Source organism: Photobacterium damselae (assembly GCF_003026815.1).
Lineage (GTDB): Bacteria > Pseudomonadota > Gammaproteobacteria > Enterobacterales > Vibrionaceae > Photobacterium > Photobacterium damselae.
Genome location: NZ_PYOG01000017.1, coordinates 1 through 57,671 on the forward strand (window position 1 = coordinate 1; position 57,671 = coordinate 57,671).

The following is a 57,671-nucleotide window of genomic DNA, read 5'->3' on the forward strand; positions in this document are numbered from 1 at the left end:
TCCCTTGGAAAGACTACAGAGCAGTGACGGCTGATCTGAAGAAAATCTACCAATCAGCCACAGAAGATGAGGCTCTGCTGGCTCTAGAGCAGTTCTCTGCCCGATGGGATAGTAAGTATCCTCAAATCAGTCGCTCTTGGACGACGCATTGGGACAACCTCAATACCTTGTTTAGCTACCCAGAGGACATCCGCCGAGCGATCTACACGACTAACGCCATTGAATCCCTCAACAGCGTCATTAGAAAAGCGATTAAGAAGCGCAAGCTGTTCCCAACGGATGAGTCAGCTCGAAAGGTGATCTACCTAGCTATCCGTGATGCTTCTAAGAAGTGGACGATGCCGATTAGAAACTGGCGACAAGCTCTAAACCGCTTTATGATTATGTTCGAAGACCGACTCTCTGAGTACATGTAACCTCGACAGTTACACAGAATTATTTACAGGGTCTGTTTTTTTAATGCGTAATCAAAAGATTCTTTCACTTTTTCTTGGGTATATAGTTCAGGATTGTATGACCAATCTTCCATTGTTTCACAAATTTCAAAATCTACCGGCTTTTGCTGCCAACGATGATCAAACTCATAATCTGGATATTCATTAGGATAAGGCCCCGAACCTTTTGTATGCTCAATTGCGTATGGATAGCCTTGCTCCATATGATTCCATCCCCATTCTGCCCAATCACCTAAACAGTCAGCTCGCCAACCAAAGCCTTTTAGAGTTGCATAACTTAATGTATCTTCATCTTTTGAATTAATGAGCATTGTTTTTGTCGTTCGTGGAAAAGTTTTTTCAACAAGATCAACATAATAAAAAAGCTCTTCGTTGGTATAGCCCTGTGATATAAGATCTGGATGTTGCGGAGTTTGAATTGTTCGACTAGCCATATGCCATTCTCCCCACGTACCGACTAAACCAACATCAAGACGAAGAATATTATTATTGCCGTCATATTTATCGCCTAGTGCTTGCATTAACTGGGCAACTTTTTCCTTAAAATAGGGCTGATTATAATCAGGAATAAATTCAGCATTGGTTGAACAACCCTCCCACTGACCTGATGGAATAGTGCTGCTCAGTTGATCCTTAATCCAACATGGAACACCTAAAATTGGTTGGAAGTTGAAACCAAGCTCTCCATAATAGGTTTCACCTGGAGCTGCTAGCGTCATAATACGAAAAACTAATTTTTTATTATGTTTTATGGCGTCTTTCAATGCCGTGTCGATGACCGAAAAATCATATTCACCATCTCGAGGTTCTAGTTGTTCCCAATACCAACGATAGTACACAACACTTGTTACTGGATAGCTTGGGACAGGTGTGTAGGGATCATCATGGATATGGATTGATGATAAATCAGTAAAGCCAATATCAGGGTTAACCAAAACATTACTATTTATCAGTGGGGTAATGGATTGAATGTTATCAGGTAGTAATGGCAAAGTATTCGCATTGCTAGAACTATCATTGCAGCCCAGAAGAATAGATAAAGATAGGACTGGGATAATATAACTTTTAGGCATTGTTGTCTAATTAATGTTCTAATGAAATTTATCTTATAATATGTTGAATTGTTTTTTTTATATCAAATTAATGTAAAAAAGGAGATGTTAAATCTCCTTTTTTATTTGTTATTTTAGAATATTATTTAATATATACATCACCTATTGTATGCCATCCATCATTATCTCTACCAAAAATACCTAACTTTATAGCTGGGTTATTATTTTTATCGAGTAGTGCAACTTGTAATTTATACATTCCCGTTTGCATATTAACTGGCAATGAAAAAATATTGTTTTGATTGTAATTATGTGCATCTTGGTTTATATCCTCTGCAGGATACCATTTTGTTATATCATTTTCTGTATTCCAAGTAATGATGCTATTATTTTTTTGATTTATTAATCTCCAAGAAACAGGATAATTATTATAGCTTGGAGCTGAACCGACATTCTTCCATGTTGAATTAATCGTTATATTACTACCTGGTTTAAAATTACTAATTAATTGTACAAAAGATAACTCAAATCGATAACCTAATTTTTTAAGAAAATCATCCATTAAATCTTGGTACATTTCAGGGACATTACCTGATTTTATATTTAATAAAGAAGCATGTTTATTTAAAGCAAAGTCAAAAGTTTGTTTGATTTTGTCTCTTGTATATATATTTGGTTCATAACTAAAATCATTTAACGAGGTACAAACCTCAAAATCGACTGGAGCTGTTTTCCAATGTTGAGAAAAATTTTGATATGCATGTCGGTTTGCTAAAGTACTGTTACCTTCTATAAAGTTTATTGTGTCTGGATAACCATTTTCCATGTGATTCCATCCCCAAGGAGCCCAGTCACCTAGGCAATCAGCACGCCAACCTAAATTTAATCTAGATGTTACATCACTTGCGATTGTTTCTGATCTTGAACCCAAATCAATCGATAGTTGTTGGTCTGGGAAAGCGTTATGCATCATATCAACATAGGGTTTTAAATCTTCATATGTATAGCCGTTTTGACCTAATTCAGCATGATCTGCATGAGTTGCAAGATTCCATTCCCCCCATGTACCAACAAGGCCAACATCAATTCTTAAGATGTTTTTATTAGAGTTATATCGTTGGCCCATAGCATTAACAAATTTAGTTAATTTTTCTTTTAGTAAAGGATTTTTATAGTCCACAACATAGCTATTATCATCTTTACAAATATCAAAGGTATTCGGATCTATTTGTTTTTTTAACCAACACGGTATTCCCAGTGTTTTTTTACCTGCTAATGGTGATGGATTATAATAGGTTTCATTAAGTCCTGACATTGTCATAAACCGAAAAACAAATTTTTTTCCTAAATTTTTCGCTTGATTAATTGTGTCATCAATAAGTTGAAAATTATATTTTCCTTCTTCAGTTTCTAATTCTTCCCAATACCATCGAAAATAAACAACTGAAGTTTCTGGATGAGTTGGTTCAGACCACCAAGGATCATTTCTTCTATCAAAAGTATGAAAATCTGTAATACCAATATCTGGATTAACTAATATATCATTGATTGTTTCTGGATAATAATTAATTGTTTCTTGCTTCTGCTTGCTATAAGCATTTTGACTAATGATTAATGAAGAAATAAGAGCGGCATAATATAAATTTGTTTTTTTCATAATTAATATCCAGTTGCTGGTTTGATATTGAATATGCCAAAAAACAAAATTTAGTAAATATACTTTTTTGTGATCTTGGTTCCGTTGTTTTTATTTAAAATTAAAAAAACATTGATTTCGACAAAATATTGTCGTTGTCATTTTTTTGTCGTAAATGTAATTATATGTTTGACTCTTATTAATATTTATATCATGAATTATTTAGACCTGTTAATAATGAATAACAGGTCTAAAATAATTAAAATTGAAAGATTATTCCCACTGTATTAGTGTGTTTTTTGGCCAGTTGCTACCAATTTCATGATACTGTTTTTCTAAGATATGCCGTTTTATTTTTAATGTTGGAGTTAGAATGCCATTTTCTATACTCCATGGTTCTTTGATCATGAGTACCCCTCGAATTTGGGCATGGGATTCGAGCTCGCTATTAAGTTTTGCAATCACTTTATGAACTCGCTTTTCATATCGAGCACGATCAAAATTAGGAAAACTATGAGGGACGGCTAATAGAATCGGTCCTGGCATACCGGATCCGATGATACACATAAGCTCTAAGTTGCTTAATTCAAAGAGTCTCTTTTCGATAGGGACTGGCGCTACAAATTTGCCTTTACTTGTTTTAAAGGTGTCTTTGATTCGTCCCTCTATTGTGATGTAACCATCTTCATCAATAGAACCTAAATCGCCCGTATGAAGCCAACCATCTTCATCAATGGTTTCTTTGGTTGCTTCTTCATTTTTATAATAGCCACTGAATAATCCTTTACCACGAACAAGAATTTCTTCCTCAGCTGTCAGTTTTATTTCAATTCCTGGACCTGCATTACCTACTGAACCAATTTTGTCTGCTCTAAATGGATAATTTAAGGTGCTATAGGCAAAAGACTCCGTCATTCCCCAAGCCTCGGTGATATTAAGTCCAATATGACGGTACCATTCCAGTAAAGCAGGTGATACAGGGGCTGAGCCGCAGCCTAAAACGCGTGCTTTATCTAGGCCTAAACCATCAGCAAGTTTTCGCTTAATGAGTCCTGAAATAAATGGAATTTTTAATAATAAATTGAGTTTAGCAGGCGGTAGTTTCTCATGAATACGTTGTTGAAACAGAGTCCACAATCTCGGGACTGAAATGAAGAGAGTTGGGCGATGCATTTTGACATCGTCTATAAACGTATCTAACGACTCTGGAAATGCTACTTGGATCCCTGCTTGGACTGATGTACCGAATATGTAGACTCGTTCTGTAATATGAGCAAGAGGTAAATAGGAGAATAGACGTTCATTTTCTTTGATACCGATATGCTCGATCAGACGTTGTGAAGACCAGGCAAATGCGCCGTAACTTAGCATCGCACCTTTAGGTAGCCCAGAGGTTCCAGATGTGTAGACAATAGACATGATGTCTTCATGAGAATGCTGAGGTCTTTCTTGGCTTGGTTCGTATTTCGCAATGAGTTCGTCAAATTGGTATTGGCATTTAGGAGCGGTAGAATAATTAAAGCCGATCGTTGGTATGTAAGCATGCTTTGCACATACCGAATTAACCGCTTTCTCATCATCTAGTTTTCCTATAAGGATGATTTTAGATTCACTATGAGTAATGCAGTGTTCTATTGTGTCAGCGCCAGCCGTTGGAAAAATTGGTACACTAATATAACTTCCAAGCATCATAGCTAGGTCGGTGATAAACCATTCAGCGCAGTTTTTAGCGATTAATGCCACACGATCACCAGGTTGAATTCCCATATCACGCAGACAAGATACGAGGCGAAGTGCTTTATCTAATACATCAGCATAGGTGTAATCAGTAAACTCTCGATTAATAATCTGACGTAAAAAAACCTCGTTAGGCTTCTTCTCTGCCCATTGAATTAACATATTGTAAGGTAAAGATTGATCCATCATGAAGTCCTTTGAAGGGTAGTTTAATGGCACACTCATTGCTTCTTCCTTATTATAAATAGTCTTTAGAGTGATTCGTTTTTGTCCATATTGATAATTCTAAGTATAGGCAGAGGTTTTTATTAATGTGCAATCATACACTTATATTTTATGTGGATGATGTCTCATTCTTAGTGTTAATACTCAGTTCTATTTGCGATCTAGAAGAACAAAAGAAGAAAACCGTTAAGTGATGAGTGACATTTATTCTGATGTGGGTTATAACCCGACCTGTTTTGTCTTGGGTCGTTTGGAGATATTGTGAAAATTCTTCGCGCTTTTTGGGGTATTGGACTGATGTCTGTACTATGTCAGCCTGTTTTGGCCTCTAATTATTCATACAATGATTTTCCACCCAAAGGAAGTCGTACTGTAGATGATGTTATCAAACGTTACCAACCTATTGTTGAGCCTAGATTAAAGATTGATTTTGCTCGCGCTGAGGTTTCTTATCCTCCCAAAAAAATTGCGTTATTTGCGATGAAAAATGAGCAAAAAATGGAGTTATGGGCAGAGGAAGGTGATACATGGCATCTTATTAAAAACTATCCAATAACAAAGTTAAGCGGTGTTATGGGGCCAAAAAAGCGAGAAGGGGATAAGCAGATTCCGGAAGGGATTTATCAAGTTGAATTCCTCAATCCTAATAGTCAGTATCACTTATCGATGAAACTTAACTACCCCAATGATTTTGATTTGAAGTATGCAAAGTTAGAGGGAAGAACAAAGCCTGGTACTAATATTTTCATTCATGGCAAGGAATCATCTGTTGGCTGTTTAGCTATTGGTGATGTTGCTATTGAAGAGTTATTTGTTTTAGCGAAAAATACGGGAATCGACAATATTGATGTGGTTATTAGTCCTTATGATCCAAGAACAAGAACTTTAGTACCCACACTCTCTGAGCCATATTGGACGTCCATTCTCTATCGCGATATTACCCATGTAGCTCAGCAGTTTGATAGCAAAAGACATCTATAACAAAGGCTCTAAAGGAATAAAGTGTGATATTGAGCATATAATTCACCTTAGCCTTCGTTAGAGAACAAAATTTATAAAAATTTAATACACAAATTGTGGCTTATCGTATTTCATTTTGTAATACTTTACAGCACATAATACCAAACAGATGAATACCATCGATTACGGAAGCTTATCGGTGGTAAACACAGATACAAAGAGTAATACTTATTTATGCCAAAGCGTAGTAAAGAAGATACCGAGATTACAATTCAAACGATCATGGATGCCGTTGTAGATCAGATTCTGACATTAGGCTACGACAAAATGTCTTACACCACTTTGAGTAATCAGACAGGCATATCGCGTACAGGCATTAGCCATCATTTTCCTAAGAAACAAGATTTTGCTAATGCTCTTGATGGGCGCATTTTTCAAATTTTTGTTGAAAAACTCGATCTCGAACATGGGTTAGAAAACTTTTCTCTTAGTTGGAATCGAGCACTAGATGATGAAAAGTTCAGAGCTGTATTGCGATTACTATTTTTACACATTTCAGCGACTGAAACCTCTCATGAATTTGCAAGTAAAGGTATTGAGCGTTTGTTTACTATCTGTGTAGAGAAATTTGGAATTGAAAGCAATGAAGAACTAGAGTGTTTATTAGGTCGATCGTTAGTCCGCTTGGCAAAGTAAGCGTTATCTCTCTTTTTCTTAGAAAAACCACCTTTATTGCAAAGGTGGTTTTTTTATATATAGCTTTAGCCAATAATATTAAAATGAACTATCTAGATAAGTTGAATTCTAGAGCTAAAACTCTAAAATGGTCAAAAAAGTCATATATTGGCTTCAGAAGGATTTATGAATGAGAGTTAAGCCATTTACATTACCTAAGCTAGCCCTCGCGCTGTTTGCTTTATCGCCTATAGCTGGCCAAGCTGAATCAGTCAGCTTTAGTCAAGCTTGGCAAACTGTCGTTAGTCAAAATGAAGGGCTAGCGGCAGAACGAACAAAAGTTGATCAAGCTAAATATCTACAAGATGCTGCTTGGGATCTGAATTTACCCCAAGTTAGTGTCGGTGCGAATTATACTCGTTTAGATGATAACATTGAGATATCACCATCCGATTTATTTTCAAGCATGCCAGCTTCTGGTTCTGATGCTGGTAAAGTTATTTCTCAATTAGCAGAGCAGTTGTCTAAACTAACGGGTACTGATTTCAATTCTTTATTCACCTCTCAAATCACGGATAAAGATGTTTTTACCAGCTCTATTCGCGCTATTTGGCCTATTTTTACTGGTGGGCGCATTAATGCTGCTCAAGCCATTGCAGAAGGTAAAACCGAAGAAGCTAAATATATGCTGGCCATGAAAAAGCAAGCTACCTATGAAGACCTTTCTCGATTTTACTTTGGCGTTGTGCTTGCTGAGCAGGTATATAAAACCCGACAAGAAGTAGAGGCCGGATTAAAACAGCATTTTGAGCATGCGGTTAAGCTCCAACAACAAGGGCAAATAGCTCGTGTGGAACGATTACAGGCAGAAGCTGCCTACGACAAAGCAAAAGTAGAAACACAAAAATCAAAGCGAGACTTAGAAATTGTGCAAGTTGCGTTAACTAAGCTTCTTAACGCGAGCTCGCCAATAACCCCAACAACGACATTGTTTACTAATGAGCAGTTACCTAATTTAGATTCTTTTCTTTCTCAGACTCTAACCACGTATCCTGGTTTGCACTTATTAGATGCAAAACGCAAACAAGCTAATGGTTTAATTGATGTGGAGAAGGGCAAGTATTATCCAGAAGTTTACCTATATGGTAATTACAATATTTATGATGGACATTCTCTTGCTGCAGAATTAACACCTGATTGGGCCGTTGGGGTTGGCGTCAATATTCCATTAATTGATAACACGGGTCGAAGCGGTAAATTAAAGGCAGCACACAGCGCAGTATCGCAGGTTAATCATTTGCAAGCGCAAGCAAAACAAGATCTTTCTGTTTTAGTTGAGAAAACCTATAAAGAAGCAAACCAAGCTTTGGAAGAGTATCAAGGCCTACAATCGAGCTTAAATTTAGCTAATGAAAATGTCCGTTTACGGGAAAAAGCGTTTAGCCAAGGACTTTCAACATCATTAGATGTGGTTGATGCAGAATTGTTTTTAGCCAGTATTAAGACTCAACGTTTAGCAGCATCATATCAATACATCACATCTTTAACTCGTCTTTTGGCTATCAGTGGTCAAATGAGTGAATTTAATCAGTATCAAAAATATCGCGGTCTTGAGGTTCAATCTAAATGAGTAAAGTTAAAACCCTAGCAGTTGTCGTTCCTGTTGCAGCCCTAGTCTCATGGTTAGGTTATACCTTTTGGCAAGCATATCAACCAGTACCTGAACGGATGCAGGGCCAAATAGAGGCGCAGCAATATAATATTTCATCAAAAATTCCAGGCCGTATAGATAAGGTTTTGGTTCATAAAGGTGATGAAGTTAAACCTGGTCAGTTAATATTCACGCTGCTTACACCTGAAATTGATGCAAAACTTATGCAAGCTAAAGCTGGTAAATCTGCGGCAGGCGCTTTAGCCGAAGAAGCTGAAAAGGGGGCGCGTCGCCAGCAGGTTGCCGCAGCACAAGATCAGTGGCGAAAAGCAAGTGCGGCTGCTGATTTAATGGAAAAAACATACCGACGTATTGATAATCTGTATAAAGATGGCGTTGTTGCTCAGCAAAAACGCGATGAAGTTTATACTCAATGGCAAGCAGCCAAATATACAGAAAGCGCAGCTTATCAGATGTATCAAATGGCGAAAGAAGGTGCACGAGTAGAAACCAAGAAAGCGGCACAAGAGAAAGTTAAAATGGCTGAAGGTGCGGTAGCCGAAGTTCAAGCCTATGCGGATGATGCTAAAGCAACAAGTTGGCACAATGGAGAAGTGTCGCAGATCTTGCTTCATGATGGCGAACTGGCACCTCAAGGTTTTCCTGTTGTGACTATTATGGATATGAGCGATGCATGGGCGGTGTTTAACGTTCGTGAAGATAAGTTAAAGGATTATCAAAAAGGTGCCGAGCTTACGGTGAAAATTCCTGCTTTAGGTGAACAGGAGTATCGTTTTAAGGTTACTCATGTTGCCGTAATGGGTGATTTTGCAACATGGCGTGCAACAGATACTGCTAAGGGCTTTGATATGCGTACCTTTGAAGTGGAAGCGCGTCCGATGGAACCTATTGATGGTTTACGTGCCGGTATGAGTGTAATAGTCGAGTAATCTTATGTTTTGCCTTTCATATATAAAACGAGAATGGCAACTGATCTGGCAAGATGGATGGCTAAGAGCATTACTGATTTGGTTGCCTATCACTCTCTTTGTGACAATGTGGCTGATTTTTTCTGCTGGAATAGCAAGAGACTTGCCGATTGGTGTTGTTGATCTTGACCATAGTCGTATGTCTCGTGGCTTAACTCGTTATTTTAATGCGAGTCCGACCATGGAAGTGACAGCTCAGTTTACTGATCGAGCTGCTGGGGATCGAGCATTACGAGGCGGTGATATCTACGCATTAGTTGTGTTGCCTGATTCATTAGAAAAAGACACTATGTTGGGATACTCGCCATCTGTAACAGTATTTTATAACAGTCAGTTTATCTTGATTGCTAAGTTACTCAACTCCGCGATGGTGCAGGCGCAAGCTACCTATAATGCTTCTATCGAAACACTGAGAAATATGTCTCATGGTTCGCCAGTTCCTCTACAAGCATTGGGGCAAGCCGTTCCTGTTCAAAGTCAGATTACACCACTGTTTAATAGTAATAGTCATTATGGTCAGTTTCTTGTTTCTGCAATCTTACCTGCAATTTGGCAGATCCTGATTGTTGCGACAACCGTTATGACTCTCGCTGCTGAAGATCGTCGACAAGGTTTGCTTAATTGGCTTCGAGAACGACCATATCAGAAAGTAATGAGTAAATTCGTTCCTTACTTTTTTGGTTTTCTCATTCAGGGCATGCTGTTCTTGTGGGGAATGTATGGCGTACTAGATTGGCCTATGCATGGTAGTTGGTTGATCTTATTTACAGCGCAAAGTTTGATGGTACTCGCTTGTATTAGTGTTGGCTGCCTATTCTATTTTGTCGCTATGGATACAGCTCGCGCCATGAGTTTTGTTGCTGGATTTACAGCTCCTGCATTTGCATTTATGGGCATTACATTTCCTGCAACTAACATGCATCCATTAGCTCAAATGTGGCGCTCGCTATTGCCTGTTAGCCATTATATCGAGATTCAGCTGCAGCAGGTCGATTATGGTACGGGTTGGTTTCAAGCCCGCGATAACTTGTTTGTCTTAGCGCTTTTTATCATTGCGCTAATACTTGGTTTAGTAAAAATGCATTTTTGGCGAAAAGGGCAACTGAAACATGAAGCTAAGTTAGATGTTAATAAGGAGACATTATGAGTTGGAAGTCCTTATTAAGGTTTGAACTTAAAGCTATATTTACTAATCCAGCGCTACTGTTCACGGTTTTTGGTGGTATCGTAATTTATTCATTTCTTTACCCATTGCCATACTCGGAACAATTACCTCGAGAGCAGCGAGTTGCCGTGGTTAATTTGGATCAGAGTCAATTAAGTCGAAAACTGATTCGTATGGCTGATGCAACACCACAAGTTGAAATTACTGAACATTTGGGCAGTATTTATTCGGCTCAACAGCAACTTGAGCAGAGTAATATTGATGGCATTTTAGTCATTCCTGAGAATTTTTATCGAGATGTTCTGCTCGGAAAAAGTCCAACTTTAGCTTACGCTGGCAACGCTGCACTATTTTTAGTTTATGGTACTGTTGTTGAAGGATTAGCATCTGCTGGTGGAACGTTAGGGGCGCATATTAAAGTCTCCCATATGGTAATGGATGGTCATAATATTGCTTTAGCGGCTAAACAATATTCGGCAATGAAGCTAAATATGAGACCAATTTTCAATACTACAATGGGCTACATTAATTATGTTGTACCCGCAGTATTTGTTTTGATCTTACATCAAACATTGCTAATTGGCGTTTCCATCATTGGAGGTGAACATAATGAGCGACGGGCCGAAGGAGAAATTGGCTACTGGATGACATATCCCGCTTGGAAAATAATTTTTGTGAGAACAATACTGTTTGTTTTGATCTATATTCCTCTAACGATGTATTACTTTGGTTGGAGTTTTGATTATTACGATATAAGTAAGCTTGCTAAAGTTCCTGAGTTACTCTTGCTAACTGTTCCGTTCTTAGTTTCGGTGATCAGTTTAGGTTTAGTGATAGGGCAATTGATCCCTCGGCGTGAATTAGCAACATTAATTGTTTTGTTAAGTTCATTACCGCTGGTGTTCTCCGCCGGATTTATTTGGCCAACCGCAGAATTACCTACCATTATTAAAGGTTTTGCACAATTAGTACCGTCAACTCCGGCTATAAATGGCTTTTTACGGTTAAATCAAATGGGAGCCAGTTTTACCCAAGTTGCTCCATATTTTTGGCAGATGTGGTTGCAGGCCGTGATTTACTTTATGCTAGCTTGGGGGTTGATGAGCCGTAATCGAAGTCATTTAGAATAAAGTCCAATTATCACTTAATAATAATGAGCGCTTTAGGTCTTGAATCTGAAGCGTTTTTTTATGTATTAATTGTGAGATAAGTATGCTTTATAAGTAGAATATATTTACATAAAGAATTGTTAATACTAATCTTTCAAAGATACCAATGATGATATAGGACATATACATGAAAAAGCAGATCTCTGTATTAGCGTTATCACTTGCAGCAGTATTCTCGGCAGCTGTTTTTGCTGGCAACGGGGTGGATACAACTATGGACAAGGCCGCAATGGATGCAAAACAAGATGCTCATGCGGTGATGAAGGATGCTAGTTCTGATTCTAAAGATGCAATGATTGACATTAAAGATGAATTGAATAAAGGTACTGAAGATGTCATGAAAATGGCTGAAAAAGAGGGTAATGCAGAATCTCATGCCATCAATAAGCACTCCGATGCTATGAAGATTGATAAGGATGCAATGAAAGAAGAAGCGGCGACACAAGTACAAGAAAAAGTTATTAAAGAAGTTACTAATTAATCATTATTTTAAACTCAAGTGTTTGAAATTAATTAGATAGTTAAGCCCTTGAAGATAGACTCAAGGGCTTTTTATGTATTTTATAACCTGTTATTCATCATCAAAAGAATCTAATAACGTTTGAGATAAAACAAAGTAGTTAGCGCCTGATTTAGCATCAACAAAATCTAATAGACGATCATAATAGCCAACACTATCAGCATAGATCATTTGGCGAAGTGACGTTTCAATAACATTGGAGTCAGCCGCAAAGCCTATAAACATAGTGCCGTGTTCTAAGGCGTTACCAAATGGACGATTTTGACGAAGCATTTTAATTTCTTCATCATCAATAATCACTTTACTCTTGTTGTTATGAGCCCAAACAGGTTTAGTCTCGTCATCAAGTTCAATGTTGTCTAATTTAGTTCGACCAATCACTTTCTCTTGATAATCTGTTGATTGTTTTTCCCATTTTAATTCGCGATCGACATAACGCTGCACGGTTAGATAGCTACCTCCATGGTGGATCTCTTCATCATCTTGCACTAATACTGCATTAATACGAGCGGTATTTTTCGGATTTTCAGTACCATCAACAAAGTCGATTAAATCGCGATTATCCAAGTATTTGAACCCCTGAATATCTTCAGCAAGATCAGCACAAGCTCTAAAGGCGTTAAGCAGATATTTAGCGGCTTGATAATTTAAATCCATACGTTCAGATTTAATCATAAAGAACACGTCACCGGCTGTGCTTGGGAATTGGCGCTCACCATCTTTCATTTCTGTAAACGTTGTAAGATGCTTAGGCATAACAACATCAGGAAAAACAATTGGCCATGCTTTTTTTGATACTGCTACAGTGATATTGAGATTAGCTGTTAGATCTTTTTGGGCTATAGATTTTTCGATCCCTGCTATTTGTGAAAAAGCATCTTGTAGGCTTTCTGTATCCGCATTCTCATTAAGAACGAAGGTAAGATATTCAGCAAATGTCGATGGGTTTGATAAAGCACCTGCTTGTGCTAATTCTGCAATATTTTGAGTCATAATATTTAGCCTTTTATAGTCTTTACCTTAATTTATACCCTTTATAATAGTGCTGATAAGTGAAACTTTAGGAATATTATTTTCCATAATTTGATCTTGGTCTTTGCATCATAATCTGACCTCAGTAACAATGTAATTTATCGATATATCAATCTGTTAAGTAAATAATTTGACGCTTGATATTACTGATTTTGACTATTTGAATTTTCGGTCATTTTCTTATCTTTTGAGTTATGGAGCAGTGATGAGTTCAGAAAAAGAAAAAATGCTAGCTGGTTTACCCTATGATGCATGGGATCCTCAGTTACTAAATGAACGTATGAGAGCAAAGGCTTACTGCCATAAATTTAATCTGGCTGATCCAACTTTATTAGATGAGAGAATGGCTATTTTGTCTGACTTACTTCATGTTGAGGGTACCGCTCATTTAGAGCCTAATTTTTATTGTGATTATGGATACAATATCCATTTAGGTGATAATTTTTATGCAAATCACAATTTAACTATCATTGATGTCTGTAAAGTTGATATTGGCACCAACGTATTGATAGCTCCTCATGTACTTATTTCTACGGGTACTCATCCTACAAATCCTGTGGAACGTCGTAGTACAGAATACGGAAAGCCAATAAAGATTGGTAACGATGTTTGGATTGGTGGTAATGCTTCTATTTTGCCCGGCGTAACTATTGGCGATCGTGTTGTAATAGGCGCGGGTAGTGTTGTAAATAAAGATATTCCTAGCGATAGTATTGCAGTAGGGAACCCATGTCGGGTAATTAAAAAATTAGCAGATTCGTAATCATTAATCGATAAGAATTACGGAGTGAAAGTCATGGCTGTCACTCCATTTGTCATATTGCTTCATCACAAGAGAAAATGCCGGATTTTGGAAATGAACTGTGAGCCATTGTCTAATCAAAGGATAGGGAGATTCAAGATACCAGTGACGTTCTACTTTCGAAAACTGACGAATAAAAGGCAGAAGAGCGTAATCAACTAAACTTGGATGTTGTCCCATAATAAAAGGCGTTTTACATAGACGCTGTTCTAGGTCTTTTAGAAGTATCTCACATTGATGTCGGCGAAGCTCTATATCGAGGTCATGGTAACGTGCTGCTGCTTTGTAGCGCTCTAATGCTGGGATAAATTTACTATCAAACTTTGCAATTAAGCTCAGCATATCGGCAAAATGGTGGGGATCATCTTCTAACAGTAAGTGGTTAGGATCATGTTGATTCAAAGCCCAGACCATAATTTCTAAGCTTTCATCAAGATAGTCACCATTTGGAATAACCAGTAAAGGGACTGTACCTTTAGCACTTATCTTGAGCATATCTCTAGGTTTGTTCTTCATATCTACTTCACGTAATTCCACTTGAATCTGAGCAAAATATAACCCTAAACGAGCTCTAATTGCGTAAGGGCATTGGCGAAGAGAGTAGAGAATAGGAGTAGACATCATGTCACCTAAATTATCCGTAACCTTCCATCATCATAGTACAAAAAACAGGCGCTGGCCAAGTTCTCATTTTTACGAAAAACAATAATTTTCTTTATCATCATAGAGTTAATTTGTATGACAGTTCAAAGAAAAAAGCCGTAAGTGGTAGATAATGGATGAGAACATTTCATGCTGGGGTAAAACAACGATAAGGATATAGTGTTATGTTAAAGTTTGGACCATCATTTATGACCATGGTTATGGGATTTACTCTAAGTAGTGCAGCTTATGCGGTTGATGAATGGCCTGATTTACCTGTTGGTGTAAAAAATGGAGTGAGTGCACAAGTTGGCTCTCAGCTATATGTAGGATTAGGTTCTGCTGGACAGCAATGGTATCGATTAGATCTCAACCAGAAAAGTAAGGGATGGCAAGCAGTCTCTCATTTCTCAGGACCTAGTAGAGATGGCGCTACTGCTACGGCTATAGGTAAGAATATTTATGTTTTCGGTGGTTCAGGAAAGGCTAAGGCTCAAGATAAGTCTCCAATTATTTTTGATACGATTTATCGTTATCAGGTCGATCTTGATAAATGGGAAGAAATGGATGCGCATACCCCTGTTGGACTATTAGGAGCTTCGTCATATTCGCCTAATGGAGAAGAAATACTTTTTTTCGGTGGTTATAACAAAACATATTTTGATCAATACCTTGCATCAATTACTGCTGTTGATAAAGATACTCAACCCGAAAAATGGCAATCGATAGTTGATGGCTACATGGGGATGAAGCCTGCAGATTATAAATGGAATAATTTTGTGATTAGTTTTGAACCTCATACTGGTTTTTGGCGAAGTCTTGGTGAAGTTCCTTATAGTGCAAATTGTGGTGCCGCTTTAGTTCAGAATAAAAAGAATGCAGTAATTATCAGTGGGGAGATTAAGCCTGGTTTACGAACTGCAGAGGTTAAAGAATACCAATTTGGTACTCCATCACCATGGCTAAAACTTAATGAATTACCTGTACCTCAAGGTTTTACCTTACAAGAAGGGGTTGCCGGCTCTTTTGCTGGTATGAGCCATGACGCTATGATTGTCATGGGTGGAGCGAATTTTCATGGTGCACAACAAGCGTTTGCCAAAGGAAAAATGTTTGCTCATGCGGGTCTGAGTAAATCTTATAATCCTGAAATGTACGTTTATCAAGATAAGCAATGGCAGCAAGTGAACGACTTTATTTCAGGACTTGCATATGGTTCCTCTTTCACAACGTCTGATGGAGTGCTTATTGCTGGTGGGGAAAACAGTGATGGCCAAGCCTCAAATAAAGTCTATCTGCTTAACTGGAATGGAAAAACTGTTGATATTGTTGATTAATAAACCTAAAGCAATACCGCCAAAAATGACACGATGTAATTAGGTATAATTGCAAAGAGATGCTGGATATTATTTTGCCAGCATTTCTTCTATTAAATCAATAAAGCAGCGAACTTTTGGTGATAAGTGTTTTCTGCTTGGGTAAAGCAAATATACATTCACTTCTGTTTCCGGCAAATCTTCAAATAATATTTCTAGCTGTCCTGTTTTTAAGTTATCTGCAATATAAAATTCAGGTAAACGGCAAATTCCTTGGCCTGCAAGAGTCATTGCTAATTCAATATTACCGTCATTGGTTTTCACTCTAGGTCTTACATCGACATTAATCAGTTGATTTGATTTATCAATATATTCCCAGCGGTAGGGTGATTTCAAATTAGAATAACAGATACAATCGTGTTTAGTGAGCTCAAAGGGGTGATAGGGGCGGCCTTTTCGTTCTAAATAATCAGGACTTGCAACCGTATAAATACAGCTTTTATAGATAGCTTTACAAATAAGAGATGATTCATCGAGTTGAGCTGCTGCTCGAATTGCCAAGTCGTATCCGTCCGCAATTACATCAATACGTTTATCGGTCAGATCGAGATCCAATATAACGTTAGGATAGCGTTTTGCATATTCAACTAGAATAGGTTGTAAATGTTGATGGCTAAATCCAATAGGGCAGTTGATACGTAATGTTCCTCTTGGAGAAGCTTCATGGTGAGTGATTAGGCTCACGGCATCTTCAGCACCTTGAATTAGTTGTATACATTGTTCGAAATAGGCTTCACCTTCAGGCGTTAAACTGAGTGAACGTGTTGTTCTGTTCAGTAACCGAACACCTAATCGATTTTCTAATTTATTCACTTCTTTACTTACATGTGAGCTAGAGTGGCCTAGTAGATGAGCTGCTGCCGAGAAACTTTCTGATTTAACAACCTGAACAAAGATAATGATACCATCAAATAATTGGTTATTTGTCATGTGGTTATTCACCTTATTTCAGATATAACTATGTGATATCAAGATGCGAATTCGAAGTGTTAGTATAAACTCAATTCAAGGAAAAACATTGGGTTATTGTGATAATTTTATTCGTTATGATAAAAAGAAACCCTTTGATAAGGATATTATCAAAGGGTTTTCTCAATACCATTGCTCAATAAAGAAAATTAGTTTTTCTTAGTGTAAGCTGCAATGATTACCATCTGAACACCATCTGCACGACCTTGGATGTGTAGAGGGTTGTCAGTTAGGCTGATATTACGTACTGCTGTACCACGCTTAATTACCATGCTAGAACCTTTAACTGGAAGGTCTTTGATGATAGTTACAGTATCGCCTGCTTGTAGAGCTGCGCCGTTGCTGTCTAGTGTTGGTACTGCTGCTTCTGCTTCTGCAACTAGACCTTTTTCTGCCCACTCACGAACATCGTCTTCTAGATACATCATATCAACTAGGTCCATTGCCCAGTCAGTTGTTGTAGAAAGACGCTTAAGCTGACGGTAAGCCATAACTTGAACTGCTGGAACTTGGCTCCACATGCTGTCATTTAGACAACGCCAGTGGTTTTCATCCGTTGCTTCTGGGTTTTCGATTTGAGTGCTACATGTGTCACACAGGTATACACAGCAGCCAGCGCTTTTGTCTGCAGATGCTGCAACGTTGTGTACATGTAAGTTGTCTTCAGAAGAACATAGTTCACACTTGTTGCCGCTACGGTCTTTTAGAGCTTGTTCAATAGTCATGGGATTCGATATCCAAAATAATAATGAATAATGATTGTTCGTATATTATGCGCCTCAAATTCTCATATGAAAAGAAAAGTCGGTTGAGATCACAAAATTTATCGTATTCTAGACTGTTTAATATCCAATTTTGCTGTTTAAATAGCAATGATTCTTATTATTTGATTAAAAATTGACTGATTTATTTAGAGGGAGTCTTAAATTCATGTTCAAGCTCTAGAGCAAAGTATGAATGAGTCTTTCTCTTTAATTTAAATCTACTCTATTTTTATATGCTGAATTATTACTGTTGTAGATGAAATTATTCTCGTCGTATCTCGCAGCGTAAAGTTACTAAGATATACATCTTATTTTGGGGAGCTAGTCGAAAAAAATGGGATCAAAATATCGTTGTATTCTTATGCTGTTTACAATGCATTAAATTGATAACAACAAGGATTTAGCTGTGAAAGGATTTCAAAAAATAGCACTTGGAACTGCATTAATATTGGGTGTGTTATCACCTCTTACTCAAGTTTATGCTATGAAGGTTGCTCCTAAAATAATAGGAGGTGATGACGTGAACTTCTCTCCTAATGAAAATATGATGGTTTCATTACGAGCAAATGAAGTGGATGAAATGCCATTTTGTGGCGGAACTATTATTGGGGAGCAGTGGCTTTTGACAGCTGCTCATTGTGTTGTACTTGGTTCTGGTGATGGGTTATTTGTTATTAAACCCTCCCAATTAACCATAACAGCCGGAATTACGGATAATAGCGATGCAAACGTTGAAAATATGTATGTTGCAACACATGTAGTTGTACATCCAGATTATACACAAGATGCTAAAGTTAAAGTCGACAATCAGGGAAACATTGAGTTAATTCATTCAGCTTTAAATAATGACTTGGCTTTAATTAGAGTCGATAATAAATTTACTGATCTTGGTATGAGTGTTTTAGCTAATGATGAGCTGGCAAATGAGACTGATGTACTATTATCGACCCAATGGGATGATCATGACCGACCTAAAAATGTCCGTATTTTGGGATGGGGCGCGACCTTACCTGATGGTAGTTCTCCTTCAGATAGTCTAAAACAAGCCACACTTTCATTCCTCCCTATTGCTGATTGTTTTGTACGTATTGAAAATGGTAGTTCTCCTGCATTAGTTATTGATAGTCCAACAAATAGAACAAAAATTTGTACTTTACCCCCAGAAAAAATTGCTCAAAGTCTTAGCGTGGGCGTAGACAGTTGTTTTGGGGATAGTGGCGGTCCATTATTTACTCAAACCGTTGAGGGTCAAACTATTCAAATTGGTATTGTGAGCGGTTCTACTGTTGGATCTCCTGCTTGTGGATCACTATCGCGTCCAACATTCTATACTCGTATTGGAACTTATTATGATTGGATCACAGAAACGATAAAAAAGACACCTCAAAAACCGATCACTTACCCTAATATCATCAAAGATCCTGATAGTGATGGAGATAATGGTGGCGGAACAGGGGAAATACCTTGTAACGACAGTATTTCTCCTAATAACTGTGCATTAGTCGGTAAAGATAGTGGAGGTAGTATGGGCTGGTGGAGTTTATTTTTACTGGGTGGATTATTCTGGAAGCGTAATAAAGAGCACAATTCGATGCCAAATTATCAGTCATAAGATGCATTAGCGCCAAAATTATTAAAGCCTGCATAATCTTATTAATAAAAGAACGCAGGCTTAATTTTTGTTTGTTAAGTGTGTTTTACGTTAGCGCTTGAAGCTAATATTTTCTGTTTTATCTAAACAAATTTCTGTTTTTGCTGGTTGGGTTTGAGCAATAATGCGGCCAGAGCGAATGGAATAGCGCACAGGAACTTGGCGGCGTACTGCATCAAAACCATTTTCAGCAGGAAGGACAAGTAAGTTACCTGGTTTACCGAGATTAATACCGTAGTGATCTTGTATATTTAAGGTTTTAGCAGAGTGAGTACTAATCAAATTAAGCGATTGATTAATTTGCTCATATCCCATGATTTGACATACATGAAGTCCCATATGAAGGACTTGCAGCATATTGGCGGTACCTAGAGGATACCATGGATCAAATACATCATCATGGCCAAAACAAACATTAATATCAGCACCTAGCATCTCTTTGACACGCGTGATACCGCGACGTTTTGGATAATCATCAAAGCGACCTTGTAGATGAATATTCACTAATGGGTTGGCAACAAAACTGATCCCTGACATTTTTAGCAGTCGGAATAATCGAGAAGCATAGGCACCATTATAAGAGTGCATCGCCGTGGTATGGCTTGCTGTTACCTTATGACCCATTTCATATTTGTGTGCTAGTGCTGCAACAGTTTCAACAAAACGAGATTGTTCATCATCTATTTCATCACAGTGAACATCGATTAATCGGTTGTATTTGCGAGCTAATTCAAAAACATAGTGAAGGGATTCAATGCCATACTCTCGAGTAAATTCGAAATGAGGGATTGCACCAATAACATCAGCTCCTAATTCAACGGCTTGTTCTAGTAACTCTTTACCGTTGGGATAAGATAGGATGCCTTCTTGAGGGAAAGCTACAATTTGAATATCGACCCAAGGACGCATTTCTTCACGCACTTCTATCATTGCTTTTAATGCTGTTAGCGTTGGATCCGACACATCAACATGAGTTCTAACATGTTGAATACCATTTGCAATTTGCCATTTTAAAGTCTGTTTAGCGCGAGATTTAACATCCTCAATAGAAAGTAACGCTTTTCGTTCAGCCCAGCGCTCAATACCTTCAAATAGAGTACCTGAAATATTCCAGTTTGGTTCGCCAGCCGTTTGAGTTGTATCTAAGTGGATATGAGGCTCACAAAAAGGAGCCATAGCCATCCCTTTCTCGCCATCAATTACTTGCGTATTTTCAGGGTAAGACAATGCAGCCGCCATAGGCTCAATCGCCGTAAATTTGCCATCATGGATCAATATTTGATACAGGCCTTCCTTGCCTTGTAGTGTCACGTTTGTAATCAGCATATTTGAAGAGTGCATCATAAGGATCCTTATGCAGTAACAGGTTGAAATTGTGTATTACGATTAATAATTGGGTTCAGAATGAGATAACTAATAGCGCCACCGAGAACTGCATTGATTGGAACAATCCCAGGAATGAAATGCCCACAAGCAACACCAATCGCAACGCCGATAATAGCGGCCCAATTTACTGTTTGGAATTTTGCATTGGCAAAGTCGTGATAGCGATGACGGTTTTTAAGAAAATCAGCAATGATGATGCCACCAATTGGCGGGATTGCTGCGGATAAGAAGGTTAGCCAGCCAACAAAATGGTTATAAAGCCACAGGGCGCATAAAGTACCGATTATGCCATTAATTACAGAGAGATGCTTACTCGGTAGTTTTGTGATATTTGAAAAGCCTAGACCTGAAGCATAAAGCGCATTGTCATTTGTGGTCCAGATATTAAGACCTAAAACAATAATTGCAGGAATTAATAAACCTTGAGCAATCATTACTTCAGAGATATCAGACTGCCCTGTTACAGCGCCACCTGCGGCGCCAAAAATAAACATCAGAGAGTTACCCAAAAAGAAAGCAATCATTGTGATGACAACGGCCATAATAGGTTTACGGCCAAAGCGTACAAAGTCAGCGGTTAGAGTACCAGCAGAGACAAATGAACCAACGACGAGAACAAGTGCAGTTGAAAATTCCAATGGCGTTTCTGGGGAAATTAATTTTAATTGCTCTACACCACCAATACTGTTTACCGCTTCAATGACAGAATACCCACCGAGTAATGCAATCGCAGGGACTGCGATCGCTGATAAAATCATAAGAGCGGCGATTCCAAAGTAAACCGTTGCTGTCATTAATAGTCCGGAAACAAGAATCAGAATATTGGTATCAATTCCCGTTGCTTTATGGACTGGGATTGCGAACATGGCTACGCCAACCCCAAACCAACCAACTTGAGTACCACCAAGAAGAGAAGAGGGAAGCCAAGAACCTTTTAAACCGAAAGAAAAACGAGCAAGAAGATGGGTGGAGAGACCAGTTGAAGCGCCAATGTAGCCGAGAAAAGAAGTGTAAATACCAAGAATTAAATTACCAATAGCCACTGCGAGGAAAAAATCATGATAGGAGAGTCCCGTCCCTAGAGTTCCTCCTGTCCACATACTAGCAGAAAAAAATGTCAACCCTAGCATTACCATTGTGAGCGAGAGTGCCCCTTTTCGTGCCGACAGAGGTACCGGACCTAAACTGTAGTTATTGTCGCTTGCCATATCTAATCATCCTTTAGGAAATAGCTAAATTTCACACAAACGGCGCGTATTTTATGGATGAAAATCTAAAGATCAATAACGAATTTTAAAAAATGAACAGAAAAGTACATTTTTGTTTTTATCATTATGATTTAATTATACTTTTATTTTGATTGTTTTTATTTTTTATTGTTATGCAAACGATTTCTATTGTAAGGTTTGTGAATGTATTCAATTTTCTATGCGGTATTTTATATTCTAAATTAGAATTTTGTGGTGTTTTTAAATTATGACGTTAATTGGGATAAGATAGGATCTTTGCTTAAAGTTATCCACAGATATCGATTATCCACAAAACTTGTTAATAAGTCTGTGGGAAAGGCTGAAAGACCAGATTTCTTGCCGACTCTGATAAAGTCAATAGATATTTTTACAAAACGATGACTAATATAATAGAGGTTGATTTAGTTCAATATTCACTTCTGTTTCATGATTAATAGATAAATTGTGGGATCGTATTCACAGTAAAAATGCCAATGGAAAAATAGAGCATATTCTTTATATATCAGATATTTATAAGAAATGTATTGAGAATATTTATGCCACGATTATTCATATATGAATTTAATCATTATTCAAATTAATTGGAGCTTTGTTTGCCGTGAAAAGGCTCTGTGAATTATTCTCGATATCACTTAAATAGATTTAAACTGCTTATGTTTTATACGCCTGTAGTTGCTGTAGATTAGTGGATTGTGAATAAAAATTACTCACTTTTACTGTAAGTGTGGAAAAAATAGTAGCTTTAAGGCTTCATCATAAATTTTTGAGGTTATTGATTGCGGCTTTCTATTTATGAATTAGAATGAGAATGTTTTTTATTCTCTTGAGTGTTTTTGTAGTGTCCCAAATAGTTGTAGTTGATGACGATATTCTCTTGTGTTCTCTATTAACAGAGGTTCTCTCTGATGAAGGGTACGATGTAGAGAGTTTTCATTCTGGTGAAGATGCGCTTAATTATATGCAAGACCATTCTGTTGATTTAGTTTTACTTGATGTGATGCTACCTAAGCTGAATGGTATGCAAGTGGCTCGCCGTATCTGTCAACGTTTTGCAACGCCTATTTTAATGTTAACCGCTTTAAACGACGAAAGCTCTATGTTAGATGGGTTGCAAGCTGGAGCTGATCAATTTTTAGCTAAGCCATTTAAAGTTCCTGAGTTACTTGCACGGATAACTACGATTTTAAGACGGGTTGGTTTAGAGCGGCAACGCAACTTACTGGTACAAAAAGATAATACCGAGCTATTTAAACAGTTTGCGCGTATCCCTTTAACTACGACAGAGTCAGAACTGTTAGATTACTTGGTTAAGCGTCCTGATATAGTGATATCAAAATCTGAATTACAAAAAGAAGTGCTTAAAAAAGATCTTTGTCCATTTGATCGTAATCTTGATATGCATATTAGTAATATCCGCCGTAAAATGGTGAAACTGGGTTTGTCAAAGCAACATATCAAAACGGTTAGAGGAAAAGGGTACAGTTTTATTGAGAGAGTATAAAAGTATAAAGGCACCGTGAGAGTGCCTTTATAAAAGTATGGGAGATAGTTGAAATTTACTTCATCACTGATTGTAGAAAGTTAAAGTTCATTTGCCCTAATTTTTCAGTGTGAAATACAATTTCTTTAAGATTTGGGTTCAATTCATAAAACAGCGGCTGGTCACGGTTTTCTGCATAGTTATGAACAAGATAGCCTTTACCACTTGGGTATTCCATATTCCAAAGCTGGCTTTCTGCTACATGACTTACCGCGATAAATTCACCAATGTATGAAATTTGATTTGATCTCACTGTAAAATGAATATTTAAATCATCTTGATTTGTCGAGATAAAGCTACGGTTACCGTCAGAACCTTCAATGGTAACTTTGCTAATGTCGTATTCACCTTCGGGAAGAAGTAGGGTAAAAAGTTGTCCCGTTTGAGCCGGCGTTGCAAAGTCATGCTGTTTATTATCATTGGTTAATAAAATTGGCTCCCCTTTACTTCCATCTGGCAACAATTTGCGTAACTCAATGGTTGTTTTTAGGTTTTCTCCTGTTTGTGGCCAGATTGCACTTGCACCTATGACCCCGACAAGATAGCCGCGAGCTGTGGAAACTTCTGTATAAGAGTCTGGAACGGAAACTTTCATTCCAGAAGCGCAGCCGTAAAGTAGTAGGCTGAAAAAAAGTACTAATAATTTCATTTATGACTTTCCTTGTTAAGCATTGGTAACTTAGCAATGCTTAATCATTATATGAGCGGTTTGCTGGTTCGTAAAGAGGATGCTTATATGGAATAATTAAAATGTGTTTATTTGTAAGATACTAATTTAACGATAAAAAATTTAGCTATAGTGAATATTTCTTTTATGAATCGAGTTCTTTCGCGTTATCAGCACTCTCTAGCGGTCAAACTTTTTAGTTATTTTGCGATCATATTAATAGTTATTTTGGGTTTACAAAACCTTGCGGAGATAGCTCTGGTTCGTTCAATGCTGCAAATTCCAACTCATGTTCAGGTTGATATGAGAAATTTGGCTCATCAAGCGAAATCCTTGGTTGAGTTAGGTAATAAAGAGGTCTTAACGGATTGGGAAGAACAACAGAAATATTACTTATTTGTGGTAGATCAACAGCATAATGAGCTATCAAATCGTGTTATGCATCCTCATTTTAAATTCAAACTACAGTTCACTCGCCCATTAAATACCATTCTTGATAGTCAAGTTAGCCAGCCTATTATTAGTATTCCGTTGCCTAAAGTTCAGGCAACTTTAATGGTACAATTACCTTATCAACAGCATCCTGCAAAAAACTTTTCGTTCTATTTTGGACTGATCCAAATTGTGATTGCTGTTTTAATCTTATTACTCTTCTCCGTACTCATTGCTCGATATTTACAAAGACCATTAACAACACTTCAGCTTGCTTCAAGAAAGCTTGCCGATGGTGATTTTTCGGTACGTGTAACGAAAGAGGTCGGTGATAATGTCTTAGAATTTAAAGCGCTTGCTCAAGATCTCGATATTATGGCATCTAATATTCAACTATTAGCGAAAAAGCAAAAGAGATTGATTCGTGATGTATCCCATGAATTGAAAACGCCATTAGCACGGCACGATTTGGCTTTACATTTATTACGTCGCAGAACTCAAGATCAAAATAAAGAGTTACTCGATCAACTAGAGCAACAGTCAGATCAAATGAATACATTGGTCAATGAAATTATTGAATTTTGTCGAATTGATAATGCTAAGTACTCAACACAATTGATGCCAATCCAGATTGATAGTATTTGCCAGATCCAATTCGAAGAAAGCCAACGACATCTAGGCCTGAATCAGTCGTTAAATCTCCATTTAGTTGATAGCTTTCCTATGGTAATGGCAGAAAGTCGTTTAGCTTTGCGTGCAATCAAAAATATTATTGAGAATGCCGTAAAATATGCTGGGAGTATGGCTGTCATTGATGTTTCAACTTGCCTACTTATCTATCAAGGTCGTTCTTATGCTGCTGTTGTAATTGAAGATAATGGGGTAGGAATCCCTTCGTCTCAGTTAAAACGTATTTTTGATCCCTTTACTCGTCTGGAAGATTCTCGAGATAAACAATCGGGCGGTTATGGTTTAGGACTTGCGATTGTAAAAGAAGCCATGACGGTTATGAAAGGGGAGGTAATAGCAGAAAATCGTCGTAGTGGTGGACTTCGAATATCTCTTCTCTTTCCAATAGTTGAGTAACGGGTAGGACGATTACTTATTGAGTTTCTCTGTATATCTTTACGAATGCAAAGAATGTAAATTAGAGTGAAAATAAGAATGCTTATCACTTATATTCCAACTCCGGTTCGCTGGTAGCAGCATTACGATACTCATAAACACTTGGTTTATTGCTATAAATATTTCTAATGCTGAGTGTTTGGTTAAATATCTGGAGATAACGGAATATGTTTTCTAAAAGTCAGTTGGCTTTACTTATTGGTGCAACTCTTGCCGCTCCTGTTTCATTTGCACAAAATGTAGAAGCAGATGAGCATATGGTGGTTACGGGACGTGATTACGGCTATAAAGCCGATACTAACTCAACGGCTATGCGCATGGAAATGACACAGCTAGAGACCCCTGGGCAAGTTGCAGTTATTGATGAAAAGCTAATTGATGAACAGCGTGCAAGTACGCTAGGTGAGGTACTGCAAAATGATGCAAGTATTTCAGCTGGCGGTACAAGCCGTAACCGTGAACGTTTTTCTCTTCGTGGTTTTGAATTAGGCAGCAGTTCAGGCTTCTTACGTGATGGGCACCAGCACTGGTCTCATTACCGTCAACCAATTGAGTTACTTGAGCGTGTAGAAGTCATGAAGGGGCCAGCTGGGTTACTGTATGGAAAATCAGCACCTGGTGGCTTAGTGAACATGGTTTCTAAAAAGCCAACTCATGAAACACAAGTTAACTTTAGCCAAGATGTGGGTTCAAACAATCACACTCGTACTGTTGCTGATGTAAGTGGTTCTTTAAATGCAGACCAATCACTTCGTGGCCGTGTGGTATTAGCTAAAGAAGATTATGATTCATGGCGCCGTTATGGTGATGGCACCAAACCATCAACTGACCGCTTTGTTGGTGGCTTATTCCTAGATTACGATATTAATGATGATGTAACAGTTTCTGTTCATTATGATCGTACGGAAGATAAAGGAAGTGTTGACTCGGGCGCTTATGTTGTCGATGGCAAAGTTGTTCGTGGTGACAAATATATTTGGGATGCTCAGTGGTCAACTATTGATAACACCGTTCAAAACACGGGCATTGATGTTAAAGCACAATTAACTGACTCATGGGCTTTAAATACTGGTTTTAACCATCAAGATTTTAAACGCGTAGATGTAGAAAGTTACCCAAGCTTCAATGATTATGCATCAACGGGTAAAATCGTTCATAGTGGTAACGATCGTCATGATCATTGGGTATTTAATACGGCTTATTCCGATCTTGTTGGTGAATTAGATTTTCTTGGTACCCAGCATCAAGTACTAATTGGAGCAAACTGGTTAGGTTATTCATACGATCGAGCTCAATACTATTTTGATAAAGTCACGACAGAACCTGGTCAAACAGTACCGAAACCGGGTTATTCAGGAAAAACACGCAAATCTAATTCTGAGTACGATGCGTGGGGCTTCTATCTACAAGATATGATGACAATTAATGATTACTGGCAATTCTTAGCGGGTGTTCGTTTCGATCGTCAAACACAAGAAGGTAAGGCTGCTGAAGAGGCGATTTCACCTAAAGTTGCAGCAATTTTCCACCCTGCAGATAACGGTTCAATCTATCTGTCATATTCGGAGAGTTTTGAACCTCAAGGTGTTGTTTCATCTGATTATGTTAATGCAGGCGATAAGCTAGATCCTTTGCGTGGTAAGCAATATGAACTAGGAACTAAATGGGAATTATTAGACAGTCGCCTATATGTATCGGGTGCTGTGTTTAATATTACTCAAGAAAACTCTAAGATTGCGGTAGGTCCTAAAGATAACCAGACTCTAACTCAGGGTGGTGAACGAGTTCATAATGGCGCAGAGTTAGCATTACAAGGTAAAGTGACGGACAAGTTGAATGTAAATGCATCTGCAATGTACTTAGATGCAGAGTATACCAAAGACCAGAATTTTGAAGGTAATCGCCCTGCAGATGTTCCTGAGTTTGCTGCGAGTGTTTGGTCTACTTATAACGTGACGGATGCTACCGATGTAAACCTAGGTGTGATTTACGAAGGTTCTCGTTATGGAGATGCTGCAAATACATTTAAGAAGCCTGGTTATACTCGAGTTGATATGGGTGTATCTCATACCTACAAGTATGACGAAAAACTGGATATTATCGGTCGTTTGAATGTTGAAAATGTATTTGATACAGACTACTTAGCTGGTGGTGGTTCAACAAGCAGCAAATACCCAGGTGCTACTGGGGTTACTATCGGTGAAGGCCGTAACTTTATGGCAACAGTTGAGTTCAAATACTAATCAAAACTCAAATAAATGAGGGGAGGCGCGAGCTTCCCCTGATACTATTTTTCTTTTTATCTTTATCACATTTGTGACTTTTTATTTTTATATCGCATTGAACTAATAGATTGATGACAATGAAAAAGACATGTATTGCGCTACTGGTTTTAAGCGCATCGGGAACAGTGACTGCAAACAGTCTAGATACTGCCCGTTCAATTGAAAGTAAAACAAATGCAGCCTCTGCTGTGAGCCAAGATCGCATTGATAAAAGTGCTGATTCCGCACTAAACATGAAAGCTGAAATTGAGCGTTTAGAAGAAGAAACTAAGAATCTGGCTATTTATCACGATCATCTAGCTCGCTTAGTTGAGAACCAACAACAAGAAATGGTTCATATCAATCAGCAGATCAATGATATCAAAGAGACTCGACAAGGTATTGTGCCATTGATGTATCAGATGTTAGATGGTCTTGAGCAGGTCATTAAACAAGATAAACCAATTAAAGAAGAGCAACGTGTAGCTCGTCTGCATAAACTACAGGCAATGATGGATCAAGCAGATATCTCTGATGCTGAAAAGTTTCGTCGCTTGTTAGAAGCTTACCAAATTGAAATGGATTACGGTACAAAGTTGGCTACCTACCAAGCAAAAATCACGCTTTCAGATAATAAAATAATAGAAGCGAATATTTTGCATTTGGGTCGTTTAGTGTTAGTTGCTCGTAGCCTAGATGGCCAGCAGTATTGGTCTTGGAATGCCAAAAACAAGTCATGGCAAAGTGTCGATGGTGATCAAGCTGATAATATTGCTCAAGCTTATGCAATGGCGAATAAAGATATTACGCCGAATCTGCTGACATTGCCGATTTCTCCATCTCATTTATCACTGACTCAAGCCGCAGGAGCAACACAATGAAAGTAAAAACATTAGCGTTTGCGTTAAGTGTTGTGATGCCTTTGTGGACTGGTCATGTTTATGCCGATAGCTTGGTAAGTAAAGCTCAACAAGAACAAGCAGTGCAAACGGCTCATAACGCTGCTCGTGAGCAAGGTTTTCATCACACTGAAACAGGTATTAAAGCTCAACGTGATGCTCTGTTAGCTAAGCGAAAACAACTGCAAAATCAAACGGATAAGTTGAGTAAAAGCTTTAGCCAAAATGAAGAGCAGTTAGCTGAACTTGAAGAGAAATTACGATTAGAAACTGGCAGTTTAGGTGAACTTTTTGGTGTTGTACGTCAAGCAGCAAAGGATTTAAATCATGAGCTAGACAATTCTGTCACCAGCTTAGGGGCAAACCACGATGATAACGTCGTTGCTGATATTGTTGCGGCAAAATCGCTGCCATCTATGGCTCAGTTAACTGGGTTATGGCGCACTATGATTGGGCAAATTCAAGCTAGTGATGAAGTGGCTAAGGTCGAGATCCCTTATGTAAATGGGGCCGGTGAGTTAAATCAAGTTTCAGGTTTTCGCCTCGGTAGCTTTGGTTTAATCACTGATGAAGGTTACGTTAATTGGAATAGTGGTCGTGGTAATGCTGAAGCGTTTCCAATTCAACCTGAAAATGGTCCAACATCGGCCTCTTTTGAACATTTAAATCAGACTGGGATAATGGATATTGTTATTGATCCATCTCGTGGTGAGATGCTTGCACAATTAGCTAATGAACCGACATTAATGGATCGCTTAAAGGCGGGGGGAGTGGTTGGTCAAATTATTTTAGTTCTATTGGCAATTGGTGGTGGTATTGCGCTGTTCCGTGGTGCTAACTTGATTAAGATTCGTCAACAAATAAACCGCCAACTTAAAAATCCTGAACAACCTGGCAATAATCCTCTTGGTCGAATTTTGTCTGTTTACAATAAAGAGCAGAACCGAAGTGTTGAGGCCCTTGAGCTACGTTTAATGGAAACCATTATTGATGAGCAACAAGGGTTGGAAAAAGGTTTGTCTATGTTAAAGCTATTGGCTGCATTAGCACCCATGCTGGGATTACTGGGTACAGTCACGGGGATGATCGAAACATTCCAAGTGATCACTCAGTTTGGCAATGGCGACCCTAAAGTGATGGCTGGTGGTATTTCGATGGCGCTTGTTACTACCGTTTTAGGTCTTATTGCCGCAATGCCGCTGCTACTGGCTCATAATGTGTTGGGCACTCAGGCTGAAAATATTCGCAATATTTTAGAAAAACAAGGGATCAGTTTAGTGGCTGAACAGGCAGAAAAAGCGTGTTTTAAACCAAATACTCAATCTAAGGTGGCGGCTGCGTAATGTTTTCTAGTTTGATTGAAAACTGGTGGTATTCGCTCTCTCATTTTATGGATCAGGGGGGAGCCATTTTATGGTGGCTTGCAGCCGTTGTTGCGATTTATTGGTTGTTGGTTATTGAGCGCCTGCTGTATTTGACGTTGACATACCCAAAACAGAAAGCGAACTGGATTGCTCAATGGCAAGCACGCAGTGATCAAACATCTTGGTATGCGCATGTCATTCGTGAAGGTTGGTTAAATCAGGCACATCAAGCTTTAAACCAGAATTTAAACTTGATCAAAGTTTTAGTTTCTATTTGTCCTATGTTGGGATTAATGGGTACGGTAACGGGGATGATCTCCGTGTTTGATGTGATGGCCTCACTAGGCAGTAGTCAACCTAAACTGATGGCCTCTGGGATATCTTTAGCTACTCTTCCGACAATGGCGGGAATGGTAGCGGCTGTTGCAGGCATGTTTGTTCACTCTCGTTTATCTAAAGCATGTCACTGGCGAGAGCTTAAGTTAGAAAAATTATTAAGGAGTCAGCAATGAGGCTAACTCGACCTTCACGAAACCGTGAAGATGCTCAAATCGATCTTACATCCATGTTAGATATCGTATTTATCATGTTGATCTTCTTTATTGTAACCAGCTCGTTTGTGCGTGAATCAGGTGTCGAAGTTAACCGACCTCAGGCCAGTCATGCTGTAAGTCAGAAAGATGCGGGTATCTTTATTGCGATCACTTCGGCAAATGATATCTATATTGATAAACGTATTGTAGATACTGAACGAGTTCAGGCGACCATTGAGCATATGCTTGTTGACCAGCCGGATGCCTCCTTGGTTATCCAAGCTGATGAGCATGCCTATAATGGAACTGTAGTTAAAGTGATGGATGCGGCAAAAGGTGCTGGAGTGAAAAATATTGCACTGGCTGCTGAAAATAAGTGATGGTTAGGGGAGTAGGATGTTAAGAGTCTTAATGGCTTTTCCTTTAGCCATATTACTTGCGGGTGGCTTGTTTACATTTATGGCTTGGATGGTTGATAACGGCTCACGACAGGAGCCTGAATCAACCCCACCTTTATCGTTTAATATGGTTATGGTCGAGCAAGAATCCGAAGTTCAGCGTCGACAACGCGTTGTACCGCCTAAACCAGAGGCTCCAAAACCACCACCGCAAATCATGCCAAGTCAAAGTAAGCCGACGTCGGTATCAACATTGCCCGTTGCTTCTATTTCAGCACTTGGCTTAGATACTTCTATTTCAGGTATTGCAGTCTCGGCCCCTAAATTTGGCAAAATAGAGGGATCGGCGAATTTGGGGGCTGGAATTAATGTTGGTTCAAATCAACAAGCAATGCCTTTGTATCGTGTTGAACCTCGCTATCCAGCACGTGCACTAAAGCAAGGCGCGGAAGGTTATGTGGTTTTGCAATTTACTATTGATACCCAAGGTCGTCCCTCTGATATTAGTGTGGTAGAGGCTAAACCTCGCCGTTTATTTGAACGAGATGCAATGCGAGCACTTCGTAAATGGAAATATCAAGCGAAAGTGATTGATGGCCAAGCGGTTGAACAACCAAGGCAAACGGTAAAATTGGAGTTTAAAATAAATCAATGATGAAGATAAAAAAGCCATTAGTCTCTGTCTTATTATTGTCAGCTTCGATATTACCGTGCTGGGTACAGGCGGCACCTCAGTTGAGTCAAAGTGTGGCGGCTAAATTACAAAAAGCTAATACATTGATGCAAGAGGACAAACTAACTCAAGCGTCACAACTTCTAACTTCAATCGCAGTAGACAAAGCCTATGACAAAGCGTTTATTGCCCGTATGTTGGGAGTTGTATATTGGCAACAAGGTAAAGCCCAATCTGCAATTAAAGCGTTAACTCAAGCTGTTAACAGCGGTTTATTGAAAGATGAATATGGGTGGCAAACAGAGCGTATGCTTGCTGATTTATTATTATCTGAGCAACAATATAATAAAGCGCTACCTCATTACTATTCGCTGACCCAAGTAAAAGCTAAAGGTAATAAAACTGATGAGGTGTGGTTACGTATTGCCCAGTCTCATTATCAATTAAGCCAATGGTCAAAAGTATTAACTTCCATTAAACGATACGATAGTTATGGTAATAAAGATTCAGTGTCACCACTTTCTATTGCCCTGGGTGCTCAACTGCAGTTAAAAAAATACAATTTGGCTGTACCGACATTAAATCGACTGATCGCTTTAGAACCGAATAAAAACATTTGGTGGCAGCAATTAGCTAGTTTGCAGATTCGTATTGGAAAAACATCGGATGCATTAGATACTTTGGTATTAGCTCAATATCAAGGTATCCAGCTTTCTAATAATGAATTACTAACATTAGCACAGCTTTATGCTCAGCGCGGTATACCTGAGCGATCGGCGAAAATAATTGCAACGCTATCTGATGCAAACACACAGGAACGCCTAGTTGAGCAAGCCAATTATTGGCAAATGGCGCGTGAATGGGATAAAGCGATAACAGTATGGAAAAAAGCAGTATCACTCAATAGTAAATACCGCTGGCAGTTGGCTCAATTGCAATTACAGCAAGGGCAGTATCAGCAAGCACTCTCGCAGCTAAATCAAATCTCGAACTCAAAATATCAATCTCAAGTTGAATTAGCAAAAGTACGTGCTTATTACAAACTGGATAAGTTAGAAAAAGCAATTATACATGCGAAAATGGCGAATAACTTAAAACCGTCTCAAGAGGCGAAAGGATGGATCCAATATTTGAGTCAAATGCAGACAATGTCATAACAAGTTATAGTTTATAAGATTTAAGCAGCTAATAGGGTGACCTGTTTGCTGCTTTTTTATATCTTTTTAGGCTATTTAATTGGGTATATAATCTTTTCTTTTTTTAAGAGTCCAATTATGTTTGTTGGTCATATTGATAGATTTCCTGCGCAAAGTTATCTAGCCCCTAAACTACTTGCTGCAATGAAAACCGCGTTCTCTCGCATTCAAGATTTACCTGCTGATTTTTCATCGTCAGTTGAGATTGATGGTAAAGATTTTTTCTTTAATATTCAGCAAGAAACATGTACACCTGCAGAGCACAAATTGGCGGAAATACATCATAACTATGTGGATGTTCATTTAGTATTAGATGGGCAAGAGCAGATTGGTGTGTCATCACAGCCGCTCGAAATTACTGATGATAGTAAGAAAGAGTTTGATTTATATTTTGGTCCCTTGCAGGACGAAGATTTTATTACCTTAAAGCAAGGTGATTTTGCAATTTTCTTTCCTCATGAAATTCACAAGCCATTAAGTACTTATGGTGAACTAACAAGGGTAAAGAAAGCAATTATTAAGATCGCTATTGATATTTTGTAGCTGGTGCTATTTTTTATCAGTAATAGATCTATACCCAAATAAAGCAAATTTGGTATATCCCCTTAGCCATTTAGATAAGGGGATACTTCTATTAAATCTTATCGTAAATTTCTTGTTGAAGTTGTGCTGCTTTTGCAATGTCGTCAGCTGACATGTATTGTTTTACGTCTTTTATTTCAGAACTAGCATCATAGCCATTGTCTTCAGCGATATTATACCAAGCTAAAGCTGTTTTGAAATTGCTATATGTACCATGTCCATTTCGGTATGAGTAACCCACCATATACTGACTATATTCATTCCCTCGCATTGCACCCTGAGTGAAATAAGCTAAGGATTTTTTATAGTCTGTTTTTTTAAATCCACACTGGGCTTTATAGTCAGTATAGTAATAAATATCACCTAATTTTGCGTAGGAGCGGGCATGCTCATCGGTCTCTATTGCTTTTTCGAAAAATTGTATAGCACGAGCACAATCTTTTTTTACACCTTCGCCATTAAGATAGGCAATACCTAGGTTATACATCGCACTTGCATCACCTTGGTCTGCTGATTTTTGGAACCACTTTGCAGCTTCAGTAAAATCTTGTTTAACACCTTGGCCATCGTTGTATGAAAATGCTAATTGATACATTGCATCGCTATAGCCTAATTTAGCTGCCGCGAGATAGTACTCATTACCTTTTTCGTAATCTTGAGCTGTGCCTTCTCCATCAAAATACATAATGCCTAAGCTATAAAGTACGTAGGGGTCTTGGCTCGATTCTAACTGATGGTAAAGTTTGAGCGCTTTTGTATAGTCTTCTTCTTCGTAATAGTAATCAGCTAAAGTCAGTGTCGCTTTGGGATGATTATTTTCTGCTAATTGATTAAGGTATTTTATACCCTGCTCAATATTTTCTTGCATCATAGATTCGGACATCAAGATATTTGCCGCGTTATAAATAACTTCAGCATCTGTTGATGTTTCCGCTTTTTTTACCACAGCAAGATCTTCGGAAGTGTATTCTTCGTAGCTTAAATCATAGGCAAAAGCAGGAGTGGAAAGGAAAAGGGTTATACCTATAGATAATAGAGTTCGGCGATAATTCATTATAATAATTCCATTTTTATTTTGAGAGGGAATTATAACGATCTGTTTTATTTTTAAAACCTAATCAAATGAATGAATCATAAAGAATGTGATCACTGTACAACAATAAATCAGATAATAATATTTCATGCCGTCAAAGTTATTATTTAACGGCATGCATTTATTCTATAATTTACTCTTGCGTGAAACCCAAGCGACAAATAGACATGCTGGAATATTCATTAAAAGTCCATACATAAGGGGAACTGCTGCTAATTGTGGCTGATGCATAATACTAAGTGCCACCATCATTGCTGTTCCGGCATTTTGGACACCAACTTCTATTGCTATGGTTCGTTGTGCTTGTTGGGATACTTTTATTTTTCCAGCAATGAAATAAGCAAGAAATAGAGAACAGCTTGATAGCAATAAAACAGCGATCCCTTCGATACTGATAAAACGATCAAATATTTTTTGATTTGTTATAAGTAAGGCTAAAATAATGAGCAGCATTGCTATGGTTGATAATTTTTTAACCATTGGTTGAATCAGTTGAGATTGTTTGGGTAACCATTTGGTTATTATCATTCCTAGACTAATAGGTAAAACAGTAACAGCAATAAGTTGTTTTATAGCAAGGTCTATCGGTAATTGAAACTGCTCTAATTGAGAACCGTGTATGTCTAAATAAGTAATAAAGATTAAAGGCAGTAAAAAAGGGGAAAGTAAACTGATAACTGCGGTGAGTGTAATACTTAATGCGACATCTCCTTTGGCTATTAAGCTAAAGAGATTAGATGTTGCACCACCTGGACATAAGGAAACAAGAAACAGCCCGGCAGCTGCGGTTGATGACAGAGGTAATAGCTGAATAATCACGAGGGCCAAAGTCGGTAACATAAATATTTGTAAACACAAACCGATAATGGATGATTTTGGTTGTGTGATTACACGAGAAAAATCGGCACGTTTTAAACCAAGCCCCATACCGAGCATAACTATGGCTAAGGTAATAGGGAGTAAGACCTGAGTCACAATGTGTTGCATACATCTTCTCTTTGGTGATCATAAAAGCATGAATTGTAATGTAACATATTCTTTTGGTGAATGAATTTTATGGTGTTATTTGTATGCTTTTGTAAGAGGAAGAGTGATACAAATAAGCAGAGTACATCTATCACAGTTGTAAGAATGAAGGGTTGAGTTTTGTAAATCATGCTATATACAATCTTGAACCAAAATAGCAATAAGAATTAGGGACAAATCATGCCAACTATTCAATTTGCCCAAGGCGCTCTTACTTCTCAACATCAGGCTGAACTATCAGTTGGATTTGAATCGCACAGTGAAACACAATCTGCTCCGCCTTATCACAAAGAACAGGTCAATTGGACAGTTGAAAATGAACAAGGAAAGCTAGTCGCAGTGCTTACCGCCGATATTTTGTGGCAATGGTTATATGTCGATGAGCTCTGGGTTGATGAAAGCTGCCGTGGTACAGGAATGGGTAAACAATTAATGGCTAAAGCAGAAGCATATGCAAAAGAGCAACATCTTTCTGGTTTGTGGCTGTGGACCCAAAGTTGGCAAGCTCCAAAATTTTATCAAAGTTTAGGTTTTGAAGAGTTTACCCGTTTTGATAATTTTCCAACTGGTCATAGCCGTATTGGTTTAAGAAAATTTCTAACCGCTCAATAAGTTGTTTTTGAAAATTTACCCATCATCCATTATTTAAAATACTGATGGGCAGATAATTGTTTTAGTACATTATAATTTCAAGCAATACCGCCTTGAGTAAGATGTAAAGGATGCAGTAATTTGTTGAGTTCTTCTCGAGAGAGATCCGTTTCTTCTTCCGCTACATCAATAATTGGGCGGCTCTCTTTATAAGCTTTTTTGGCTATCTCAGCCGCTTTTAAATAGCCAATAATCGGATTTAAGGCTGTGACTAAAATAGGATTGCGAGTAAGAGCCTGACTGAGATTATCTTCACGGATCGCAAAGGTTCTGATCGCTTTAGTCGCTAAAAGAGCCGAGGTATTAGCTAATAATTCGATGCTTTGACAAATATTTAAAGCAATCACAGGTAGCATAACATTCAGTTGGAAGTTACCAGATTGACCTGCCACAGTGATGGTTGCATCATTACCTATAACTTGTGCTGCAACCATAGCGGTTGACTCCGGTATCACTGGATTGACTTTACCAGGCATGATTGATGAACCTGGTTGTAACCCTTCAAGTTCAATTTCTCCTAAACCCGCAAGAGGGCCTGAATTCATCCAACGTAAATCATTCGATATTTTCAATAGGGCAACTGCTGCGGTTTTCATTTGGCCCGATAAGCTAACAATGGCATCTTGGCTGCTGAGATTGTAATAAAAATTATCACTTGCGGTAAAAGGTATCTCGGTTGCAACTGATAAGTTATTTGCAAATAGAACAGCAAACTGAGGATGAGCGTTGATCCCAGTTCCTACTGCTGTTCCTCCTTGTGCAAGTTGAGTCACATTTGCAAGAGATTGAGCGATACCAATTTTAGCTCGTTCAATTTGAGCCTGCCATCCGCCTAGTTCTTGAGCAAACGTAATTGGCATGGCATCCATTAAATGTGTACGACCTGTTTTAACAATATGTCCAATCGCTTTCTTTTTTGCTTCAAGCTCTGCACTTAATTGCTCTAAGGCTGGAAAAAGAAGGGTATAACACCCTAGAGCAGAACTGACTTGAATCGCTGTTGGAATCACATCATTACTGCTTTGTCCCATATTAACGTGATCATTTGGGCTAACTGATACTCCCAGTTTTTGGGATGCTAAGGTTGCAATAACCTCGTTGGCATTCATATTGGTGCTAGTACCAGATCCCGTTTGGAATACATCGATAGGGAATTGATCTAGATGCTCTCCGTCAATAATTTCTTGGCAACTAGAAATAATGGCATGAGCAATATCGTGATCAAGCAATTCTAAATTCAAATTACTGCGAGCTGCAGCTTGTTTGATATATGCGAGTGCTTTAATGAACAGAACGGGCATAACCAAACCACTAACAGGAAAATTATCAACAGCACGTTGAGTTTGTGCTTGGTACAGTGCGGTAGATGGCACTTTTATTTCACCCATGCTGTCTTTTTCTATTCGAAAATCACCCATCGTCATTCAGTCCTTATCTCAGTACTTTATTTTGATAATAATTATCATTTATATGTTGACTGTCAACAGGAATACCTTATTAGTTTAATAGAGTAAACCGTGTCTTTGTCGGATCAATTGCAGGAATAATTGGCTCGATATTTCAATAAGCTCATCAGGAAAATCATAATCTGGGTTGTGCAATTGTGGATGAGCCTCACCACTGCCTATGCAAAATAAAGTCCCTGGCCATTGATGCAGAAATTCCCCAACATCTTCTGACCAGCGTAAAGGATGATCAATCTCATTTACTGAGTAATGAAGGGTATTGGCAGCAAGGCGAACAGAATCGGTTGTTTGTCGGTTGTTGATCGTTGCAGCAAAAGGTTCAATCCATTCAATATGAAGATCTAAGTGGTGTAACTCTGCTTGAACTTGAGCGTATTTTGTTAGCTCTTCTTGTATTTGTGCTAAAACCGTTTCATCGTCACTACGCAGTGTAGCCATTACTTGAGCCTTTCCTGGTGATGTACCGTAGCCTTCATTGCCTATTTTTACGTGAACTAAAGTAATTAAGTTGAAATTATCTTGGTAGCTTAGAGTGATTTTATCGAGATAATCCATAAGTCTATTCACTGCAGTGGCAGGGCTAATACCATGCTCTGGATACGCTGCATGAGAGGTTTTTCCATTAAAGGTGATGTTGACACCCGTTGAAGCACAAGCAAATACGTCATTTTTGATGACAACTTCACCAAGCGGGTATCCTGGTAAATTGTGATAAGCAAAAACAGCATCTGGTTTTATGTGTTGCATTCTTATATCTTGCAACATATTTTTTGCGCCAAGGCCAATTTCCTCTGCGGGTTGAAATAGTAGAATAACAGTCCCCGATGCTGGTGGATTATGGGCTAAAATATTCGCCAGTTGCAGTAAACTGGTTGTATGACCATCGTGCCCACACGCATGCATACAACCACTATGTCGAGAACCATGGCTATGATTGGGCTTCTCATTAATAGGAAGCGCATCAAAGTCGGCACGAAAGAGGGTCGTAGGGCCAGATTTTTCGCCGACAATTTCAACAATAATGCCATGACCACCAATATTAGTTTTTGGCGCTAAACCAAATTTTAGTAGTTGATCGGTAATTTCCGATGCAGTTTTATATTCGTTAAGAGAGAGTTCTGGATAACGATGAAGATGATGTCGAAAGCGGATTGGATTAAAGTCTTCTTGGCTCATAATAACGTTAAATCAATGGGTTTGGTTTTAACTCTACTCCGAAAATAGGCATCATTATGTGAGATGTTTCACGTGATCTTAGAAATGAGGCAGTTCCCTGTTATCAATCTTTGGTAAACTAGCCATAAAGAATAAACAAAGAATAATTTAATATGAATCGATTACTGTTTACTGCTGGATGTGTTTTTGTGACCGCAACAGTCAATGCCGATCCGATAAATTTGATTGAGCATTATCCTTTATCTATTCCTCAAGTTATGTCGACATTGCACAAGCAGGGCTATCAAGACTTTCGAAAAATTAAGATTGAACAAGATGAAAATGAATTGGAAGTGATTGCACATGAACCTGATGGTGATCGCGTAGAGATTACACTCGATCTGACTTCTGGAAAAATTATTGAGGTTGAATAGTCATTTTCAGTCCTAGCTTTAGAGAGTCCTTTTCTTGAGCTATTTATATTAGCTACTCTTTTATATTGTCTAGCCCTATTAATTTAAACTTATCGTTTTTTGCCTCTCTAAACCGTTTTTGTGATGGATATGATTAAGCTTGTATTCTTAAATATTCACAATTGATGTAATTTTTTTACAAATTTATTGCAAGTGGTTTTCAGCGTGTAAATTCAAACGAATATTGTCTATTGTTACAATAAAATTCATATTAACGAGATTTTGCTCATAACCATCCCTGTGGTGTCAAGGTTTTGACTGGTCTAAGCTCAAGATTAATCCTCTAAGGCAAAGAACAATATATGTGAACCTCTTCCACAAAAAATCCATTTGTTTTTCATTTGTTGCAGTTTGTCATACCGTAAGTAATCAAATTTATGTAATTTTCTATCATTTTTGTATCGTATAGGATTTCAAATTACTATGCAGCGTGTTATATATGATTGCGATTGCTTATATAACACGGAGGTAACATCATGGCTGGTGTATTAGGAATGATTTTAGCAGGTGGTGAAGGGTCAAGATTACGTCCCTTAACAGATACAAGAACAAAACCTGCGGTGCCATTTGGCGGTAGTTATCGCTTAATTGATTTTGCATTAAATAACTTCGTTAATGCAGATTTATTGAAAATTTATGTACTCACTCAGTTTAAATCTCAATCCTTATACCTTCATATGAAGAAAGGGTGGACAATTTCAGGAATTACCGATCGCTTTATTGATCCAGTACCAGCTCAAATGCGAATGGGTAAGCGCTGGTATGACGGTACTGCGGATGCGATTTATCAAAATATTCGCTTTATTGAAATGGAAGACCCGGATCAAGTATGTATTTTTGGTAGTGATCATATCTATAAAATGGATGTGAAGCAGATGCTAAACTTCCATAAAGAGAAACAAGCAGAACTGACAGTGTCTGCTTTACGAATGCCTCTGTCTCAAGCCAGTTCGTTTGGTGTTATTGAGGTCGACGAACATGGTTGCATGATCGGTTTTGAAGAAAAACCAGCCAATCCAAAGTCGATCCCTGGAGATCCAGAACACGCGTTGGTTTCCATGGGTAACTATGTTTTTGAGACTGCAACACTGCTTACTGAGCTTGAGGCAGATGCTATTGATGATTCTTCTAGCCATGATTTTGGCAAAGATATCATTCCAAAGCTCTTCCCCCAGGGTAAAGTGTTTGTTTACGATTTTAATAATAACATTATCCCTGGTGAAAAGAGCACTGGTTACTGGCGTGATGTTGGTACGATTGAAGCGTATTGGCAAGCTCACATGGATCTATTAGCAGAAGAACCCGCGTTCTCACTGTATAACTCCAAGTGGCAGTTACATACTTATTATCCGCCGCTACCACCGGCAACGATTATCGATAGTAAAGAGTGCAAAGTTGATATTAATAACTGCATGATTTCAGCGGGCAGTTATATTCATGGTGCAACGGTTCATAAATCGGTTCTAGGTTTCAAAACGAATATCGATACCTGTTCCATCATTACTGAATCAGTCATTCTAGGTGATGTGAAAATTGGAGCTAACTGTTCGATTCGCCGCGCTATTATTGATAAAAATGTTGAGATTGCACCAGGTACCATCATTGGTGAAAATTTAGAAGAAGATCGTAAGAAATATCATGTCTCAGACGAAGGCATTGTTGTGATTCCAAAAGGAGCAAAAATTGGTTTCTAAACGTAAGCCAGCAGGGAAAGCACTTAAGATCCTTTTTGTTGCGTCAGAAGTGGATGGCTTAGTTAAAACTGGAGGCTTGGCAGATGTTGCCAAGTCTTTACCTGCGACTCTAAAATCTATGGGGCATGATGTGCGTATCGTGCTGCCTTTTTATCAAACTATCAAACATTCAGACGAAGCAACTGAGTGTGCCAAATTAAAACTTCACGTTGAAACTCAACCTGAGCCGGTATTTTATCGTGTGATGGATATGAATGTGGCAGGAGTTCCTGTTTGGGCTTTAGATGTGCCTCATTATTTTGCTCGTCCTGAGATCTACGCAGAAAATAATGTTGAATATGCTGACAACGGTGAGCGATTTTCATTTCTAGCTGCAGGGGCATTAGATTGTTGCCAGCAGCTAGGTTTTCAACCGGATGTTGTTCATTGTAACGATTGGCACACCGGGCTAATTCCGTTTCTGCTAAAAACGCGTTATCGTCAAAGTGATTTTTTTGCGAATACACGCAGTGTGATCTCCATTCATAATGCTGTATTCAAAGGTGTTTATAACTACGATCAGTTCAGCTTGATCCCTGAGCTTATTCAACATCGTTACCTAAACTTAGAGCAAGATCGCGCTCATATATCAATGTTGAAAGCTGGTGTTGCGTATGCTGATCGCATCAATGCTGTAAGTCCTAATTACGCCACGGAACTACTGACTGATTTAGGTTCTCATGGTATGGGATGGGAGTTCCAGCAACGTGCTCGCGATCTTTTCGGTATCGTAAATGGTTGTGATTATGATGATTGGAATCCAGAAACCGATGGCTTTATTAAGCAGAAGTACAAAGCCAATAAAGTGAGTTTGGTTCGTGGTAAAAAAGCTTGTAAGCGCGATTTACAACAGCAAGTTGGCTTACCTGAAGATGATGTGCCTGTTTATGGGATGGTATGTCGCCTAACTGAGCAAAAGGGTATCCATTATCTTGTTCCAATTTTGCAAGACTTTTTGCTCAATGAGGTTCAAGTGGTGATCGTGGGAACCGGTGACCCAAGGTTAGCTGAACAGCTTCGTCAAATTAGTCTAGCAAATCCAACTAAATGCGTTTTTGTTGAAGCTTACAGCAATCCACTTGCGCACTGTGTAGAAGCTGGATCCGATTTCTTTATGATGCCATCTGAGTTTGAGCCTTGTGGTTTAAATCAAATGTACAGTTTAGCGTATGGTACATTACCGATTGTGCGTGCTGTTGGTGGCCTAAAAGATACGGTTATTGATTACGATGCGACACCAAAATTTGCAACTGGCTTTATTTTTACACAACCGACACCAGAAGCATTATTGATTAAACTCCAGCGTAGTTTGCTGCTTTATTGCCAGCAACCACAGGAGATTAAACGTCTACAACAAAATGCGCTAGCGTGTAAGTTCAGTTGGCAAGAATCGGCACAACAATATTTGGATATGTACCGCTCTATGTGGGCTAAGCAGTCCGAAACGAAAATGGAACAAGAAGCTTAAATGAATAAAGTTATGACCTTTGACTTCAGATCATAACAATAAAAATGCCGAGATACGATAAGGCCTGTGGTGATGAACACTACAGGCTTTTTTTGTAGGCCTACAAACTGTGATTATTTGTCAAAAAATCATTATTTTATACTGATTATTAACTGTGAGATGCCCTTCGTCACAAAATGTAGTGGTCGCGACTTTTTACTATGTTGGCAGTTTTTAAGTTCAAATCTATTCTAGGTTTATAAGGAATGAGCCATGCAATTTAAATTGTCCCCGCTATCTAAAATCCTTGTTTCAATTTTGACGACAGTGACCATGATGGGATGTAATGATTCAGATTCAACCGTTGATAGTAAAGATGGGTACTTTGATACTACAAATCCCCAAAATATTATTATTAAATTGCCGCCAACGGATGGGCTAACAGCCAAACTCAATAGTGCTGGGGAAGTCAGTGAACCCGTTAAAGCCAAAGATGGTGAAGCGGTTGTGTATTATGTGACTAAACCAGATCAGATACGCAGTAATCAGTTTGCCAATTACAGCTTACACATTTGGAATAATGATCAATGTGATAGAGCTGCTGATGATATGGTCAATGGCGCGTGGGATAACACGCAGAATACTCCAACAGGAATTGATAATTTAGGGCCTTATTGGAAGATTAATTTAAAAGGCGGTAAGAGTCATTGCATTAACTTTATTGTACGAGATGATAAATTGTCCAATGTGTTAGGTGGTGATGCTCAATTGGATTTTAACCAAATATCTGATCGAACAGCTTCCTATCTTTCTGGCGATACTAAAGCCAAAGATTCTCGCGAAGAAGCTTTTGTGGCGATGTCTGGTGTAGCGAATGCAGAAGCGCATTTAATTGGAGCTAAGACTTTAGTATGGAATGGTGCTGCCAACGCAGATCAAGTGCGGCTTTACGTTTCGTTAAAAGGGGACATTGAGCCTAATAAGAACTACCAATATACCAATGAGTATATTCTACTTGAGCCAACTCAGCTTACTGCCCAACAAGAAAGTCGTTTCCCATATCTTGCTGGCCAACAAGCTTATGCCATTCCTGCTGATGTTGATATGCGCTCTATTGTAAAAGCAGAAACCGTTGCTTTAGCTGTTGATAAACAAGGAACTGTTCTTGCGGGAACCAAAGTACAAACGGCTGGTATACTTGATCAATTGTTTGCGCCAAAAGCACAGTCTGAACCGTTGGGCTCAATGCTGGTCGATAATGACGTACAGTTTAAGGTGTGGGCCCCGACTGCACAAAATGTTGTATTGATCTTATTTGGTGACAACAAAAAAGAACTTGGTCGTTTGCAGATGGACTATAACGCTCAATCTGGTGTTTGGACATCATTAACAGACAAAGCCAAAGATGGTACCTATTATCGTTATTTGATTGATGTATTTCATCCAGTATCAGGCCAAGTTGAGCAATACCAAGTCACAGACCCATATTCTTTGAGTTTGGCGATGAACTCCAAATATAGTCAAGTGGTCAATCTTGATGATCCAAACCTAAAGCCAGATGGATGGGATGAGTTGGCTCGACCAAGAGATCAATCAAACCCTGCTACTTTTGTTATTTATGAAGCTCATGTACGCGATTTCAGCGCTCATGATGAATCAACAAAACCTGAGTATCGTGGTAAGTTTAAAGCCTTTACCCAGTCTGCTTCTGTACCTGTTAATCATCTAAAAAAATTGAGCAAAAATGGAGTAACACACTTACACTTGCTACCCATTTTTGATATCGCCACTATTGATGAAGACACACAGCAAGTAGCCAATATCGAACAGCCATTCTCTACCTTGTGCGCTATTAATCCGGAGGTTTCTCAGTCTACATTCAGCGCAGATTGTCAGAGTAATTTGACTATCGCAGAAGTTTTAGAGCGAGAACAAAGTAGTGACAGTGCTGAAAATCCAAAAGTACAAGAGCTAAATCGTCTGATCTCTGCAACAGATAGCTTCAACTGGGGATACGACCCATTTCATTACACCGTACCTGAAGGCTCTTATGCAATAAATGCAGAAGGGAAAAGCCGTATTTTAGAAATGCGTGAAATGGTTCAGGCTGTTAAGCAAGATATCAATATGAATGTAGTAATGGATGTTGTTTATAACCATACTAATTCTGCAGGTCCTCTGAGTGATACTTCTGTTTTAGATAAAATTGTTCCTTGGTATTACAACCGACTAAATCCATTAACTGGAGCGGTAGAAAACTCTACATGCTGCTCTAATACAGCACCAGAACATGCCATGATGGCAAAGCTTATTAAAGACTCGTTAGTGGTTTGGTCTCGTGATTATAAAATTGATGCTTTTCGTTTTGATTTGATGGGGCATCACCCATTATCCCAAATTCAAGATGCATTACAGGCTGTTCAACATGTTGATCCACAAACCTATTTTTATGGTGAAGGTTGGAATTTTGGTGAAGTGGAAAATGACAAATTATTTGTTCAAGCTACACAACCTAACTTAGCTGGAACAGGTATCGGTAGTTTTTCTGATCGACTTCGTGATGCTGTTCGTGGTGGCGGTCCATTTGATGGTGGGAATGCATTGCGAGAAAATCAAGGATTTGGCAATGGTGCTTATGTTCAACCAAATGAAATAAGTACAACATCCAAAGAAAGTGCACTACATGCTACAGATTTAGTGCGGTTAGGTATGGCAGGGAACCTAAAAGCGTTTAAGTTTGAAAATGCGCAAGGAGCCATTATTCGAGGAGATCAGTTGGATTATAATGGTCAACCAGCTGGTTACGCGAAAGATCCTACAGAAATTCAAAACTACGTATCTAAACATGACAACCAAACATTATGGGATAACCAACAGTATAAGATCCCGTATGATGTCTCAGGAGAACAGCGAGTTCGAATGCAGGCTGTTTCTTTAGCCACAGCAATGTTAGGACAAGGCGTACCATTTACTCATATGGGATCAGAATTACTACGATCTAAATCAATGCAACGAGACTCTTATGATTCTGGAGATTGGTTCAATAAAGTCGATTTCACATTGCAAGATAATAACTGGAATAAAGGATTACCTCGCAAAGATAAAGACGGTGATAATTATTCTATTATTGAGCAAGTGATTTATGGTAGTGGCGCTCATGCTCAGCCAAGCTCTAAAGAAATGCAGCAAATGGTGGATTACTATCTCGATCTTGTTCATTTACGTCAAAGCTATCCTCTCATTACTTTAGGTACAGGAACTGAAGTGATAAAACGCGTAGCCTTTCATAATACGGGAGTCGATCGGCAACCAGGGTTAATTATTATGAGTATCAATAACGGCCAAGGTTTACAAGATATCGATTCAACGCTTGATGCTATAGTTATTGCGATTAATGCAACGCCAGAAATAAAGACATTTGATATTAGTTTTTCAGGTTTTGAATTGAGCAATCAATACCGTTCTGATTTAGCAAAGGGGGCAAAAGTGGATGGAAATCTATTAACGATTCCTGCATGGACGCCAGCAGTTTTTGTGATGCCTCGTACTAATGAGCGTTCACAAGGACTTCCTGTTTCCCACTAATACATTAGATAGAAAAGCTCTTTATCTTACGATTATAACGAGGTAAAGGGCTTTGCTTTAGGTATGTTGTATGAAAATAAATCTCTTAATAGTTCTTATTTCAGCGCTATCTAGTAGTGCTGTTATTGCTAATCCATCACTTACTATTTCAACTTCGACAACCAGCCGAGATTACCCATTATCCGATCTTCAGAGTTTAGTTATTCCTTTGGTGAAAGGGGAATACCAATTAAAAATTGAAGGTATAAATAAAGATTGTCAGTCACCGATTGTGAAAAAAATAAGATTTAATCAACCGTTGAATTTAAATTGTAGTAAACCAACCGTACTTCCTATTAAAATTCGATTTAGTGGTGATTATGCTTTTGAATATGATGGAAAGAAACAGACGGTATTAATTAAACGTGCACCTAAAAAACAGACACACAGTGTATTTAAACGACCAATCCCCCAAATAGACTGCGAGCAATATCATGGCGGTTTGGTCACGCTTGATTTGGCCAATACATATCCGGATGGAACTCAATTACGAGAAGTGTTTACGCAACAAAATGTGGTGGTGAATAATGGTAAGGTTCGACTCACGCCTTCAATAAATAGTGCTGGATTAGTGTTGTTAGAGCCGCTTACACAAGTAGAACCAAAACCTTCTTTTAACTATCGTAATGCTAATATTTACTTTGTGATGTTGGATCGCTTTAATAATGGTGACACTCGTAATGATAACAGCTATGGCCGTCACAAAGATGGCAAGCAGGAGATAGGTACCTTTCACGGTGGTGATATACAAGGTGTTATTGATAAACTGGATTATATTCAGAGCCTTGGAACCAATGTTATTTGGTTATCTCCCATAGTTGAACAAGTACATGGCTTTGTCGGTGGTGGAGACAGCGGTTCTTTCCCTTTTTATGCCTATCACGGTTATTGGACTCGAGATTTTACTAAGATCGATGCTAATTTAGGTAATGAAGCTGAGTTAAGAGAGCTTGTGAGTCAGGCCCATCAGCGAGGCATCAAAGTACTGTTAGACGCCGTTATTAATCATGCAGGGTATGCAACACTTGCTGATTTGCAATTCGATGATATTCAAGTTGTAAATCGCGAGCAAGTTCCAAAGCAGTGGGCCGATTGGCAACCGAAAGCAGGTCAGAGTTGGCACAGTTATAATTCGTTAATCAATTATCAAAGCAAAGAGTGGCAACAGTGGTGGGGTAAAGATTGGGTTCGTGCAGGATTACCTGATTATTTGGCTCCGGGTAGTGATGATATTACGATGACGCTTGCTGGCTTACCGGATTTTCTTACCGAATCAGAGAAAGTTGTTACACCTCCTCAGTGGTTATTGGACAATCCTGATACACAAGTAAAAGCAAAACCAAATTACACCGTGAGTGATTATCTTATTGAGTGGCAAACCGATTGGGTTAAACGATTTGGCATTGATGGTTTTCGTGTTGATACTGTAAAACACGTTGATGGTGAGGTGTGGCAAAGATTGAAGCTACAAGCTGGTGAAAAATTACAGCAATGGCGGCAACTGCATAATAGTAAAAATAATGAACCATTTTGGATGATGGGAGAGGTGTGGGGTCATGGCGCTTATCGTAGCCCTTATTATAATGATGGTTTCGATGCGCTGATTAATTTTGACCTGCAGAAAAAAATGGATCAAGCTGCAGTTTGCTTCTCACAAATGAAACCTGTGTATCAAGATTATAACCAGCAGTTAAAAAAATCTGCAGACTTTAATATGACCAGTTACATATCCTCTCATGATACTGAGTTATTTTTTAGCCGTTATCGATCTTTTGAGATGCAAAAAAGTGCCGCAAATGCTCTGTTACTTAGCCCTGGAGCGGTTCAAGTCTTCTATGGTGATGAGATCGGTCGAGATTTAGGGCCTTATGCTGATGATTTTCATCAAGGGACCCGTTCTGATATGGTGTGGAAACTTAATGATGAGCAACAAGCGTTATTACAACATTGGCGGACAGTCGGGCAATTTAGGCAACGACATCCAGCCGTTGGTGCAGGCGTTCATCAAGAGCTTACTCAGCAACAGGGTTATGCTTTTTCTCGTCAATTAGGCACTGATAAAGTGGTAGTTGCATTTGTTGGTAATCCTAAGAAGTAAGGCTGCTTGATATATCCATAGTCAATGCACATAGATAGAAATAGATTATTATTGATATTTAAAAATTGAGCCACATTATGTTATGCTCTGTGGCTCAAATATACTAAGTAAAACGTAATATTATATAAATGTTGAATTGATATTAGGGTTAATCTAACCAACTTAGAAAAACCATACCATCACATCTATCGCCAATTTGAGTTTTGACTTTATTATATTCTTTACCTAAACGGTCAAAGAAGAAATTTACTTCGAATAAGTAATTATCTCCTTGTATATTGTAACAACGTAAAGAGGTATTATGTGGTAGAAGGTTATAAATTTCATTAACGTCGACAGAGTTATTTTTATTTCTTTGTGCTAAAATTTTTATTTTTTCATAATGATTTGATATTTTAGGTAAATAAACATTGGCTAGTTCAAAATAGTCTTTTTGATTAAGTCCTGAGCATGTTCCATGTTTTTTCCATTCATGAGACCAAAGAGTTACATTTTTAGGGTAAGATCGTTGCATACTTATATCATTATCAAGAAATGAAATTGTTTCTTTTGAAATATCACAATCCTTTGTTGATGTACAACCTTCTGAGTGGTAACAATTGGATGGATGATAATTTAATATGTTATCATTATCGATAGTAGCGTGATAATAGGGCCATATACCATGAAGTTTAAAGTCATTAACACAATTTTCATCGTTTTTTAATTGACGTATATTACAAAATGTTGGCATCCAGGTCATGGCAACAACATTTGTATTATATAGACCACTTGGGGCATTTTTTACTGAGACTTCAAATGAATCTTCAGCATATGTAATGTTAGCAAATGTTAAACATAAGACTATGATCGTTTTTTTCATTTTTTTTCCATAGTAATAATATAAGAGATGAAAAGGAGATAGCTTTGATTTAATCTCCTTTTTATGAATATATAGTTTCTATAAACCTAAGATATTATTTTTCAAATAGATATTTTTCTATAGAGTATGAATTATCAATTCCTTGGTATAATCGTTTATTTTTTGGTGTTTCGGTTAGCAAAGTAGTATTGAACCCAACAGTATTCCATAATGATTGTAGAGCCCAGTCTTGGTTAGATAACCCTTCAGTAAAAGCGTCTCCAATACCTATCGGAGTAATTAGTGTTTGCCCAACTAATGCTCTTCCTTGTTCGTTATTACCATTTACTAGCTTTACTCCCCACGGAGCATTAAACATTACCGCAACTTTATTATGGTTATACTCAGTTGTCCCCATATATAAACCAATATGACTTGTTGATGTTTTGCTATTACCAAAGCTAACTAAAGTCATAAATGGAATAAGTTGTATTGCCCCCTCTTGTTCAACAAGCAGTTCTTTTCGCTGCTCTTCACTTTGGCCATACATACTGTATATTTGGCCAGCGTAATTTGCTTGATAAAATGATGAACGAGGTAGCCAAATACCAAATGTGCTGAATAACCTTTTTAATAAACCAGAACAATCATTATTGAAATCCATTCCCCCCCATCCATATGGCATTCCTATGTAGTTATTTATTTGGTGTGCAAAATTTTTGTAACTAGGTGTCATTGGCCAAGTTGTAAATTTGAGATTTTTACTATTAACTGTTAATAAAGTTGCTGTACCATTTTTGTCTTTCACCGGAATTTTTAATTTGCCTTTATGTCCTGGTAATATTGATCCCGCTTCCAATATTTTATTATTAATATCATATTTTTCTATGGGTAAATCTTGTTTTCTTACTGTTGGAGTAACTAGTCTATATCGTTTCCATTGCGTTATAAAGCTTTCGTCAACATTTGCGATACTCGAAGTTGGTACCCATCCTAAGGTGCCTTGTCCTTTAATTAAGGTCCATTTCTTATCTGTTGACATATGGATTAGCATTATTGGTGTACCAGTCCATAAAGCTGAAAGTTGTATGTAGTCGAATGGATAACCTTCTCCTGGAATTGTAAAATTATTATAAAATGCATCAGATGTAGGTAATGATCGAACTTGGGCGTTATTAACGACAATTCCTCTACATGAATGATTGTCACAAGGGATATTGGGAAATGACTTTAAATTCATATTTTCAGAAATAAAGTTAACCCAGTTACTTGTATGGGGTAGATAGTTTTTATCATATCCTGATCTTTCTTTATAATAACGAATAGTATCATTTTCTAATTTTAATATGTTGTTTTTTGTTTGTGTATTATTGGGAACATAATAAAAATCATTTTGGTTGGCATCATCTGACCATTGAAAATAATATTGCGTATTAAAATATTCATTCATTTGTCTGATTGTGTATTTATCTATAATATTTTTATCTAAATCCTTATGTGAAATGTAATGAAATGCATCTTGAGTTATTTCAATAGGAATTGTTATGTTGTTTCCATTTGCATAACTATAGTTGGTTAATAATGCTAATAGCATTAAATGTTTATTTATATTCATGAATTTCCCTTTATCTACGTGAGAATACTAATTCTATCTTTGGATAATATCTCTTATTAGGTAAAGCAATATTGAGATTGATATTGCCATAAATTGATATTTTTACTTAAATATATTGTTAATTACTATTATGAGAGGTTTTATTTGAGTTTATTATGTAATAATAGTTTAATCATATTCCTTATGGGGATGCAATATTAGACCTGTTCTATTTATTGTGACCTCCATTCCATAAATAAGATCTTTATAAAAAGACTCTATATTTTTAGAATATAAATTGTAATGAAATGTAATGATTTATATTTGCTAATTTGTGTAAACGATCTCATTATGTAGGGGTACAAGACAGGTAAAGTGGATAACCCTTTATTATTCCTGAAGTTATAAAATGTCTTGTACCTTAAATTCGATTCCCTTCCAACCTGCTGCAAATATTGATGTTTCGATATGCTGTGAGCAACTTAATGTCGTTTATTTAATCGCAGAATCAACACATTCACTCAGCGCAACTACCTTAATAGGGCGATTTACTTTTCCATATCAAGGAACAGAATCCATTATTGGTGATGGCTTTCAAATGCTGGCTCAAACTGGTGGAACAATAGAACAACCACAAGCTATTGGTCGATGTCCTGATAATAACAGTGAGTATCGTATCTATCCGCACGATGCGCCAAACCGTTATTATAACTATCTTGTGATAGAGCAAGAGGGGCAATTTACTTTATTCGGTTTTACTTCCTGTCACCGTTTTGCTGGTTACTTTGAAATTCATGATCAATCTATTTACGCTTTTATTGATGGTGAGCACTGTGTATTTAAACCAGATACAGCTAATGGTATTACACTTGAGCAGATAGTTACTGTGGTTGGGTCTAATTTACATGATGTATATCAGAGCTTCACAAAGGCGATTAATCGTAACCATCCAAAGCGAAATGATTCTCAACGATCACCTGTAGGTTGGTGCTCGTGGTATGCCTATTATGCTGGGGTGTCAGCTTCAGATATTGAACAAAATATTCGCTGCATGACAGGTGAGAATAAAAATATTGAATGGGTATTACTGGATGACGGTTATCAAGCTTATATGGGAGATTGGCTGACTCCATCGGAACGTTTTTCGGATGGTATTCAAACGGTGATAGCCAAGATTAAACAACAAGGGAAACAGCCAGGAATTTGGTTAGCGCCATTTATTGCAGAGCCAAGTTCAGAGATTTTTAAACAACATCCTAATTGGTTTGTTTGTCATCAAGAAGGTGAATTGCTCAAAGCTGAAACCGTAACTTATGGCGGATGGCGATGTACGCCGTGGTATATTCTTGATACTTCGCATCCGGAGGTTCAAGCGCATCTAACCTCTGTTGTTAAAACTATGCGGGAAGAGTGGGGCGTTGAGCTATTTAAGTTAGACGCAAACTACTGGGGAACACTCAAAGGTGCGCGTTATAAAAAAGATTGTACAGGTGTTGCAGCTTATCGTTTAGGGATGGAAGCCATTGCTAAAGGAGCTGGTTCAGCTTGGTTATTAGGTTGTAATGCACCGATGTGGCCATCTTTAGGATTGGTTGATGCAATGCGAGTGTCTGATGATGTTGAACGTAATCCTCACCGCTTTAGCCAAATAGCACAAGAGACGTTTTATCGCAGTTGGCAGCATTTGGCGCTGTGGCATATTGATCCTGATTGTGTCACCTTAATCGATCTAGCAAGTCAAAAAACAAGTCACAACAGTTATCTATTCCATCGTGATGTGGTTTTAGCAAGTGGTGGATTATTGTTATCTGGTGATCCATTAGCTCATTGGACACCATTTGCTCAGCAGTCTTTTCATCGTTTAGTTGAGCGTCAATGCCAAACACCAAATAGCGCTGAGTTTAATGATCTCTCTTTAGCTCAAGCAGAGTTAACTTTAGACAAGCAGCAAACGATTTATATTGGATTTAATTATAATGATGCAAATGCACGTACTGTGACGTTTGATGCAAAAGGAAATAAAGACTGGTTTGATTTTTGGACAGGAGAATGTGTGGCAACGAGTGTATCTACATATCAAGTTCAATTATCGCCTGGATTAAACAGTTGTAGTGTAGTTGCCCGTTAATAAGTGATAAAAAAGAGCCACTCATTAAAAGTGGCTCAACTGTAAAATTAGAAAAAGAAAAGTTACTCATTTACGACGTGTTGCAAGGAAACTAAGTTGTTCAATTTATTAACTTTGCGCTTTAACAGTAGTAATAAAGACTGAACGCGCTTTATCAATGCCTAAACGCTCAGCTTCATCTAATAACTTCATTGCTTTTTCGATATCATTTTTCTTTACAGCTTGTTTGATACCATCAAGATAATAACTTTTTGTTTCATCAAGAGTAGGGGCTTGATCTGCAACCACCACTGAGGCTTGGGCTTGTGGCTGGTGAGTCAAATAAGGTGTTGAAATTGATAAATTCAACTTACCATAGGGTGAGTGATTGACTTCTGGATTTGGAATTTCGGGTGGTACATTTCCATGAGCTATAGCATAAGCTTTGGCTGGATGAAGTACTTCTGTTTTTTGTGCTAAATCTTTTGTCGTGGTGTAAATCACCATATTAACGGTTGTTTCTGTGATTGGTGGTAAGAAAGTGAATTTACCTTCAAGCAAATCGCCATCTAAAAATTTTGCTGGTTTATAACTAAAATCAGCAAAAGAGAATGTCTGTAACACTTCACCCTTATTATCAACAAAGGCGATATTTGGAGCATAGACCCCTTGATCTATGATGCTTTGTAAATCAACCGTTATCGCCCCACGATTTGCTGGTATTTGAAAAGCGGCAATGGCTCCAGCACTATTAAATTGTTGACTGGTTTGACTATTTTTATCCAGGGTGAAAGTGACTTTTGTCGGAATATTAAGCGGTTGCCAGTGAATACCTGAGCTTTGTTTTATTTGAGCTTGTGCTACTGATGTATCTAAGGATTGGGTTTGTTGCGCACAGCCAGAGAGAAGGACTGCGGAAATCGCCAATGCTACAGCTTTGTTCATAATGCTACCCACGTTTGGCTGCTAATTAATGGATCATCAATGGAAGAAAAGATACGGTCAATCAAATAATTGACCGTATTTATTTAAGTTAAACTGAAACGATTACCACCAGGCTTCAGCTTGAACACCGATGTTGTATTCGTTGTCTTTATTGCCAGCAAATTTACCGTCGTCATTTTTTAGGTAGCTTGCGTATAGGCGGATTTCAGGACGAGCCCAGAAGCTAGAACCTGCAGTCCATGCTTGAGCAAGGGTGTATTTTTGACCACCAGAGTTATTTGCATCAGTTGCACCGTCGTTAGCAAAGTAACCGGCTTCAAAGATGGTCTTATGATGATCATCCCACTTGTAAACAGGGCGAACTACAGCAGAGAAGTTAGTGATATCCTGCTTTTGACCATCTTGGATATCATCGATAGTTGATGCCCACACTAGTTGGTGAGAAAGATCCCAGTGTTCGCCAAGGCTGATTACACCATGGTTAATTAAGCGATAAGCTGAACCACCGTGTTTAGCTTCAGCAGCGTACCAGTTACCTGCACCACCATAAACCATTGGCGCACCATAACCTTCGTTACCAAACTGGACAACAGTCTTGTTAAAGCCACCAAGAACGCTTTGAGTGAGTTCTGCCGTTAGCATTACGCCATCTTTGGCATCTTTTGCTGCTTGATTTGCATCGTGATCTGGATTAGCAATTGCGTAATCAATACCAAGCTCAAGAGAGGCGCCATCCCATAAATTTAGACCAGCATAACGAGCGTCTAAAATATTCATGTTTAGTGGCTGGATTTCATCAGGGATTGGATTGAAATCTTCTGCTTCGCGATCAGAACGAACCCATGCTAAAGAAAGCTTACCTGGACCCATTGCGATATTTTCGATACCAGCACCAGCACCTGAGATATCCCAGTAGTAACGGTCAGTAATATGAATATCATGACGTTGGTAGTAACGTTTACCTGCCCATAGTGTTGCCTCTGGTGCAAAGCCAAGCACGCCTTTTGCTTCAACGTTTAGCTGGCGTAATGCAATTTTAGCATCGTCTTTTTCTGTGCCTTCCCAGTCATTTGAACCGTTAGAAGTGGCTGCTAGCATGGTATTAACACGGAATGTCATGTCATCTTGTTGGTAAATATTAGAGCCTAAACCAATTTCACCATATGCATCGCCTTCATTACCTAAACGACCTAGGTTATTTTTTTCGAATTCGAACTGTTGACCGTGGTCACCACTGATACCCACACCAGCACGCATATAACCGAAGAAATCTACATCAGCAGCCATGCTTGCTGTAGACATTAGTGCTGCAGATACGGCTGCGGCTGTTAGACAAACCTTGTTCAATTTCATGGGTGAAACTCCTTCATGGAACATTATATTTGTTATGCCAGTTTCATCACGGTGAATAATCTGATTTAAAATTGATTGCTTATAAGTAATCAGAATATTGCTGAAAATTAATAGTGCAGAGGAGGTAGAGTATTATTAATTTTCATCCCACAGTGATAACTCGCTTTTTTCAAATAAATTAGGATTGAAGATTTATTTGATGAGTTGATTTTTATCTTTTTAATAGTCGTTAGCATCATCCTAAAAAAGAAATAGTTAAGGATGAGGTGGGAGGATGAGTGCAAGGATCACATTTTGTTGAGATGTGTCGAAAAATTAGCTTTAAAGCAACAAGTTGTGTGACTTACTTCACGAGTAAATAGCCTTACTTATAATGAGATGAATAATAATGAGATTGGTATCACAAGAATCCATAGGAAAGTATATGGAGTAGAAGCAGTATTTATCTTTTATATTGGACAGTTAGTGTGATCATATTCAAATTTATTGATGAGATATTTTTTTAAAAATAAAAAGTAAAAAAATAAAGGGGATATATTTAGTTATCTCCCCTTTATCTTTCGAGTCACTAATATCCAAATTGCTTAGATATTAGGTCTGTATACCCAAGCTATTTAGAATAAACAAAACTACTCATCCCAATAGCTTCGACCTTCTAGTGAATAAGGCTCATTTCTATCATATTGGTTTCGCTGTCCTCGAATTCGAGATAACTGAGCTTCCAGTTCTTTTGCTTGCTGAAAGTGACCTTCTTGATAAGCTAAAGAGATTCTCAATTCCAAGTCTTCAATGCGATCGTTGTGATTCATACTTAGCCTCCTTGATGTGGATAAATACGCATCAAAATCAATATGGCGTTTGTGTCATTCAACCCGGCAACACAATAACGAGTCAAACCCCAAAAGGATTGATGAAGAATTCTACTGCGCTGATCCATCTAGCGAGTAGAACACTAAAAGTATAGTTGACAATGGCAAGAACGAAAAAAGGTAAGGCTGCATAGCAAACCTTACCTGCACAAAAACCAATATTATGGCACTGAGCTAATGGTCAATGGATTCGGCAATCCAAATAATAAAACCTAATTAAATTTTTTCCTCATAGAGGCGGCGACAAGCAGTGCCATCGCTATGGAATAGATGACAGCGATGGGCCGGTATTCCGACTTCAAGGCGATCTCCTGCATTAATGTCAAGAGTATCTGGCTGGCGATAAATGAAGTCAGCATCAACATTGTCCATATTCAAGTAGACCTGTGTCTCATGTCCTAGTTTTTCGACAACAAGGACTTTACCCTCAATGCAGGCATCACCATCACAACAGGGCACTAAATGTTCAGGACGGACCCCCAGTGACATTCGAGAACCACGTTCTACGGTTGAGCCATCTACAGGTATCCAGAATGCATTACCATTAGCCAGTTGAACCATAACACGATCATTTTCAACTTCTTCGACAAAGACACTCATAAAGTTCATCTTTGGTGAACCAATAAATCCAGCGACGAAACGATTTTGTGGGTAGTGATAAAGCTCTAATGGGCGGCCAACCTGAGAGACAAATCCACCATCTAATACCACAATTTTGTTTGCAAGAGTCATAGCTTCGATCTGATCGTGAGTAACGTAGATCATTGTACAACCCAGCTGTTTATGAAGTTTTGCTAATTCGATACGCATCTGCACACGAAGCGCCGCATCTAGGTTAGACAAAGGTTCATCGAGGAGAAAAACCTGAGGCTGAGCAACAAGTGTTCGACCAATAGCAACACGCTGACGTTGACCACCAGACAGTGCTTTAGGTTTACGTTCTAATAAATGTCCTAGCTGTAAAATGTCGGCAGCATGATCCACTCGGCGTTTGATTTCACTTTTATCAGCTTTAGCTAGTTTAAGACCAAATGACATATTGTCGAATAGGTTTAAGTGGGGATATAGCGCATAAGATTGGAATACCATGCCCACACCACGTTGAGATGGGGGAACATCATTCATGCGTTTATCACCAATGTATAAGTCGCCAGAAGTAATGTCTTCTAAACCAGCAATACAGCGAAGTAATGTAGATTTACCACAGCCTGATGGGCCCACGAAAACGACAAATTCTCCGTCCTGAATATCCAAATCAACATTTTTAGATATTAGGTTATCTCCATACGCTTTACATACGTTTCGTAAAGTGACACTTGTCATTGTGCCTGTCCTCTATTTTTTGTTGTGTCGGTGAGCACATTTTTAATCAATGGCTTACTGGCGACGAATATTATCTGGATGTTGGAATTTTTAC

48 protein-coding genes are annotated in these 57,671 nt (G+C 38.2%); 28 read left to right on the forward strand and 20 right to left on the reverse strand.

Annotation, left to right across the window (positions count from 1 at the left end):
- A partial coding sequence (locus tag CTN07_RS14375; protein WP_146154889.1) for a transposase occupies positions 1-416 on the forward strand: 416 nt, incomplete at its 5' end.
- A 23-nt stretch (positions 417-439) separates the two neighbouring features.
- Here CTN07_RS14375 and CTN07_RS14380 read toward each other — a convergent pair.
- From CTN07_RS14380 to CTN07_RS14390, 3 genes are all read right to left on the reverse strand, one after another.
- Positions 440-1,528 carry a beta-galactosidase gene (locus CTN07_RS14380; protein ID WP_005305424.1) on the reverse strand — a complete coding sequence of 363 codons (1,089 nt, stop codon included), beginning with the start codon at positions 1,526-1,528 and terminating at the stop codon, positions 440-442.
- 121 nt (positions 1,529-1,649) lie between these two features.
- Positions 1,650-3,164, reverse strand: a complete 1,515-nt coding sequence (locus CTN07_RS14385) for a DUF4832 domain-containing protein (protein WP_005305421.1) — start codon at positions 3,162-3,164, stop codon at positions 1,650-1,652.
- A gap of 252 nt (positions 3,165-3,416) precedes the next feature.
- Positions 3,417-5,042 carry an AMP-binding protein gene (locus CTN07_RS14390; RefSeq protein ID WP_171050624.1) on the reverse strand — a complete coding sequence of 542 codons (1,626 nt, stop codon included), beginning with the start codon at positions 5,040-5,042 and terminating at the stop codon, positions 3,417-3,419.
- Between the two features lie 324 nt (positions 5,043-5,366).
- Here CTN07_RS14390 and CTN07_RS14395 point away from each other — a divergent pair, with 324 nt between their 5' ends.
- From CTN07_RS14395 to CTN07_RS14425, 7 genes are all read left to right on the forward strand, one after another.
- A complete protein-coding gene (locus tag CTN07_RS14395; protein WP_005305416.1) occupies positions 5,367-6,086 on the forward strand; it encodes a L,D-transpeptidase family protein in 720 nt (239 codons plus the stop codon).
- A 213-nt stretch (positions 6,087-6,299) separates the two neighbouring features.
- Positions 6,300-6,761 carry a TetR/AcrR family transcriptional regulator gene (locus tag CTN07_RS14400; protein ID WP_036765746.1) on the forward strand — a complete coding sequence of 154 codons (462 nt, stop codon included), beginning with the start codon at positions 6,300-6,302 and terminating at the stop codon, positions 6,759-6,761.
- Positions 6,762-6,930: 169 nt separating this feature from the next.
- The gene (locus CTN07_RS14405; protein WP_005305414.1) at positions 6,931-8,370 is read left to right on the forward strand and encodes a TolC family protein; all 1,440 of its coding nucleotides are present in this window, start codon (positions 6,931-6,933) and stop codon (positions 8,368-8,370) included.
- Complete coding sequence (locus CTN07_RS14410; protein ID WP_036765743.1) at positions 8,367-9,341, forward strand: HlyD family secretion protein; 975 nt, start codon at positions 8,367-8,369, stop codon at positions 9,339-9,341. Before CTN07_RS14405 ends, CTN07_RS14410 begins: the two co-directional genes overlap by 4 nt.
- A gap of 4 nt (positions 9,342-9,345) precedes the next feature.
- Positions 9,346-10,527 (forward strand): ABC transporter permease, encoded by a 1,182-nt coding sequence (locus CTN07_RS14415; protein ID WP_005305410.1) that lies wholly within the window; start codon positions 9,346-9,348, stop codon positions 10,525-10,527.
- Complete coding sequence (locus CTN07_RS14420; RefSeq protein WP_005305408.1) at positions 10,524-11,675, forward strand: ABC transporter permease; 1,152 nt, start codon at positions 10,524-10,526, stop codon at positions 11,673-11,675. The genes CTN07_RS14415 and CTN07_RS14420 overlap by 4 nt, the downstream gene beginning before the upstream one ends.
- A 166-nt stretch (positions 11,676-11,841) precedes the next feature.
- On the forward strand, positions 11,842-12,195 hold the full coding sequence (locus tag CTN07_RS14425; RefSeq protein WP_005305405.1) for a hypothetical protein: 354 nt from the start codon (positions 11,842-11,844) through the stop codon (positions 12,193-12,195).
- A 90-nt stretch (positions 12,196-12,285) separates the two neighbouring features.
- On the opposite strand, the gene CTN07_RS14430 is transcribed toward CTN07_RS14425, so the two are convergent.
- Positions 12,286-13,227 carry a Dyp-type peroxidase gene (locus CTN07_RS14430; protein WP_005305402.1) on the reverse strand — a complete coding sequence of 314 codons (942 nt, stop codon included), beginning with the start codon at positions 13,225-13,227 and terminating at the stop codon, positions 12,286-12,288.
- Between the two features lie 244 nt (positions 13,228-13,471).
- On the opposite strand from CTN07_RS14430, the gene CTN07_RS14435 reads away from it, so the two are divergent.
- The gene (locus CTN07_RS14435) at positions 13,472-14,029 is read left to right on the forward strand and encodes a sugar O-acetyltransferase (protein WP_005305399.1); all 558 of its coding nucleotides are present in this window, start codon (positions 13,472-13,474) and stop codon (positions 14,027-14,029) included.
- 3 nt (positions 14,030-14,032) lie between these two features.
- Here the strand turns inward: CTN07_RS14435 and CTN07_RS14440 are convergent, their stop codons facing one another.
- Positions 14,033-14,689 (reverse strand): glutathione S-transferase, encoded by a 657-nt coding sequence (locus CTN07_RS14440; RefSeq protein WP_005305396.1) that lies wholly within the window; start codon positions 14,687-14,689, stop codon positions 14,033-14,035.
- 206 nt (positions 14,690-14,895) lie between these two features.
- Here CTN07_RS14440 and CTN07_RS14445 point away from each other — a divergent pair, with 206 nt between their 5' ends.
- Positions 14,896-16,047: an N-acetylneuraminate epimerase gene (locus CTN07_RS14445; RefSeq protein WP_005305394.1), complete on the forward strand. Its 1,152-nt coding sequence runs from the start codon at positions 14,896-14,898 to the stop codon at positions 16,045-16,047.
- Between the two features lie 69 nt (positions 16,048-16,116).
- On the opposite strand, the gene CTN07_RS14450 is transcribed toward CTN07_RS14445, so the two are convergent.
- Both CTN07_RS14450 and CTN07_RS14455 read right to left on the reverse strand, forming a co-directional pair.
- Positions 16,117-17,016 carry a LysR family transcriptional regulator gene (locus CTN07_RS14450; RefSeq protein ID WP_005305391.1) on the reverse strand — a complete coding sequence of 300 codons (900 nt, stop codon included), beginning with the start codon at positions 17,014-17,016 and terminating at the stop codon, positions 16,117-16,119.
- A 188-nt stretch (positions 17,017-17,204) separates the two neighbouring features.
- Positions 17,205-17,780 (reverse strand): PhnA domain-containing protein, encoded by a 576-nt coding sequence (locus tag CTN07_RS14455; RefSeq protein WP_005305389.1) that lies wholly within the window; start codon positions 17,778-17,780, stop codon positions 17,205-17,207.
- Between the two features lie 445 nt (positions 17,781-18,225).
- Between CTN07_RS14455 and CTN07_RS14460 the strand changes: the two genes are divergently transcribed.
- Positions 18,226-19,431, forward strand: a complete 1,206-nt coding sequence (locus tag CTN07_RS14460) for a trypsin-like serine protease (protein WP_005305387.1) — start codon at positions 18,226-18,228, stop codon at positions 19,429-19,431.
- Between the two features lie 90 nt (positions 19,432-19,521).
- On the opposite strand, the gene CTN07_RS14465 is transcribed toward CTN07_RS14460, so the two are convergent.
- Together CTN07_RS14465 and codB are read right to left on the reverse strand one after the other, a co-directional pair.
- The gene (locus tag CTN07_RS14465) at positions 19,522-20,811 is read right to left on the reverse strand and encodes a cytosine deaminase (protein ID WP_036765741.1); all 1,290 of its coding nucleotides are present in this window, start codon (positions 20,809-20,811) and stop codon (positions 19,522-19,524) included.
- Positions 20,812-20,822: 11 nt separating this feature from the next.
- Complete coding sequence (codB, locus tag CTN07_RS14470) at positions 20,823-22,064, reverse strand: cytosine permease (protein WP_005305380.1); 1,242 nt, start codon at positions 22,062-22,064, stop codon at positions 20,823-20,825.
- Positions 22,065-22,944: 880 nt separating this feature from the next.
- Here codB and CTN07_RS14475 point away from each other — a divergent pair.
- Positions 22,945-23,607: a response regulator transcription factor gene (locus tag CTN07_RS14475; RefSeq protein WP_036766036.1), complete on the forward strand. Its 663-nt coding sequence runs from the start codon at positions 22,945-22,947 to the stop codon at positions 23,605-23,607.
- A gap of 55 nt (positions 23,608-23,662) precedes the next feature.
- Here the strand turns inward: CTN07_RS14475 and CTN07_RS14480 are convergent, their stop codons facing one another.
- Positions 23,663-24,295, reverse strand: a complete 633-nt coding sequence (locus CTN07_RS14480; RefSeq protein ID WP_005305375.1) for a hypothetical protein — start codon at positions 24,293-24,295, stop codon at positions 23,663-23,665.
- A gap of 165 nt (positions 24,296-24,460) precedes the next feature.
- Here CTN07_RS14480 and CTN07_RS14485 point away from each other — a divergent pair, with 165 nt between their 5' ends.
- The 9 genes from CTN07_RS14485 to CTN07_RS14525 all read left to right on the forward strand — a co-directional run bounded on the left by CTN07_RS14485 (position 24,461) and on the right by CTN07_RS14525 (position 33,740).
- Positions 24,461-25,831 (forward strand): histidine kinase sensor domain-containing protein, encoded by a 1,371-nt coding sequence (locus tag CTN07_RS14485; RefSeq protein ID WP_005305373.1) that lies wholly within the window; start codon positions 24,461-24,463, stop codon positions 25,829-25,831.
- Positions 25,832-26,037: 206 nt separating this feature from the next.
- The gene (locus CTN07_RS14490) at positions 26,038-28,113 is read left to right on the forward strand and encodes a TonB-dependent siderophore receptor (RefSeq protein ID WP_005305370.1); all 2,076 of its coding nucleotides are present in this window, start codon (positions 26,038-26,040) and stop codon (positions 28,111-28,113) included.
- A 113-nt stretch (positions 28,114-28,226) separates the two neighbouring features.
- Positions 28,227-29,015 carry a DUF3450 domain-containing protein gene (locus CTN07_RS14495; RefSeq protein ID WP_036765739.1) on the forward strand — a complete coding sequence of 263 codons (789 nt, stop codon included), beginning with the start codon at positions 28,227-28,229 and terminating at the stop codon, positions 29,013-29,015.
- Entirely contained in the window at positions 29,012-30,376 is a 1,365-nt protein-coding gene (locus CTN07_RS14500) for a MotA/TolQ/ExbB proton channel family protein (protein ID WP_005305364.1), read from the forward strand. The genes CTN07_RS14495 and CTN07_RS14500 overlap by 4 nt, the downstream gene beginning before the upstream one ends.
- Complete coding sequence (locus CTN07_RS14505; protein ID WP_036765736.1) at positions 30,376-30,909, forward strand: MotA/TolQ/ExbB proton channel family protein; 534 nt, start codon at positions 30,376-30,378, stop codon at positions 30,907-30,909. Before CTN07_RS14500 ends, CTN07_RS14505 begins: the two co-directional genes overlap by 1 nt.
- Complete coding sequence (locus CTN07_RS14510; RefSeq protein ID WP_036765733.1) at positions 30,906-31,310, forward strand: ExbD/TolR family protein; 405 nt, start codon at positions 30,906-30,908, stop codon at positions 31,308-31,310. Before CTN07_RS14505 ends, CTN07_RS14510 begins: the two co-directional genes overlap by 4 nt.
- A 16-nt stretch (positions 31,311-31,326) precedes the next feature.
- Positions 31,327-31,983, forward strand: a complete 657-nt coding sequence (locus CTN07_RS14515) for an energy transducer TonB (protein WP_005305358.1) — start codon at positions 31,327-31,329, stop codon at positions 31,981-31,983.
- Positions 31,980-33,158, forward strand: a complete 1,179-nt coding sequence (locus CTN07_RS14520; RefSeq protein WP_005305354.1) for a tetratricopeptide repeat protein — start codon at positions 31,980-31,982, stop codon at positions 33,156-33,158. The genes CTN07_RS14515 and CTN07_RS14520 overlap by 4 nt, the downstream gene beginning before the upstream one ends.
- Positions 33,159-33,275: 117 nt before the next feature.
- Complete coding sequence (locus CTN07_RS14525) at positions 33,276-33,740, forward strand: NanQ anomerase/TabA/YiaL family protein (protein ID WP_036765731.1); 465 nt, start codon at positions 33,276-33,278, stop codon at positions 33,738-33,740.
- A 91-nt stretch (positions 33,741-33,831) separates the two neighbouring features.
- On the opposite strand, the gene CTN07_RS14530 is transcribed toward CTN07_RS14525, so the two are convergent.
- Together CTN07_RS14530 and CTN07_RS14535 are read right to left on the reverse strand one after the other, a co-directional pair.
- The gene (locus tag CTN07_RS14530) at positions 33,832-34,833 is read right to left on the reverse strand and encodes a tetratricopeptide repeat protein (protein WP_005305349.1); all 1,002 of its coding nucleotides are present in this window, start codon (positions 34,831-34,833) and stop codon (positions 33,832-33,834) included.
- Between the two features lie 165 nt (positions 34,834-34,998).
- Positions 34,999-35,859, reverse strand: a complete 861-nt coding sequence (locus CTN07_RS14535) for a bile acid:sodium symporter family protein (protein WP_005305347.1) — start codon at positions 35,857-35,859, stop codon at positions 34,999-35,001.
- 219 nt (positions 35,860-36,078) lie between these two features.
- Between CTN07_RS14535 and CTN07_RS14540 the strand changes: the two genes are divergently transcribed.
- Positions 36,079-36,510, forward strand: coding sequence for a GNAT family N-acetyltransferase (locus CTN07_RS14540; protein ID WP_036765729.1), 432 nt, complete (start codon positions 36,079-36,081; stop codon positions 36,508-36,510).
- Between the two features lie 77 nt (positions 36,511-36,587).
- On the opposite strand, the gene CTN07_RS14545 is transcribed toward CTN07_RS14540, so the two are convergent.
- Complete coding sequence (locus CTN07_RS14545; RefSeq protein WP_005305344.1) at positions 36,588-37,967, reverse strand: class II fumarate hydratase; 1,380 nt, start codon at positions 37,965-37,967, stop codon at positions 36,588-36,590.
- Between the two features lie 84 nt (positions 37,968-38,051).
- Positions 38,052-39,191, reverse strand: a complete 1,140-nt coding sequence (locus CTN07_RS14550) for an amidohydrolase (protein WP_005305342.1) — start codon at positions 39,189-39,191, stop codon at positions 38,052-38,054.
- Between the two features lie 152 nt (positions 39,192-39,343).
- Between CTN07_RS14550 and CTN07_RS14555 the strand changes: the two genes are divergently transcribed.
- The 5 genes from CTN07_RS14555 (at position 39,344) to CTN07_RS14575 (ending at position 48,545) form a co-directional block, all read left to right on the forward strand.
- Positions 39,344-39,604, forward strand: coding sequence for a PepSY domain-containing protein (locus CTN07_RS14555; protein WP_036765724.1), 261 nt, complete (start codon positions 39,344-39,346; stop codon positions 39,602-39,604).
- Positions 39,605-40,119: 515 nt separating this feature from the next.
- Positions 40,120-41,337 (forward strand): glucose-1-phosphate adenylyltransferase, encoded by a 1,218-nt coding sequence (gene glgC / locus CTN07_RS14560; RefSeq protein WP_005305340.1) that lies wholly within the window; start codon positions 40,120-40,122, stop codon positions 41,335-41,337.
- Positions 41,327-42,844: a glycogen synthase GlgA gene (gene glgA, locus CTN07_RS14565; protein ID WP_005305337.1), complete on the forward strand. Its 1,518-nt coding sequence runs from the start codon at positions 41,327-41,329 to the stop codon at positions 42,842-42,844. The genes glgC and glgA overlap by 11 nt, the downstream gene beginning before the upstream one ends.
- Positions 42,845-43,096: 252 nt before the next feature.
- Positions 43,097-46,408, forward strand: a complete 3,312-nt coding sequence (gene pulA, locus CTN07_RS14570; protein ID WP_005305334.1) for a pullulanase-type alpha-1,6-glucosidase — start codon at positions 43,097-43,099, stop codon at positions 46,406-46,408.
- A gap of 70 nt (positions 46,409-46,478) precedes the next feature.
- Entirely contained in the window at positions 46,479-48,545 is a 2,067-nt protein-coding gene (locus CTN07_RS14575) for an alpha-amylase (protein ID WP_005305332.1), read from the forward strand.
- 148 nt (positions 48,546-48,693) lie between these two features.
- Here CTN07_RS14575 and CTN07_RS14580 read toward each other — a convergent pair whose 3' ends face one another.
- Positions 48,694-49,407: a ribonuclease T2 family protein gene (locus tag CTN07_RS14580; protein WP_005305331.1), complete on the reverse strand. Its 714-nt coding sequence runs from the start codon at positions 49,405-49,407 to the stop codon at positions 48,694-48,696.
- A 94-nt stretch (positions 49,408-49,501) separates the two neighbouring features.
- The gene (locus tag CTN07_RS14585; RefSeq protein ID WP_005305328.1) at positions 49,502-51,001 is read right to left on the reverse strand and encodes a C40 family peptidase; all 1,500 of its coding nucleotides are present in this window, start codon (positions 50,999-51,001) and stop codon (positions 49,502-49,504) included.
- A 388-nt stretch (positions 51,002-51,389) separates the two neighbouring features.
- Between CTN07_RS14585 and CTN07_RS14590 the strand changes: the two genes are divergently transcribed.
- Positions 51,390-53,108, forward strand: coding sequence for a glycoside hydrolase family 36 protein (locus CTN07_RS14590; RefSeq protein WP_005305325.1), 1,719 nt, complete (start codon positions 51,390-51,392; stop codon positions 53,106-53,108).
- A 108-nt stretch (positions 53,109-53,216) separates the two neighbouring features.
- On the opposite strand, the gene CTN07_RS14595 is transcribed toward CTN07_RS14590, so the two are convergent.
- The 4 genes from CTN07_RS14595 to malK all read right to left on the reverse strand — a co-directional run bounded on the left by CTN07_RS14595 (position 53,217) and on the right by malK (position 57,577).
- The gene (locus CTN07_RS14595) at positions 53,217-54,032 is read right to left on the reverse strand and encodes a MalM family protein (RefSeq protein WP_005305323.1); all 816 of its coding nucleotides are present in this window, start codon (positions 54,030-54,032) and stop codon (positions 53,217-53,219) included.
- 102 nt (positions 54,033-54,134) lie between these two features.
- Positions 54,135-55,379, reverse strand: a complete 1,245-nt coding sequence (locus CTN07_RS14600; RefSeq protein ID WP_036766029.1) for a maltoporin — start codon at positions 55,377-55,379, stop codon at positions 54,135-54,137.
- Positions 55,380-56,014: 635 nt separating this feature from the next.
- On the reverse strand, positions 56,015-56,194 hold the full coding sequence (locus CTN07_RS14605) for a hypothetical protein (protein WP_036765723.1): 180 nt from the start codon (positions 56,192-56,194) through the stop codon (positions 56,015-56,017).
- A gap of 276 nt (positions 56,195-56,470) precedes the next feature.
- The gene (malK, locus tag CTN07_RS14610) at positions 56,471-57,577 is read right to left on the reverse strand and encodes a maltose/maltodextrin ABC transporter ATP-binding protein MalK (protein ID WP_005305317.1); all 1,107 of its coding nucleotides are present in this window, start codon (positions 57,575-57,577) and stop codon (positions 56,471-56,473) included.
- Positions 57,578-57,671: the final 94 nt, after the last annotated feature.

What these genes read in the sequence shown, in the direction of transcription:
- CTN07_RS14380 (WP_005305424.1), bottom strand. Translation starts at nt 1,528, where the DNA reads ATGCCTAAAAGTTATATTATCCCAGTCCTATCTTTATCTATTCTTCTG.
- CTN07_RS14385 (WP_005305421.1), bottom strand. Translation starts at nt 3,164, where the DNA reads ATGAAAAAAACAAATTTATATTATGCCGCTCTTATTTCTTCATTAATC.
- CTN07_RS14390 (WP_171050624.1), bottom strand. Translation starts at nt 5,042, where the DNA reads ATGTTAATTCAATGGGCAGAGAAGAAGCCTAACGAGGTTTTTTTACGT.
- CTN07_RS14400 (WP_036765746.1), top strand. Translation starts at nt 6,300, where the DNA reads ATGCCAAAGCGTAGTAAAGAAGATACCGAGATTACAATTCAAACGATC.
- CTN07_RS14405 (WP_005305414.1), top strand. Translation starts at nt 6,931, where the DNA reads ATGAGAGTTAAGCCATTTACATTACCTAAGCTAGCCCTCGCGCTGTTT.
- CTN07_RS14410 (WP_036765743.1), top strand. Translation starts at nt 8,367, where the DNA reads ATGAGTAAAGTTAAAACCCTAGCAGTTGTCGTTCCTGTTGCAGCCCTA.
- CTN07_RS14415 (WP_005305410.1), top strand. Translation starts at nt 9,346, where the DNA reads ATGTTTTGCCTTTCATATATAAAACGAGAATGGCAACTGATCTGGCAA.
- CTN07_RS14420 (WP_005305408.1), top strand. Translation starts at nt 10,524, where the DNA reads ATGAGTTGGAAGTCCTTATTAAGGTTTGAACTTAAAGCTATATTTACT.
- CTN07_RS14425 (WP_005305405.1), top strand. Translation starts at nt 11,842, where the DNA reads ATGAAAAAGCAGATCTCTGTATTAGCGTTATCACTTGCAGCAGTATTC.
- CTN07_RS14430 (WP_005305402.1), bottom strand. Translation starts at nt 13,227, where the DNA reads ATGACTCAAAATATTGCAGAATTAGCACAAGCAGGTGCTTTATCAAAC.
- CTN07_RS14435 (WP_005305399.1), top strand. Translation starts at nt 13,472, where the DNA reads ATGAGTTCAGAAAAAGAAAAAATGCTAGCTGGTTTACCCTATGATGCA.
- CTN07_RS14440 (WP_005305396.1), bottom strand. Translation starts at nt 14,689, where the DNA reads ATGTCTACTCCTATTCTCTACTCTCTTCGCCAATGCCCTTACGCAATT.
- CTN07_RS14445 (WP_005305394.1), top strand. Translation starts at nt 14,896, where the DNA reads ATGTTAAAGTTTGGACCATCATTTATGACCATGGTTATGGGATTTACT.
- CTN07_RS14450 (WP_005305391.1), bottom strand. Translation starts at nt 17,016, where the DNA reads ATGACAAATAACCAATTATTTGATGGTATCATTATCTTTGTTCAGGTT.
- CTN07_RS14455 (WP_005305389.1), bottom strand. Translation starts at nt 17,780, where the DNA reads ATGACTATTGAACAAGCTCTAAAAGACCGTAGCGGCAACAAGTGTGAA.
- CTN07_RS14465 (WP_036765741.1), bottom strand. Translation starts at nt 20,811, where the DNA reads ATGCACTCTTCAAATATGCTGATTACAAACGTGACACTACAAGGCAAG.
- codB (WP_005305380.1), bottom strand. Translation starts at nt 22,064, where the DNA reads ATGGCAAGCGACAATAACTACAGTTTAGGTCCGGTACCTCTGTCGGCA.
- CTN07_RS14480 (WP_005305375.1), bottom strand. Translation starts at nt 24,295, where the DNA reads ATGAAATTATTAGTACTTTTTTTCAGCCTACTACTTTACGGCTGCGCT.
- CTN07_RS14485 (WP_005305373.1), top strand. Translation starts at nt 24,461, where the DNA reads ATGAATCGAGTTCTTTCGCGTTATCAGCACTCTCTAGCGGTCAAACTT.
- CTN07_RS14490 (WP_005305370.1), top strand. Translation starts at nt 26,038, where the DNA reads ATGTTTTCTAAAAGTCAGTTGGCTTTACTTATTGGTGCAACTCTTGCC.
- CTN07_RS14495 (WP_036765739.1), top strand. Translation starts at nt 28,227, where the DNA reads ATGACAATGAAAAAGACATGTATTGCGCTACTGGTTTTAAGCGCATCG.
- CTN07_RS14500 (WP_005305364.1), top strand. Translation starts at nt 29,012, where the DNA reads ATGAAAGTAAAAACATTAGCGTTTGCGTTAAGTGTTGTGATGCCTTTG.
- CTN07_RS14505 (WP_036765736.1), top strand. Translation starts at nt 30,376, where the DNA reads ATGTTTTCTAGTTTGATTGAAAACTGGTGGTATTCGCTCTCTCATTTT.
- CTN07_RS14510 (WP_036765733.1), top strand. Translation starts at nt 30,906, where the DNA reads ATGAGGCTAACTCGACCTTCACGAAACCGTGAAGATGCTCAAATCGAT.
- CTN07_RS14515 (WP_005305358.1), top strand. Translation starts at nt 31,327, where the DNA reads ATGTTAAGAGTCTTAATGGCTTTTCCTTTAGCCATATTACTTGCGGGT.
- CTN07_RS14520 (WP_005305354.1), top strand. Translation starts at nt 31,980, where the DNA reads ATGATGAAGATAAAAAAGCCATTAGTCTCTGTCTTATTATTGTCAGCT.
- CTN07_RS14525 (WP_036765731.1), top strand. Translation starts at nt 33,276, where the DNA reads ATGTTTGTTGGTCATATTGATAGATTTCCTGCGCAAAGTTATCTAGCC.
- CTN07_RS14530 (WP_005305349.1), bottom strand. Translation starts at nt 34,833, where the DNA reads ATGAATTATCGCCGAACTCTATTATCTATAGGTATAACCCTTTTCCTT.
- CTN07_RS14535 (WP_005305347.1), bottom strand. Translation starts at nt 35,859, where the DNA reads ATGCAACACATTGTGACTCAGGTCTTACTCCCTATTACCTTAGCCATA.
- CTN07_RS14540 (WP_036765729.1), top strand. Translation starts at nt 36,079, where the DNA reads ATGCCAACTATTCAATTTGCCCAAGGCGCTCTTACTTCTCAACATCAG.
- CTN07_RS14545 (WP_005305344.1), bottom strand. Translation starts at nt 37,967, where the DNA reads ATGGGTGATTTTCGAATAGAAAAAGACAGCATGGGTGAAATAAAAGTG.
- CTN07_RS14550 (WP_005305342.1), bottom strand. Translation starts at nt 39,191, where the DNA reads ATGAGCCAAGAAGACTTTAATCCAATCCGCTTTCGACATCATCTTCAT.
- CTN07_RS14555 (WP_036765724.1), top strand. Translation starts at nt 39,344, where the DNA reads ATGAATCGATTACTGTTTACTGCTGGATGTGTTTTTGTGACCGCAACA.
- glgC (WP_005305340.1), top strand. Translation starts at nt 40,120, where the DNA reads ATGGCTGGTGTATTAGGAATGATTTTAGCAGGTGGTGAAGGGTCAAGA.
- pulA (WP_005305334.1), top strand. Translation starts at nt 43,097, where the DNA reads ATGCAATTTAAATTGTCCCCGCTATCTAAAATCCTTGTTTCAATTTTG.
- CTN07_RS14575 (WP_005305332.1), top strand. Translation starts at nt 46,479, where the DNA reads ATGAAAATAAATCTCTTAATAGTTCTTATTTCAGCGCTATCTAGTAGT.
- CTN07_RS14580 (WP_005305331.1), bottom strand. Translation starts at nt 49,407, where the DNA reads ATGAAAAAAACGATCATAGTCTTATGTTTAACATTTGCTAACATTACA.
- CTN07_RS14585 (WP_005305328.1), bottom strand. Translation starts at nt 51,001, where the DNA reads ATGAATATAAATAAACATTTAATGCTATTAGCATTATTAACCAACTAT.
- CTN07_RS14590 (WP_005305325.1), top strand. Translation starts at nt 51,390, where the DNA reads ATGTCTTGTACCTTAAATTCGATTCCCTTCCAACCTGCTGCAAATATT.
- CTN07_RS14595 (WP_005305323.1), bottom strand. Translation starts at nt 54,032, where the DNA reads ATGAACAAAGCTGTAGCATTGGCGATTTCCGCAGTCCTTCTCTCTGGC.
- CTN07_RS14605 (WP_036765723.1), bottom strand. Translation starts at nt 56,194, where the DNA reads ATGAATCACAACGATCGCATTGAAGACTTGGAATTGAGAATCTCTTTA.
- malK (WP_005305317.1), bottom strand. Translation starts at nt 57,577, where the DNA reads ATGACAAGTGTCACTTTACGAAACGTATGTAAAGCGTATGGAGATAAC.